The sequence below is a fragment of the Achromobacter sp. 18P8.1.1 genome (assembly GCF_057799415.1).
Genome location: NZ_JBYOKH010000050.1, coordinates 1 through 49,263, shown reverse-complemented (window position 1 = coordinate 49,263; position 49,263 = coordinate 1). Strand labels below are relative to the sequence as shown.

The window sequence follows — 49,263 nt, the reverse complement described above, 5'->3', positions numbered from 1 at the left end:
ACCAACGCGGCAAACGCCTTGACGCGCAGACCCGCCGGCGCGGCGGAATGGGAAGGGAAAAAGGGCAGAGACATTTCGTTGGGTTCCAGGCGAAGTGAGGTGTTGCTTCACCCGTATGCCAATCGAGAATGCAAAAGTGACAGCGTGGTTCAGGATTTTTTTGCCGCCGGGCCGCCCCTAGGCAAAAAACGTCCCCTCGGGGGGCAGCAAGCACGCAACGCGTGCGCAGCGTGGGGGCCCTTTTGCCGCCGGGCCGCCCCTAGGCAAAAAGCGCCCCCTCGGGGGGCAGCAAGCACGCAGCGCGTGCGCGGCGTGGGGGCCCTTTTTGCCGCCGGGCCGCCCCAAGGCAAAAAACGCCCCCTCGGGGGGCAGCAAGCACGCAGCGCGTGCGCAGCGTGGGGGCCCTCCTTCATTTTGGCCGGAGCACGACCCAATAGCGCGTGTATCGGTCGGCGCGCACCGGCAGCGCGCGCTCCACCGCGGCCAGGACGCGGTCGGTGTCGCCCAATGGGAACGATCCTGAAATGCGCAGGCCCGCCACCGACGGATCGCACACCAACCGGCCCTTGCGATAGCGGCTGAGTTCGTCCACGAACGCATCCAGCCGCATCGCGTCGGCAAACAGCGCACCCTGGACCCAGGCGTCGGCGTGCGGCGCGGGCCTTGCGGCCTGAACGGTGCTTGCATTGAAATAGGTGCCGGCGCCCGCCTCCACGACCCGCGCGGCGCCCTCGCCGCCCGCCACGGGTTCGATCCGGACCGCGCCTTCCGTCACGGCAACCCAGGCCTCGCCCTCCAGCAGACGCACTACGTAGCGGGTGCCGAGCGCGGTGATCCGCCCCAGCGGCGTGGCGACCGCGAGCGGGCGGCCCGGAACCGCCGGGTCCGCATGGGACGCGATATGCAATTCCCCCTTGCGCAGGACGATCAGCCGCTGCGCGGCGTCAAAGCGCACGTCGGCGGCGCTGTCGGTATTCAGGGTAAGCACACTGCCGTCGGACAACGTGGTGACGCGGCGTTCGCCCACAACCGTGCCAAAGTCCGATGTCCAGGTCCGCCACGGCAGGCCGGCCGCCGCCGCCCCGCCCACGCCCAACGCCAGCGACAAGGCCTTCAAGGCCTGGCGTCGGCCGCGCGACGGAACACGGTCCAGCACTGCCAGCCCGGCCTGTGGTTCGACCTGGCCGAACTGGCGCCCGAGCATCTCGACGCGGTCCCACGCCAGCCGATGCAGCGGGCTGGCGTCGATCCAGCGGCGACAGGCGGCGCCGTCCTCCGGGGTCGCCTCATCGGCGCCCAGGCGGACGAACCAGATACTGGCTTCGCGGATGACCGATTGCGGCAGTTCGGCCCGAGCCGTGGCGCGCCGGCTCACCAGGCCGCCAGGCAGTGCTGCATGGCGCGCGCCAGGTATTGGCGCACCGAACTGACCGACACCTGCATGCGCTCGGCGATCTCGCCGTGGCGCAGGCCTTCCAGCTGTGCCAGCAGGAACGCCTTGCGCACCTTGGCCGGCAGGCCGTCGAGCAGGCGGTCGATTTCGATCAGCGCTTCCAGTGCCAGGGCGCGGCGCTCGGGCGATGGCGCGAACGCGTCTTCGACCAGCGCCAGGCTGTCCAGATACGCGCGTTCGATGTCGCGGCGGCGGAACAGATTGACCATCAGGCCGTGCGCGATGGTCGTCAGATAGGCACGCGGCTCGCGCAGGGTGCGCGTGTCGTCATCCCGCACCAGCACTTTCAGGTAGGTGTCGTGGGTCAGGTCGGCCGCGTCGAACGGGCACCCCGTCTTGCGGCGCAGCCAGTCGCGCAACCATGACTGGTGCTGAATGTAGAGTCCCTCGACGGGGGCAGGGGAACCGCTTTGATTCATGGCATTCGACGGACCGGAAAGCAGATTTACCAATGATAACGATTATCAATAGTAATCGGAATCCGGTCCGTGCGAGTGCATTAATCCAGCTTGACGCCGGAATCCTTCACGACTTTTGCCCAGCGATCCACCTCGCTGTCGACGAATTTGCCGAAATCGGCGCCCGTCAGCGTGGGGAGCGACGACCCGTTGCCGGCCCAGGTTTCCTTGATCTTCGGCGTGTTCAAGGCCTTGGTGATTTCCACGGCCATCTTGTCGACGGCCTCTTTCGGCGTGCCGGCTGGCGCCCAGATGGCGTACCAGGTCGACACGACGTAGTTGGGCACGCCGGCCTCGGCGGCGGTCGGGACATCGGGCAAGGACGCCGAGCGCTCGGTGGCGGCCACCGCCAATGGCTTGATCACGCCCGCGCGGATATGGCCGGACGACGAACCCAGGCCGTCGAACGCCAGGTCCACCTGGCCGCCGATCAGCGCCGACAACATCGGACCCGCGCCCTGGTAGGGCACGTCGACCAGCTTGATCCCGGTCTGCATGGCGAAGAGTTCGCCGGCGAGGTGGTGCGTGCTGCCTTTGCCGGCCGTGCCGTAGTTGATCTCGCCAGGATGCTTCTTGGCGTAGTCGATGAATTCCTGCAAGGTCTTCACCGGCAGCTTGGTGGCGTTGATGACCACCACCTGCGGCGGCTGGGCCACCAGGGCGACGGGCACGAAATCCTTCTGGATGTTGTAGTTCAGGCTCTTGTACAGCGACGGGGCCAGCGCGTGATGCGCGCCGCCCATGAAGAAGGTGTAGCCGTCGGGCCGCGCCTTGGCGGCCACGCCTGCGCCCACCGTGCCGCCCGCCCCGCCCTTGTTGTCGATGACCACCGCCTGACCCAACTGCGTGGTCAGTTGCTGGGCCAGCGGACGGGCGAAGGTGTCGGTGCCCCCGCCTGCGGGGAACGGGACGATCAGCGTGATGGGACGCTCGGGCCATTGGGCGGCGGCGATGCCGCCGAAACCCAGGGCGGCCACGGCGAATACGGCCGCGGCGGTCTTGCGATATGTCATGTTGTCTCCTCTTTGCTGCATCATGGGGACGGCGCGGTTTTGTGCGTCTCGTCTCTTGAAATTCTTATGGAATGAAGCTGCCAGGACGGCGTTGCGTTGGGTGGGGATGGACCTCCTTGAATAAAAAAATGCCGGCCCATCGGGACCGGCATCCTGGCTGGCGTCAAAGCGCCTTATAGGTTTCGCGCAGCACGTTCTTTTGCACCTTGCCCATGGTGTTGCGCGGCAGCTGGTCAATGATGTGCACGCGCTTGGGCACCTTGAAGTTCGCGATGCGCGACTTCAGCTCAAGCTGCATGGCGCCTGCGTCCAGCGACACGCCGTCCTTGGGCACCACCACGGCCACCACGGCTTCGCCGAAGTCCGCGTGCGGTACGCCGATGACAGCCGATTCCGCCACGCCGGGCATGTCGTCGATCAGGGTCTCGATCTCTTTCGGGTAGACGTTGAAGCCGCCCGAGATGATCAGGTCCTTGCTGCGGCCAACGATGGACAGGTAGTCGGCCGGCACGTCGCGCCCGGCGGATTCCCCGCCCCAGCGGCCCACGTCGCCCGTCTTGAACCAGCCGTCTTCCGTGAATTCTTCACGGGTCTTTTCCGGCATGCGCCAGTAGCCCGAGAACACGTTGGGGCCGCGCACCTGCACGTTGCCGATTTCACCCGGCGCCAGCGCAATGCCCGCGTCATCCACCACCCGCACCTGCACGCCGGGTAGCGCGCGTCCAACCGTGCCGGCCAGGCGTTCGCCCAGTTTCGGATCGTAGGGGTTGGACGTCAGCATGACGGTTTCGCTCATGCCGTAGCGTTCCAGGATGGCGTGGCCGCTGCGGGACTTGAAGTCGGAAAACGTTTCGGCCAGCAGCGGGGCCGAGCCCGAGATGAACAGGCGCATCTTGGCGCACACGGCACGGTCGAAACGCGGATCCGCCAAAAGGCGCACGTAGTAGGTCGGCACCCCCATCATCACCGTGCTTTGCGGCAGGTAATGCAGCGCCTGGTCGGCATCCAGCTTGGGCAGCCAGATCATCTTGGCGCCGGCCAGCAAGGCGCCGTGCGAAGCCACGAACAGGCCATGCACGTGGAAGATGGGCAGCATGTGCAGCAGCACGTCGTCTTCGCGCCAGCCCCAGTATTCGTGCAGCACCTGCGCGTTGGCCGCCAGGTTGCCGTGCGACAGCATCGCGCCCTTGCTGCGGCCGGTGGTGCCGGACGTGTACAGAATGGCCGCCAGGTCATCCGGCTTGCGGGCCACGGTCTTGAAGGTTTGCGGCAAGCCGCCGGCGGCCGCCAGCAGCGTGCCAGTGCGGTCCTCGTCCAGCGTGTAGACGTGCGCGCAACCGGCGCGATCGGCCGCGCGCTGCACCCAGTCGCGATTCTTGCTGGCGCAGACCACCACGGCCGGCTCGGCATTGCCCAGGAAGTATTCGATCTCGGATTCGCGGTACGCGGTGTTCAACGGCAGATACACCAGGCCGGCGCGCAGCGTGGCCAGGTACAGCAGCAGCGCTTCGGGCGACTTTTCGACTTGCACCGCCACGCGCGAGCCGGCCGGCAGGTCCAGCGACGTCAGCAGGTTGGCCAGGCACGCGGTGGCGCGGTCGATGTCATCCCAGGTGTATTCAAGGTCGGGCGTTTCCAGCGCGACTTTGCTGCGGTCTTCGGGAAAGCCGCCTTGCAGGACAGCATAGAGGTTGGCGTTGCTCACCTTGGTCAGTCTCCGGAAAAGGAAGGGTCTACGCCGGCCAGGAAAGCGCGCACGCCTTCCTTGTGGTCCCGGCTTTCGGCATAGGAGAAATAATCCTGATACTCGTCCTCGGTCAAGGCGCCGCCTTGGGCCAGCCTTGCGGACAAGCGCTTGTTGATGCGGGCGGCCAGCGGCGCGCCCTGGGCGATGCGGTCGGCGCTGCGGCGCGTGGCCTCGGTAACCTGATCATCCGCCACGATGCGGGTCAGGAGGCCCAGTCCCTGCGCCTCTTCGGCGCCGAACACGCGGCCTTCCAGCAGGATGGCCAGCGTGGCCGCACGGCCGGCCAACGCCAGCAGCCCGAGCATTTCATCGGGCGCCATGGGAAAGCCCAGCCGGTTGATGGGTACGCCGAAGCGCGCCGACGCCCCTGCGATGCGCAGGTCGCATTGGCTGGCGATCTCCAGCCCGCCACCCACGCACACGCCTTCGATCTGCGCGATGACGGGATGCGGGCATTGGGCCACGGCTCGCAGCGCCGGCGCCAGGATGTCGCGGTGATAGCGTTGCACGCCCGCCATATCGGCGCGCTGGGCAGGAAACTCGCGGATGTCCGCGCCCGCGGCGAAGTTGCCGCCCTCGCCGCGCACGATCACGCAGCGCAGGGAGTCGTCGGCGGCAAGCTGCGTGAACACGTCCTGCAGTTCGCGCCACATGCCCACCGTTATCGCGTTCAGGCGGCCGGGGTGAGACAGCGTCACCCAGGCCAGCGTCCCCTCGCGCTCCAGCCGCACGCGGCCAGTCACGTCTTCCGTCATGTCCCCTGCCCTTTTCTTCTTGATGGATGGCGCCGTGTATCCGGCGGTCAGGCCACGCGGCCCACGCTCCGGCTGACTTGCGGCTTGCCTTCGCCCAGCTTGGCCAGATTCGTGTCCAGCTCGTCCAGGTCGTATAGATAGTTAACCATCAGGCCGCAAGACTGCTTGAGCCCCTTCTGCGACGTGTCAGCCGCCCAGTTCAGGCGTTCGATGCGCGCGCCATTGCCCAGGTGGAAACGCGCCACGGCGTCCAGCGGCAAATTGTTCTTCATGGATTGCAGATAGCTGGCGGCCAGGCGGAAACCCGCGCGCTTGACGACGTCCGACGTGCGGCCTTGCGCGGCCTGGGCCAGACGCGACACCCAGCGCTGCCCGTCCGGCACGCCTTCGCGCTTGCGTTCCTTGGCGCGCGCCTTGTCTTCACGCACGATGGCCTCGACGGATTCGGCGTCCAGCTTGCCCAGCCAGTCGGAAAACCCCGGAATCGGCGACAAGGTGGCGAACGACTTCAGCTTGGGCAGTTCGTCCAACAATTGCTCGACCACGCGCTTGAGCAGGAAGTTGCCGAAGCTGATGCCCTTCAAGCCCGGTTGGGTATTCGAGATGGAATAGAAGATCGCCCAGCGCGCCTTGTCCAGGTCCTGCGGCGGCAGCGTGCTGTCCAGCAGCACCTGCACGTTGTCGGCCATCTGGCTGGCAAAAGCCACTTCCACGAAGATGAGCGGCACGCCGGGCATCTGCGGATGGAAGTACGCATAGCAACGGCGGTCGGGCGACACGCGGCGGCGCAGGTCGTCCCACGACGTGATTTCATGCACGGCTTCGTACAGGATCAATTTTTCCAGCAGCGACGCCGGCGAATCCCAGGTGAGCGGACGCAGCTCCAGCAGGCCCACGTCGAACCAGGCCGACAAGAGACCTTCGAGCTCTTTGTCCAGGCTCTGGATACCCGCGACCTGCTTGCGCCAGCGCAGCATGTCGGCGCGCAGCTCCACCAGGAAGCGCAGGCCTTGCGCCTGGGCGTTGAAGCGCTTGAACAAGCGCGTGCCTTCGCCGCCCTCACCCGCATAGGTGGCGCGCACCTGCGCCAACGCGGCCAGCATCAGCCGGCGGTCCTTGCCGTCGGCTGCGCTGTACTGCTCGCACCAGCGGCGCGCCAGCTTGTTCGCGGCCACGTCCGTCAGGCGCGCCTCGAACAGGCGCCGCACTTCGGATTCGCTGGGCAGGCGCCCGCGCTCCCACAGGCGGCCCAGCCGCGTCATCAGGCTGGCGCTTTCGGCGGCCGATGCGGCGTCGATCGCTTCGGCCTCGGGCTCAGGCGTGCGTGCGCCCCGCGCGGGCGCGAGATTGGCGGGTACGGACATGGGCGGGCTCCTGGATGACGATGGGATCGGATAACGCCGGATCGGCGGCGTCTTCATTGGCTAATGCGCGCAGCGCTTCCAGCTGCCGCATCAAATGGGTGTGCGCGAGCGCCTGCGCGGCGTCGCTGTCATGCGCTTTCAAGGCGGCGAAGATGGCCAGGTGTTCGGCGCAAGACTGTTCGATGCGTCCCGGCCGCGCCAGGCTGCGGTGCCGCGACAGGCTAAGCACCTTGCGCAGGTTGCCCACCATGTCCGTCAGCCACTGGTTGCCCGACAAGGCCTGCACGGCTTCGTGGATCAGGTAGTTGGTCTGGTAGTAGGCGTCGATGCGGCCGGCCTTGGCATGGCCCGCCAGTTCGGCGTGCAGGGGCTCAAGCGCCGCCAGTTCCGCGTCGCTGGCCTTGCGTGCGGCCTCGAAGGCGCAGCGCCCTTCCAGCATGGCCATCAGCGGAAAAATGTCTTCCAGGTCTTGCGTGGACAGTTCGTTGACGAAGCAGCCGCGCCGCGGCTCCAGCCGCACGAGCCCTTCGGTGGCCAGGACCTTCAAGGCTTCGCGCAGGGGGGTGCGGGAAATACCCAGTTCGCCCGCCAGCCGCATTTCGTCAATCCATTCGCCGTTGCTCAGCGCGCGCGCGTGGATCATGGCGCGCAGCCGATCCGCGACTTCCAGGTACAGGGCTTGACGGACGATAGGTTGGCTCATGGGGGACGGCTTTGGTTGCGCCGTAATTCATAATTATGAATAAGCCCATGATAGATCCCGGCGGGCGGAAAGGTAAACCCCCTTCCGCCCCGTGACTACCCTAATAAGATTTTGGGCGCCCGCGCCTTAGAAATGCAGCACCCCGTCCACGGCGTGGCGGGTCAGCGCCCGCGCCCAGCGGCGCGCGGGCAGGCCGTACTTGGCTTCCACGACCTCGGCGCGTTCCAGCAGTTCCGCCGGGGTGATCGCCAGGCTGGGGCCGGAAAAGGCCAGCACGATCTGGTTGCCGGCGTCGATTTCCGGCAGCAGCACCACGCGGTCATCGAACGCCTTGGACAGGTTGTCGATGTTCTTGCCGAAGCTGTCGTGGCGGCCGAACAGGTTGACCGCCAGCACCCCCACATCGCCCAGCACGCGGCGGCAGTCGCGGTAGAACTTCACGCTGTCGCGCACCGGCCCTTGGGCCGCAGCGTCGTACAGGTCGACCATCAGCACCGGGCAGCGTCCGGCGTTCATCGGGTCGGCCACCCATACACCGGCATCCGTGTGCTCGACCGTCAGCCGGTTTTCGCCCGGCAGGCGGAAGAACATGTGGCAAGCCGCCGTCACGCGCGGGTTCCATTCCACCGCCAGCAACGGGCTGCGCGTGTGCTTCACGCAGAACCGCACGAGCGATCCCGCGCCCAGGCCCAGCATGCCGATGGCCTCTTCCTTGGGCGGTTCCAGGAACAGCAGCCAGGCCATCATCTGCCCGGTGTATTCCAGCACCAGTTCCGACGGATTCTTGATGCGCATCGCACCCTGGACCCATTCGGTGTTGAAGTGCAGATAGCGGACGCCGTCCACTTCGGACAGCGTCGGCTGGTCCAGTTCAGAGGGGAAGTTCGATTTATTCATGGCGGGATTGTAGGTCGGACGCCGCCTGGCGTCAGACGGCCCGCCCAGTCCGCCATCAGGCGCGATACCTCTGTCTCGCATCACATGGCGGAAATGACCGCCTCTTCCTCTGCCGCACCCTCCCAGATTCGCTCCAGCAGTTCCGCGCAAGACGCCTCGGCATGCAGGCTGGCCGACAGGCGCAACACCCGCTTCAGATACAAGTGGACGTCGCATTCCCAGGTCACGCCCATCGCGCCATGCACCTGGATGGCGTTCTGCGCCGCGCGGCGTCCCCCCTCCACCGCCAGCAAGGGCACGTACAGGCTGTCGCGATCGGCGGAAGAATCCCCGGCATCGTGCGCCGACGCCGCCGCCATGCCGGCAAGCCGCACGTCATCCAGCGCCATCCAGTCATCGGCCAGGCGATGCTTGATCGCCTGGTTGGCGCCGATGGCGCGGTCGAACTGGCGGCGCTCGCGGGCATGGGCCGCGGCCATGTCCAGCGCAGCCGATGCCGCGCCCAGCAATTCGGCCGAACGCAGCAGGCACAGCCGCGTCCGCAGCCGCCGCCAGGTGCCGGCCCTGACTTGCACATCGATGCGGTCCAGCAATTCGGGGCGCGCCACCTGCGCCACCGGCATCGTGGCGTCCAAGCCCGCAACGCCCGCCGCCGGCGCATAGCGCTCCAGCCGCAAGGCATGCGGGCCGATGTTGCGCACCGCAAGCGCCGGCACGCCGTCGCCCGCGCCCTCGAAAAAGACGGACCCATCCGGGCGCAACGCCGCGTCAGCGAAATACGCGCCGCCTTCCATCATCGTGCGCGCCCATTGCGCGGGCGCGCCCTCAAGGCCGGCCTCGCATAAGGTGGGCAGCACGACCATATTGGCCACCAGCGGCAGGCTGAGCAGATGCCGCCCGGCGGCCTCGGCCACGATCCAGGCTTCGCGCAGGCCCAATCCCAGGCCGTCGGACGCGGTGGGCGCCAGCAGCGCGGGCCAGCCTTGCGCCGCGATGTCGGCCCACAGGGCCAGCCGGGCATCAGCCGCGCGGCCACCCGCGCCGCGCGCCACGGCAGGCGGGTGGCGATCGGCCAGGAAGCGCTGCGCCGCGTCTTGCAGCATGCGCTGGTCTTCAGTCAGGGGCAAAGTCATGTCAGCCTTTGGGCAAGCCCAGCATTTGCTCGGCGATGATGTTTCGCTGGATCTCGGACGTGCCGGCAAGAATGGTTTCCGCGCGCGACCACAGGTAGGCATGCGTCAGCGCCGCCGCTTGCTCGTCAGCGCCCTCCGCCACGCAAGCTGTTTCGCCGAGCAGTTGCATCGACAGTTCCAGCAGGCGCTGGTGCGCCTCGCTCCAGTGGATCTTGGTGGATGAGCCTTCCGGGCCGGGCGGGTCGCCCCGCATGGCGGCGCTTAGCGCGCGCTGCGATTTCCGCGCCAGCACATGGCTGTCGGCCGCCAGCCGCGCCCACTTGTGGCGGACGGCTGCGGACGAGGCCGGCACGTGCCCGTACGCATCGGGGCGCAACGCCAGGCGGCGCACCACAGCCAGCTCCTGGGCAAAGCGCACCAGACGGGGAATGAAGTAGGTGCCGCGCTCGAAGCTGGCGGCGGCCATCGCCACTTTCCAGCCCTGGTTCGCCTCTCCCAGCAGCAGGTCCTGCGGCACGAAGACGTCCTCGAAGAACACCTCGCAGAATTCGGCTTCGCCGGTGATCTGCCTGATGGGTTCCACGCGAACGCCAGGGCTGCGCATGTCTACCAGCAGGAAACTCAGGCCACGGTGCTTGGGCGCCTGCGGATCGGTGCGCGCCAGGACGAAGCACCACTGCGCGCGGTCGGCGAACGACGTCCAGATCTTGTGGCCATTCAGCCGGTAGCCGCCCGCCACCGCTTCTGCGCGCGTGCGCACCGATGCCAAGTCGGACCCGGCGCCCGGCTCCGAATACCCCTGGCACCAGACCTCGCGGTTGGCCAGGATGCCGGGCAGGAAACGCCGCTTTTGCAGTTCGGTGCCAAAGTGCAGCAAGGTCGGCGCCAGAATGCCGTGGCCGATCAGGTTCACGCCCAGCGGCGCGCCGCAGCGTGCATGTTCTTCATGGAACACGGCTTGGCGCGACAGCGGCAAGTCCTGCCCGCCGTACGCCTTTGGCCACCCCAGGCCAGACCAGCCATTGGCGCACAGGGTGTCTTCCCACGCGCGCCGAAAATCCAGGTCGCGCGGCGCCGCGCCGCCCGGCCAATCCCGGGCAAAACGGGCATAGGCCGAAGCCAGCCAGCCGCGCAGTTCCTGGCGGAAAGCGGCGTCATCCTGCGCCGCACTCTCCCATCGACTCATGCGTGCTACTCCAGGCGGATGTTGGACTCGCGCGCCACCTTGGCCCAGGTGGTCACGTCTTGACGGATGAAAGCGGAAAACGTCTTGGGATCGCTGCCGATGATGTCCAGCCCCAGGCCTACGAACTGCGCCTTCACATCGGGTTGCGCGAGGATCTGCGCCAGGTTCTGGTAGAGCTTGTCGATCACCGGCTGCGGCGTGCGCGCGGGAGCCACCAGCCCCAGCCATGGCATGGCTGAATAGCCCGGCAAGCCCGAGGCCGCCACCGTCGGCAGGTCCGGCACCGACGCCGACTGCCGCGTCGTGGTCACGGCCAGCGCACGCAGCTTGCCGTCCTTGACGAAGGGGCCCGACGACGCCCAGGCGTCGAACATCACCTGGATGCGTCCGGCCACCAGATCGTTCAGCGCGGGCGCGCTGCCCTTGTACGGGATATGCGCCATCTGCGTGCCCGCCATGCTGTTGAAGAGTTCGGCTTCCAGGTGCGTCGAGCTGCCGGTGCCGACCGAGCCGTAGCTGACCTTGCCCGGATTGGCCTTCAGGTAGACGATCAGTTCCCCCACGTTCTTGGCCGGGATCGACGGATGCACTTCCAGCACGTGCACGACCGACGCCACCTGGCTGACCGGCGCGAAGTCCTTGATGGGGTCGTAGTTGACCTTGGCGTAGATGCTGGGCGCAATGCCCAGCGACGACGCCGCCATCAGCAAGGTGTAGCCGTCGGGCTCGGCGCGCGACACGTAGTCGGACGCGATCATCGTCCCACCGCCCGGCTTGTTCTCGACAATCACGGTCTGCCCCAGCTTCGCCGTCAGGCGCTCGGCCAGCAGCCGGCTCATGATGTCCGCCGCGCCGCCCGGCGAAAACGGCACCACGATGCGTACGGGACGGGTGGGATACGGATCCTGGGCAAGCGCCGGGTTCGCGACGCCGATGCAGGCCAGCGCGACGCCGGCCAATAGTCTCTTCATCATGCTTGTCTCCTCCTGGGGATACGCTGCGCGAGGTTGCGTGATTGCGTGTTCGCGCTACGGGGTTGCGGGCAGGATCAGCGCGTCCAGCACCGCGACGCCTTGTCCTGCCTCTTTGATCAGCAATGGATTCACTTCAATTTCTGCCACTTCCGCGGGCGCCGCAAGCAGGGCATTGCCCACGGCGACGATGCTTCGGCACGCAGCAGCCAGATCGGCGCGGGGTTTGCCCCGGTAACCGTCCAGCAGGGGATACGCCTTGAGTTCGCGCAGCATCTGCAAGGCGATGTCCTCATCCACGGGCAGCAAGCGGTGGCTGGTGTCCTGGTACAGCTCGGTCAGCACGCCGCCCAGGCCCACGGTCAGGACCGGGCCGAACACGGGATCGCGCGTGGCGCCCACGATGATTTCGGCCACGCCGCGTTCCATCTTCTGCACCATCACGCCATCGATGCGCGCATCGGGCTGCGCCTGGCTGGCGGAGTGGCGCACCTGGGCGCAGGCCGCCTGGACCGCCGCGTCGTCGGCCAGCCCCAGCGCCACGCCGCCGGCTTCGGTCTTGTGCGCGATGTCGGCGCTCAGGATCTTCAGCGCCACGGGATAGCCCGCTGCGCGCGCGTGGGCTACTGCCTCGCCAGCATCGCGCGCGGCAGACGCCATCGCCTGCGGCAGTCCGAAAGCGGCCACGTATGCACGCGCATCGACTTCATTGCAGGGCAGCGCGGGCACGGGCGCCGCGTCCAGGCGCGGCATCGGCGCGATGCGCTTGGCGCCGCGCGCTTCGCACCACAGCAGGTACGGCGCCAGAGCGGACACGGCTTGCCCCAGGTCTTCGAACACGGCGACTTCCGCCTCGCGCAAGGCGGCGCGGCTTTGCGCCAGGCCGGTATCGATCGCGACGAACAAGCGCGCGTGCTGGCGCGAAGCCTCGGCCAGCGCGTCCGCCATGCGGTCCAGCATGTAACCCGGTGCATAGACCACCACGGCGTCGATCGCGTCCGTCGTCGCCAGGGCCTGCAGCACGGTGCGCACGAAGTCCGGATCGTTGACTACGTTACCCGTCACGTCCACGGGGTTGCCGACCATGCCGTAATCGGGAATACCGCCGCGCAGCACGGCTTGCAGGGATTCGGGCAGATCGGGCAAGTCCAGCCCCGCGCCGATGAACTTGTCGGCCAGGATCGCGCCCAGCGCGCCCGACATCGTCAGCACGGCGACCCGTTTGCCCGCGCTGCGGTGGCGCAGCGTCGCCAGGCTGGCCAGATGCGCCATCTGCGCGAAGTCCGACGCCTCGATGACGTTCAACTGGCGGAAGGCCGCCGCGTACACGCGCCGGTCCCCCGCCAGGGCGGACGTGTGGGACCGCACGGCCTGTGCACCCTTGTCCGTGCTGCCCGCCTTCAGCGCGATCAGCAGCTTGCCCTGGCGCTCAAGCTCACGGCAGGCGCGCACGAAGCGGTCGCCGTCGCGCAACTGCTCGATGTAGCCCAGCACGATTTCCGTCTGCGGATCGGCCGCCAGATATTCCAGGTACTGCGAGAAATCCAGGCACGCTTCATTGCCGGTATTGATGAAGTGCGAAAACGGCAGGTCCAGCCTGCGCGCGATGGCGTACACCGCCGCGCACACGTTGCCGCTTTGCGTCAGCAGGCTGACGACGCCCGGGCCGGTTTGCGCCGGCGCCGTCTTGAAGACCGAGGCAAACGCCGTGTGCGCCTGCGTGTTCAGGTTGGCGAATCCCATGCAGTTCGGACCCGCCACGGCCATGCCGCTTTCGGCGACGAAGGCTTCCAGTTCGTCCTGCAAGCGCGCGCCCTCGCCGCCCGCCTCGGCAAAGCCGGCGGCATAGACAATGGCGGCGCGCACGCCTTTGGCGTGGCAGCGGCGCAGCATGGGCGTGACCTCGGCAGCGCCGATCGCCAGCACGGCCAGATCCACCGGTTCAGGCACGGCTTCGATGTCCGGCCAGCAACGCTTGCCGAACACTTCCTGATACTTGGGGTTCACGGGATAGATGCCACCGGCGTAACCGAAACGGGTCAGAAGTTCCAGGGGCATGCCGCCGATGCGGCCGGCATTGGCGCTGGCGCCGATCATGGCGATGGACCCCGGGTTCAGCAGGCAATCCAAGGGCGTTCTCATGCGGCCTCGCCCTTCTTGTTGCGCTGGATGGCTTGGGCCAGCCCGCGCTCGCGCACCGCCTGGAATTCCTCGCTCAGGTGCGAGAGCTGGTGCGTGTCGAAGTGCGCCGACAGCGCCGTGCGGAACCCTTGGGCGTCCGCGGTACGGTTCAGCGACCGCTTGATCAGGCGCAGGCCGAATGGCGGCGCCTGCGCGATGCGCCGCGCCAACGCCAGCGTGGCCTCATCCAGTTCGGCCTCGGGCACGACGCGGTTCACCATGCCGATGCGCAGCGCTTCCTGCGCGTCGACCTTCTCGCCGGTGTAGAGCATTTCCTTGGCCTTGCGCAGGCCCATCACCCACGGATGGATCAGCACTTCGGTGGCGGCGGCCGCCAAGGTGTGGCCCACCGGATCCGAAAAGTATGCCGTGTCGGAACACACCACCAGGTCGCACATGTTGGCGATCATGAATCCGCCGGCGACGCAGGCGCCCTGTACCTGGGCAACGGTCGGCTTCGGAAAGTCCCAGATGCGCAGGCAATAGCCGTAATAGCGGCGCGACTCGTAGTCCCAGCGCTCTTCCACGGTGAAGTCGGCGCGCTTGGCCTGAGCTTCCTTCAGGTCGTGGCCCGCCGAAAAATGCGCGCCGCGTCCGGCCAGTACCACGACTCGCACGGAATCGTCTTGCTCGGCACGCGTCAGGGTGTCGTCCAGTTCATCCAGCATCTGCTGGCTTTGGGCATTGCGCGCGGACTCGCGCGCCAGGCTGATGCGGCATACCGAGTCAAACCGCTCGACGGCCAGGGTGGCGTATTCCATAGTCTCCTCGTCTCTTGCTATGCCCGCGCTCGACACCGGCGCGGATCGACTGGATTGAATTAACGCACCTTAAATCCTAGAATACAAAATATTCGAACGATATTTCCCATAATATGAACAAGCTAACCGCCACCGACGGCACGCAGAGCATGCGCCGCGCGCTCGGGCTGCTACGCGTGCTGGCCCAGCACCAGGAAGAAGGCATCGACCTGCAAGGCGTGATGGGTGCCACCGGCCTGGAACGGTCGACCGCGCACCGGCTGCTGAGCTGCCTGCTGGAAGAACAGTTCGCCGAACGCGACAACAAGACCCGGCGGTACCGGCTGGGCGTGGATTCCATGCAGTTGGGGTTTGCCGCGCTGCGGCGTACGCCCTTGCTGGACGCGCTGCGCCCCTTCGCGCAAAAGCTGGCGCGCCTGTCCGGCGATACGGTGTTCCTGGTCATCCGCCAGGGCGACTACGCCCTGTGCCTGTTGCGGGAAGCCGGATCGTTTCCGGTGAAGGTGTTCACGATCGACCAGGGCGAACGACGCCTGCTGGGCGTGGGCGCCGGCGGCCTGGCACTGATGGCCAGCCTGCCGGACGAGGACATCGCGTCGCTATACGCCCGCCACGCGGCCAGCTACGCGCAGATCGGCGTGTCCAGCAGCGCCTTGATGAAGGCCGTGAAGCAGACGCGCACGGCCGGTTATTCCGAGATCGTGGATACGATCACGCCGGGCGTATCAGGGGTGGGGGTGGCGTTCCCGGTATCGGAACTGACCTGGGTGGCATTCAGCTTCGGGGCGATCAGCAGCCGGCTGGACGGGCCACGCCGTGTGCAGATGGGCGCGCTGCTGCGCGCCGAATGCCTGGCGTGGGCACAGGACTACCTGGGCCACGCTTGAGGCGGCGCGTTCCGCCGCTGGCGGCGGAACGCGGTTGAGTCAAAGCGCCTGGACGGCCAGGCGCTTAAATGCGCTCGAAGATGGCGGCAATGCCTTGCCCGCCGCCGATGCACATCGTCACCAGCGCGTAGCGCCCGCCCACGCGTTGCAGTTCGTGCAGCGCCTTGACGGTGATGATCGCGCCGGTCGCGCCGATGGGATGGCCCAGGCCGATGCCGCTGCCGTTCGGATTGACCTTGGCCGGATCCAGCTTCAGCTCGCGCGACACGGCGCAGGCCTGCGCCGCGAAGGCTTCGTTGGCTTCGATGACGTCCAGCTGGTCCACGGTCAGGCCGGCGCGCTTGAGCGCGGCTTGCGTGGCCGGTACGGGGCCGATGCCCATGATGTCGGGGTCGACGCCCGCATGGGCGTAGGCCACCAGGCGGGCCAGCGGCTTGATACCGCGCTTGGCTGCCAACGAGGCGTTCATCAGCACCACGGCGCCCGCGCCGTCGTTCAGGCCCGATGCGTTGCCCGCCGTGACCGTGCCGTTCTCTTTCTGGAAGACCGGCTTGAGCGTGGCCATGGTGGCCGCCGAGACATCGCGGCGCACGTGCTCATCGGTGTCGAACACGACTTCGCCCTTGCGCGTCTTCTGCACCACCGGCACGATCTGGTCGCGGAAGTAGCCGGCGTCGATGGCGGCTGCCGCACGGCGATGCGATTCCGCGGCCAGCGCGTCCTGGTCCTGGCGGCTGATGCCGAACTTGGCCGCCACGTTCTCGGCGGTGACGCCCATGTGCATGCGGCCGAACGGATCCGACAGCGCACCGGTCATCATGTCCAGCATGACGCTGTCGCCCATGCGGGCGCCCCAGCGCTGCGACGGCACGATGTAGGGAGCACGGCTCATGCTTTCTGCGCCTGCGCCGATCGCGATCTCGGCGTCGCCCAGCAGGATGGTCTGCGCTGCCGACACGATGGCCTGCAGGCCCGAACCGCACAGGCGGTTGACGTTGAAGGCAGGGGTTTCCTTGGCGATGCCGGCGTTCATGGCGGCCACGCGCGACAGGTACATGTCGCGCGGCTCGGTATTGATGACGTGGCCGACCGCGACATGGCCGACTTCGTCGCCCTTGACGCCGGCGCGTTCCAGCGCGGCACGGATGACGGTGGCGCCCAGGTCGCACGGCGGCACGTCTTTCAGCGCGCCCCCGAAGTCGCCGATGGCGGTGCGGACGGCCGAAGCGACGATGACTTCATTCATGGTGTTTCCTCCTTGTAATGCGTTCCATCATACCGCCGGCCGGCCGCCTCAGATCGTTCCCCGCGTCAGCCGCGGGGCTTGCGCGCGGCGCGCTGCGCGATGAAGGCGCCCACCGCCTGCGCGTGCGCGTCGGTCTTGTGCGCCAGCGCCTGGTACGCCGCCGACAGCTCCAGCAAAGTATCCAGCCGCACATGCTGGCTTTCGCGCAGCAGGCGCTTGGTCAGCCGTACCGCATCGGGGGAATTCGCCGCCATGCGCGCGGCCAGCGCATGGGCGGCGGGCAGCAGCTCGACCCCCGGCACCACCCGCGACACCAGCCCCCAATCCAGCGCCGTGCCCGCGTCGATGGCGTCGCCGGTAAACGACATTTCAGCCGCCCGCGCCGACCCGATCAGCCGCGGCAGGAACCAGGCGCCGCCGTCCCCGGGCACGATCCCCAGTTTGACGAAACTTTCTGCGAAGCTCGCCCCTTCCGCGGCAATGCGCACGTCGCACATGCAGGCCAGATCGCAGCCCGCGCCGACGGCCGGTCCATTGACGGCGGCAATCGTCGGCACTTCCAAGGCATGCAGGGCCAGCGGCAGGCGCTGGATGCCGTGGCGGTATTCCTGGCGCAAGGCGGCGCTGCCGACCTCGGGGCCGATCTGCCGCTGCATATCGTTGATGTTGCCGCCGGAAGAAAACACGTTGCCGGCCGCCGTCAGGATCAGCACGCGCACGGCCGGGTCGCGCTCGATGCGCGCGAACGCCGCCAGCAGCTGGTCCACGATGCCGCTGCCGGTCAGCGCATTGCGCGTGGCCGGATCGTCCAGCGTCAGCGTCACGACGCCCTCCGCGCTTTGCTCGTAGTGCACAAGTTCCGTCATGCCTGTCTCCCCATGTTGAAGATGCCGGGTCAGCCGCCGTGCGCGAAGACCGATTCCGCAGCGTAGGCGTGGCGGCCGACGTCGTCCAATATTAGTTTTGGCGTGGGTGATACGAAATCGGTATCGGAAATCCCAAAAATAATATTGGACGGCCAACGCCGCGCTCCGGGATAGTGGCCGTAGCCCTCGTCAGTGCGCCCCTGACGGGCCGGCGCGGCACCGGAGGCCCCATGATCGATACGCTGGAACTCACCGCCATCCCGCCCGAGGATGAAGCCCTGCGCGCCGAGGTGCGCGCCTTTCTTGCCGACACGCTTGACGGCCTGGAGCCCGACGAGCGCGCGCGGTCCTGGATGGGATACGACGCGGCCTTCAGCCGCCAGTTGGCAGCGCGCGGCTGGCTGGGCCTGACCCTGCCGCGGGAACATGGCGGCGCGGCGCGCGGCCACTTCGCGCGCTTCGTGCTGTCGGAAGAATTGCTGGGCGCGGGCGCGCCGGTGTCGGCCCACTGGATCGCGGACCGCCAAAGCGCGCCGCTGATCCACAAGTATGGCACGGCGGCCCAACAGGCGTTCTACCTGCCCCGCATCTGCCGAGCCGAGGCATTCTTCTGCATCGGCATGAGCGAACCGGGATCCGGTTCCGACCTGGCCAGCATCCGCAGCCGCGCCGAGCCCGTGGCTGACGGCTGGCGCCTGAACGGCAGCAAGATCTGGACGACCAACGCGCACCGCTCGCACTACATGATTGCGCTCGTGCGCACCTCCGGCACCGTGGACGACCGCCACCAAGGGCTGTCGCAACTCATCGTGGACCTGGCGCTGCCCGGCGTTTCCATCCGGCCCATCGAAGACCTGGCGGGCGATGCCCACTTTTCGGAAGTGTTCTTCGACAACGTCGAACTGCCCCACGACGCGCTGATCGGCGAAGCGGGTGCGGGCTGGGCCCAGGTGAACGCCGAACTCGCGTTCGAGCGCAGTGGCCCCGAGCGCCTGTATTCCAGCATCGCGCTGCTCGAGTGCTGGTTGACGCATTGCCGCGGCCTGTCGGACAACGCCGGCGACCGCGCCACGCTGGGCAGCATCCTGTCGCAGATGGCGGTGCTGCGCGCCATGTCGCTGTCGGTGGCGGGCAAGCTGGCGGCGGGCGGCAGCCCCGCAACGGAAGCCGCGCTGGTCAAAGACCTGGGCACAGAATTGGAACAGCTTATTCCGCGCTTGATCGGCGATGCGCTGGGCCGCCGCCCCGATGTGCCGCCACCGTTGCCGCTGCTACGCACGCTGGCGTACCTGGAACAGGTCAGCCCCACCTTTTCCTTGCGCGGCGGCACGCGCGAAATACTTCGCGGCATCATCGCCCGCGGCCTTGGCCTTCGATAAGGACGAACATCATGGACACTCTGCTTGGCGACGCCGCCGAACGCCTGTTCGCCCAGACTTACACGCCCGCGCTGATTCGTGGCATTGAACAAGGCCAACCAGCCGCCGCCGCGTGGCAAGCCTGCGAAAACGCCGGCTTCGCCGACGCGCTGGTCCCGGAGGCGCAGGGCGGCGCTGGGCTGGACCTGCCCGATGCGCTGCCCGTGATGCTGGCCGCCGGCCGCCACCTCTGCCCCTACCCGATCGCGCACACGATGCTGGCGCGCGCGTGGCTTGCCGGCGCGGGCCGCGCACGGCCAACGGGATCGATCGCCATCGCTCCACACGGCCTGTCGATCCAGGGCAGACGCGTGATGGGCGTCAACGTGCCGTGGGTCCGCGTGGCGGACCACGTCCTGGCGCACATCAACGGACAAGCCTGGCTGCTGGCCACGCAAGCCGGCCAGGTCGAACCGAACGGCCTGCATGGCAGCCTGGACGGCGAGGCCTCGTGGGCACTGGCCGATGCGCAATGCCTGGGCAGCGGCAGTCCGCTGGACGAACTGGCGGCCGCCGCCTATGCCGGCCTGATGGCCGGCGCCATGGACCGGGTGCTCTCGCTGACGCTGGACTACGCCAACACGCGGGCGCAGTTCGGCAAGCCCATCGGCCGCTTCCAGGCCGTGCAGCAGCAGATCAGTGTGATGGCCGAACAGGTCTGGGCCGTCCGCATGGCCGCGCAGTTGGCGTTCCAAGGTGCAGGCGGGCGGCCACAGCCGATGCTGGCCGCGATAGGCAAGGCGCGCGCCAGCTTGGCTGCGCCTGTCGTCGCCGACATCGCGCACGCGGTGCATGGCGCCATCGGCGTCACCGCGGAATACGACTTGCAGCTGTACACCCGACGACTCCGCGAGTGGCGGCTGGCCGGCGGGTCGGAATCCTATTGGCACGAACGCATCGGCGCCCATGCGCTGGCCAGCGGCGCGGATGCGCTGACCTACCTGCGCGCCGTATCATCCACGGGAACCATCCTCCCGGGCCGCGCTCATGGACTTCCGCCATCTACAACAGTTCCTGGTTCTTGCCGAGACGCTGAACTTCCATCGCGCGGCGGAAAAGCTGCACATGTCGCAGCCTCCGCTGTCGGTCTCGATCCGCAAGCTTGAAGAGATGGTGGGCGTGCCGCTGTTCGTGCGCGGCCGCCAAGGCGTGCAATTGACCGAAGCGGGCCTTGCCGCCCTGGACGAAGCGCGCCGTGCCCTGTTCCATGCCGAGCAGTTCCGGCTGGCCGCGCGCGCGGGCGCAGCGGGCGAAGGCGGCACCGTGCGGATCGGTTTCGTGGGGTCCGCCACGCACGGCATCCTGCCGCGCATCCTGCCTCTCTTTCGCCAACGTTATCCCGGCGTGACGGTCGTGCTGCGCGAAGCCACCTCGATCCGCATCATGCAGGACCTGGCGGAAGACACTTTGGAGGTCGGCATCGTGCGCGTGCCGGTGGCCATGGGGTCGAACGTGCGCCTGGCCCCGCTGACCACCGAGAATTTCGCGCTGGCGGTACCCAAGGGGCATCCGTTGGCGCGGCGCGGCCGCATCCGGCTGACCGACCTGGCGGACGAGGCCTTCATCATGTACACCGCAACGGAAGCCGCGGGCTTGCGCATGGCGGCGATCAACGCCTGCCAGCTGCGCGGCTTCACGCCCCGCATTACGCAGGAAGCGGTGCAGGTGCAAACGCTGCTGAGCCTGGTCGAAAGCGGGCTGGGCGTGGCGCTGGTGCCCGCCGGCAGCCGCCGCCATCCCGGGCCCAATGTGGTCTACAAGACGCTGGCCGACTTCCCCGCCGATGCCTCCATCGGCATTTCACTGGCATGGAATCCCGATACGGAACGCAGCGCCGCGCGCAACCTGCGCGAGATGGCCAGCCAGGCGTTCCGAGACAAGCCCGCCAAATATCCGGTGCCGCGCTTGCGGCAAGGTGGCCGGCAGGCTTAGGATGGAGCATGGTCGCGCCACAGCACCCCGCGGGGCTGGACGTGCGGCGCGCGGTCCAAAGTTGAACCTTGCCAGCGATTCGGGAGCACATCGTGAAGACAGTTGCTGAGATTCTCAGGGAAAAGCCGAACCAGTCCGTCGTAACGGTTTCACCGGACTCATCGGTGTACGACGCCATCAAGACCATGGCCGAGCGCAGCATCGGCGCGGTGGTGGTCGTAGAGGGCGATACCGTGCTGGGCATGATGTCCGAGCGCGACTATGCCCGCAAAGTCGTCCTGCAAGACCGCTCGTCGCGCAGCACCAAGGTGCGCGACATCATGACGGACTCGGTCTATTACGTGGGTCCCGCCGATACGCGCGAGCACTGTATGGCCATGATGACCGAGCGGCACTTTCGCCATCTTCCGGTCATCGACAATGAAAAATTGATCGGGCTGCTGTCCATTGGCGACTTGGTCAAGGACGTTATGAGCGAACAGAAGTTCATCATCCACGAATTGGAACGCTACATCAGCGGCGGCCACGCCTGACGCATTGCCGCGGCGCCGATGGCCAAGCGGCGGGTCAGCCCGCCGCCAGGATCCGCGCCGCCGGCACGATCAGCCCCAGCCCGGCGGCCAAGAGCAGCACAAAGACCATGCGCTTGATGGTCTTCATCGAACCTGCCGAACCATAACGGCGCGCCACCCAGGTCACGGCGATCACGACCGGAAACGCCTGCACGCTGAGCCAGAACGACGACGCCATGAACGCCCCTTGTCCGGTCACCAGCCCCAAGCGCACCACGGCGTTCAGCGAAAACAGCACCAGCAGGCTGTTGCGGATGGACGCCAGCGGCAAGGGCTGGCGATACAGGTGATAGACCATCGGCGGGCCGGCGCTTGAGAACAAGCCGCCCAGCACGCCGGATATCCCCCCGAAGAATACGAATGACGCCTTGGACGACAGCCGCTCCAGCGGTTTGGCGCGCGCCACCAGCAGGACGGCGCAAGCCAGGATCGTGACGCCCAGCAGCAGTTGCAGCAGCACCGTCGTCGACCCGCTGATCCACGTCAGCACGGCCACGCCCACGCCGACTCCCACCAGACTGGCCGTCATGGCCGGCCCCATCAGCGACCAGTTCACCTGCGGCTTGGCGCGCGCCAGCGTCACGGCGGCATTCACCAGCGACAGCACGCTGACCACGTTCGCCACTTCGGACACCGACGCCAACTGGAACACGCCTGACAACCCCAGCAGAACGAGCCCGAATGCAAAGCCGGTCATGGTCTGGGCATAGGTGGCAAGCGCCACGCAGGCCAGGAACAGCAGATGTTGGGAGATGCTCATGCGTCGGGGATGTCGGAGGGCGGGCACGGATGGCGTGCGCGGCGCGGGGCTTTCCAAGGCGGCGATGATATCACCGGGGTATCGGCGCCCCCAGCCGGCACCGCGCGTGCCGCAATCACATATCTTGTCACAAATGGAAGCGTCCCTGCACCCCGTCCCCGACGGACTGCCGCTATTCTTGCCGCCCTGTCAGTCCTTGCCGGTTAGACCTCGCCTGAATGACGCCCAAACACACCACGATCAATACCGTGACCCTGACCTGCTCGACTTGCGGCAGCGCTCAGTTCACCAAATTGGCCCCCAACGAATACCGCTGCAACCACTGCCACGCCTTGACGCTGGTAGAGGACGACGTCGCCCAGCGGCTGGAAAAGATCCTGCGCGGCATGCAGCAGCCCAGCCCGACGCCGCAGGTCAAGCCTGCCGTGCTCGCGGCCATCGGCGTGGCCGTGGCGGCGATGATCGCCATTCCCCTGGTGGCCTCGCTGCTGAGTTCAGGCCGTGCACCGGTGCCGCAACGCCTGGTGCAACCGCCGCCGATCGATGCGTCGCTGGTGAAGCTGACCGACGTGCGCGAGGTGCAGCAACGCGGCCGCAAGCAGCTCGTCATGATGATGCGCAACGAGACCGGCAAGAAGATCGACGCGCCGCGCGTGACGGCGACCTTCTTCCAGGGCGAATTGACGCTGTCGTCGTCCTGGGGGTCGCCCTCGGCGCGTAGCTTGCAACCCGGCGAATACGCCCCTGTGCTGATTTCCGTGCCGGACAAGGCCTACAGCCGCTACACGCTGGAAGTCGCCACCCCCTCGCCCGCGCGCGGCAAGAACAACGATGTGGCGCCCAGCAAGGTGCAACTGGTGCGCAACGACGGCTCGTACCGGCTGGTCGGCCTGCTGAAGAACCAGGGCGCGACCGAGGCCAACAGCACCCAGATCACGGTCATCCTCTACGGCGACGACGGCGCGATGATCGGTACCGGCAACGGCTACGCCACCGCCAGCCCCCTGGCGCCCGGCGCGCTGACGTCGTTCGACGTGCACTGCGAGATGCTCGGCGACGGCAACGTCGCGTCCTACGATTACATGGTGCAAAGTGAACGCTGACCGCTCCGAAGCGAAACCCCTGTCCCGGCCGGCCAAGGCCGGGCTGGTGCTGATCATCCTGGCCGCCATCGGCTTCGCGCTGTACAAGCACACCCCCGTGGGGCCCTGGGCCATGCAGAAGTTCGCGCCCGCCCCCGCGCCGCAAGCCACGGCCTCGTCCAAGGACACCCCGCCCAAAGAGGCGGGTCCCGCCAGCCGCATCGTGCGGGTCAGCCCGGCCAATACCCGGGTCATCGACCAGGTGCGCTTGACCACCGAAGAACTGCTGGACCCGGACTTTGCCCTGTTCGACCCGAAGGCGTTCAGCCTGTCCGCGCCGCGCCGGCTGCTGGACGAAATTGAACGCCCCGTCCTGTATACGGAACTCGTCAACACCAGCGACACCTATGTGGCCCTGTCGCCGCGCGTGAAAATCGCCGTCTTCGACGGGTCGCGCGCGGTGGACTTGCGCCAGGAATGGGAACTGCCGACCCATCTGTATCCGGGCGAGCGGGTGCCGGTGGCGCTGCCGGGCGGCCGCTATGATCGGGTGACCGAGATGAAGGCGGATTGGCAGCCCGTCAAGCGCGCCGCGATGCCCGGCCCCCGCCCCAAGCTGGCCGTCACGGTGGAGAACACCGAGGCCAACATCGGCACGGGCACCCTCAATTTCAGCTACCGCTACCGTTACAAGTACGTCACCGTCCACGGCCGGGTACGCAATGAGGACCAGGCGGAGGTCGACAACGTGCGGGTCTGGATCAGCTTGTACGACGCCCAGGACCAGTTGTCGGGCGCCACGTTCAAGGAACTGCGGCTGCCCAAGCTCAAGCCGGGCGAGAGCGCGCCATTCGAAGCCCAGGTCAAGCAATACGGCGGCAATTTCGCCCGGGTAGGCCTGGTCTACGACGCCGTGGCTCGCTAAGCCGCGAACGGGCGCCGCCTCTGCGCGCCTGACGAAAAAGGCGGCTCACGGGGCCGCCTTTTCCTTGCCCGCCCCGCACAGCCGCCCGCGCGCCGTCGCCCGCAAGCAACAGCTATCGGCCCAGGTCTTATATAAGATATAAGACATTTGCTTGCGCCCCCCTCTTCCCTCTACAATTCCGCCAACAACCCTTCTTCCAACCCGACTTTGAGCAGGCCTCACATGCTGGATAACTACCGCCAACACGTTGCCGAACGCGCGGCTCTGGGGATTCCCCCGCTGCCCCTTACGGCTAAACAAACCGCTGAACTGATCGAACTGCTGAAGAACCCGCCCGCTGGCGAGGAGCAGAATCTGGTCGAACTGCTGACCTACCGTGTGCCGGCCGGCGTGGACGATGCCGCCAAGGTCAAGGCGTCCTACCTGGCCGCCGTGGCGCTGGGCAAGGAAGCTTGTGCGCTGATCAGCCGTGCCAAGGCGACGGAACTGCTGGGCACGATGCTCGGCGGCTACAACATTGGCCCGCTGGTCGACCTGCTGGATGATGCGGAAATCGGCACCATCGCCGCCGATGCGCTGAAAAAGACCCTGTTGATGTTCGACGCCTTCCATGACGTGAAGGAAAAGGCCGACCGCGGCAACGCCAACGCCAAGTCCGTGCTGCAAAGCTGGGCGGATGCCGAATGGTTCACCAGCCGTCCGGAACTGCCGGAAAGCCTGACCATCACCGTCTTCAAGGTGCCGGGCGAAACCAACACCGACGACCTGTCGCCGGCGCCTGACGCCACGACCCGCCCCGACATCCCGATGCACGCCCTGGCGATGCTGAAGAACAAGCGCGACGGCGCCGCGTTCGAACCGGAAGAAGACGGCAAGCGCGGCCCGGTCAAGTTCATCGAATCGCTGAAGGAAAAGGGCCACCTGGTCGCCTACGTGGGCGACGTGGTCGGCACGGGTTCGTCGCGCAAGTCGGCCACCAACTCGGTCCTGTGGTTCACGGGCGAAGACATCCCCTTCGTGCCGAACAAGCGCTTTGGCGGCGTGTGCCTGGGCAACAAGATCGCCCCCATCTTCTACAACACGATGGAAGACGCCGGCGCCCTGCCGATCGAGCTCGACGTTTCCAAGATGGAAATGGGTGACGTGGTCGAACTGCGCCCCTACGAAGGCAAGGCACTGAAGAACGGCGAAGTCATCGCTGAATTCGAAGTGAAGTCCGACGTGCTGTTCGACGAAGTGCGCGCCGGCGGCCGCATTCCGCTGATCATCGGCCGCGGCCTGACCAGCAAGGCGCGCGAAGCGCTGGGCCTGGCCCCGTCGACGCTGTTCCGCCTGCCCAAGGATCCGGTCGACACCGGCCGCGGCTACACGCTGGCCCAGAAGATGGTCGGCCGCGCCTGCGGCCTGCCGGAAGGCCGCGGTATCCGCCCGGGCACCTACTGCGAACCGAAGATGACCTCGGTCGGCAGCCAGGACACCACCGGCCCGATGACCCGCGACGAACTGAAAGACCTGGCTTGCCTGGGCTTCTCGGCCGATCTGGTGATGCAGTCGTTCTGCCACACCGCCGCCTACCCGAAGCCCGTGGACGTCAAGACGCATCACACGCTGCCGGAATTCATCAGCACCCGCGGCGGCATTTCGCTGCGCCCGGGCGACGGCGTGATCCACTCGTGGCTGAACCGCATGCTGTTGCCCGACACCGTCGGCACCGGCGGCGACTCGCACACCCGTTTCCCGATCGGCATCTCGTTCCCGGCCGGTTCGGGCCTGGTGGCCTTTGCCGCCGCCACGGGCGTGATGCCCCTGGACATGCCGGAATCGGTGCTGGTCCGCTTCAAGGGCAAGCTGCAGCCTGGCGTCACCCTGCGCGACCTGGTCAACGCCATCCCGCTGTACGCCATCAAGCAAGGCCTGCTGACGGTTGCCAAGCAAGGCAAGAAGAACATCTTCTCCGGCCGCATCCTGGAAATCGAAGGCCTGCCCGACCTGAAGGTCGAACAAGCCTTTGAACTGTCGGACGCCTCCGCAGAACGTTCGGCCGCCGGCTGCTCGGTGCACCTGAACAAGGAACCGATCATCGAGTACATCAACAGCAACATCGTGATGTTGAAGTGGATGATCGCCAACGGCTACGAAGACGAGCGCACGCTGGGCCGCCGCATCAAGGCCATGGAAGCCTGGCTGGCTGATCCCCAGCTGCTGGCTCCGGATGCCGACGCCGAATACGCCGCCGTCATCGAAATCGACCTGGCCGACGTGCACGAGCCCATCGTGGCCTGCCCGAACGACCCGGACGACGTCAAGACGCTGTCGGAAGTCGCCGGCGCCAAGATCGACGAAGTGTTCATCGGCAGCTGCATGACCAACATCGGCCACTTCCGCGCAGCCTCCAAGCTGCTGGAAGGCAAGCGCGACATCCCGGTCAAGCTGTGGATTGCCCCGCCGACCAAGATGGACGCCACGCAGCTCACCGAAGAAGGCCACTACGGCGTGTTCGGCACGGCAGGTGCGCGCACCGAAATGCCGGGCTGCTCGCTGTGCATGGGCAACCAGGCCCAAGTGCGCGAAGGCGCGACCGTCATGTCGACCAGCACCCGCAACTTCCCGAACCGCCTGGGCAAGAACACGAACGTGTACCTGGGCTCGGCTGAACTGGCCGCCATCTGCTCGAAGCTGGGCCGGATTCCGACCAAGGAAGAGTACATGGGCGATATGGGCGTCATCAACAAGAGCGGCGACCAGATCTACCAATACCTGAACTTCGACAAGATCGCGGACTACAAAGACGTGGCGGACGTGATCGAGGTCTAAGCCTCGCACGATAGCCAGGTTTCCAGCCTGCACGACGGCCCCGGAGCGATCCGCGGCCGTTTTTCTTTGTCCGCCGCAAACGGATGCCAGGCCGAGCGGGCCAAAAAATTTCAGGGACGGAACTTTTCCGGCGATACGTTTTCATACAATCGCGCTACCTTGTGACACTTGGCCCTTAAACCGGCGCGGCTTGCCGCCTGCGCCCCCCTTATCCAGGAGGACGCCTGCCAATGACCCGGCTTTTGCTGCCGCCGCTGCTACTGCTGGCGCTTGCCGGTTGCGCCACCGCGCCGCCATCCAATCCCGAGAACATCTGCGCGATCTTCCGCGAAAAGCCGGACTGGCACGACGCCGCCCTGAAAGTGCAGAAGAAGTGGGGCGCCCCCGTCCCGGTGCCGATGGCCATGATGTACCAGGAGTCCTCGTTCAAGCAGGACGCCGTGCCGCCCCGCTACTACTTCCTGGGCATCATCCCCTGGGGCCGCGTCAGTTCCGCCTACGGCTATGCGCAAGCCAAGGACGAAACCTGGGCCGACTACAAGAAAGAGGCCGGCGGCTGGGGCTCCAGCCGCGACAACTTCGCCGACGCGCTGGATTTCATGGGCTGGTACATGAGCAAGTCGCAGCGCATCAACGGGGTATCGAAGTGGGATGCCTACGGCCAATATCTGAATTACCACGAGGGCTGGACCGGCTACCGCAACCGTAGCTACGACCGCAAGGCATGGCTGAAGACGGTGTCGCAAAAGGTGCAGGCGCGCGCGGAGAAGTTCACGTCGCAGTACAAGAGCTGCGAGGCGGATCTGACGCGGGGGGGATGGTTCTGGTGACGTCCGGACACGAGCCAAGGCCTACGTCTGGCTAAATATACAAAAATTTGTATAATCAGGCCATGAAAGTCCTCAAACCCGTGGAATTCGTTGGCACGGCACTCGACGATCTACGGACCTTTCCCTTGTCCGCCCGACGTAACGCGGGTCACCAGATAGACCAAGTGCAACGGGGTCTTGAACCGGACGATTGGAAGCCTATGGCGACCATCGGACAGGGAGTCCGCGAGATTCGGATTTATGACGACTCAGGCGCCTTCCGAGTCATCTATGTCGCGAAACTGGCCGACGCCGTCTACGTCTTGCACTGCTTTCAAAAGAAGACGGCGAAAACTGGTAGACCTGACCTGGATCTGGCGATCAAGCGATACCGGAGCTTGTTGAAGGAGTTGGACCAATGACCAAGCAAAGATATGCCAGCGTGTGGGACGCGATAGAAGATACGCCCGCCGAAGCCGAAAACATGAAATTGCGCTCCGAGCTGATGCTGGCGTTGAAGAATCACATTGCCCACGCAGAAATGAGCCAACAAGAAGCGGCGCAACTATTCGGCGTCACCCAACCGCGCATCTCTGACCTGATGCGTGGAAAAATAAACCTGTTCGGATTGGACGCCCTGGTCAACATGGCCGCCGCGGCCGGTCTGCATGTGGAACTGCGCATCCATCGGGAAGCTGCCTGACAAAACGGTAAGTCCCATGCAAAACCCCGGCTTGGCGCCGGGGTTTTGCATGCATGCCGGCTCATGCCGGGCGCGATCAGAAGTCCATGCTGGCCGACAGCAGGAACGTGCGCGGACCGCCCAGGACCAGGTAGCCGTTGCCCGGGTAGCCGCCCACCGACGACCAGTAGTTGCGGTTGGCGATGTTCTCAACGCGCGCGCGCAGGGTCACGACGTGGCCGTCGACGTCCATCATGTAGCGCAGGCCAGCGTCGAATCGGGTCCAACCCGGCACCTTGAGGGTGTTGGCATCGTTCGCATAGGACGAACCGGTGTAGACCACGCGGCCGTCCACGGCCAGGCCCTGGACGCCCGGAATATCCCATTCCACGCCCATGTTGGCCTGGAAGCGCGGCACGCCGATCACGCGGTTGCCGTCCAGCGAAGCCGTGCCGGTCGAGCGCTGCTCGGCGTCCAGCCACGTCAGGCCGCCCAGTACGCGCACGCTCTTGACGGGTTCGCCGTAGACGGTCAGTTCCGCGCCCTGATGGCGGTCCTTGCCCGAGGTGGTCAGCTCGTTGCTGGCGTTGTACATCGCGCGCGGCTTGTCCGTGGAGAAGAGCGCCAGGCCGGCGCCCAGGCCGTCGCCTTCGTACTTCACGCCGATTTCCTTTTGCTTGGACACGTATGGCTGCAGGCTCTGGCCCACGTTGGGCACCGGCCGGCCGTTGGCGTTCGCGGGCGCCGTCGGTCCTGCAACCAGCGCCTCAATGTAGTTCGCGTACAGCGAAACGCTGGGCGCCACCTTGAACACGATGCCGGCGGCAGGCGAATTGCGGCTGGCGTCATAGGCGCCATTTTCCTTGCCGGTGTTGTAGGCGTAGTCGCGTTGCGACAGGCGCTGGTGGCGGATGCCCAGGGTCAGCAGCACCTTGTCGTCCAGGAAGGACAAGGTATCGCCCAGGGCATAGCTGCTCATGCGCGTGCGCCCTTGCAGCGCAGGGTTGTCGATATCATTGCCGCGCAGCGCGCCGGCGCTGAAGGCAGGCTTGTCGTAAGACACCGGGTCATAGATGTTGGTGGCAAACGTGTTCGCGTAATCCATGATGTAGGCATTCTTCTTCTTCAGATCGAAGAAGGACGCCGACACGACGAACTCATGGCCCACGGGACCCGTGCGCACCTTGGCGCGCAGACCCAGTTCGCCGGTGTTGACGCTGTCTTCGCGGGTATTGTCGAAGCGATAGAAATTGCCCGCGCCCGTGCTGCCGTTGGTCAAGGTCACGTTGCCCAGCGAGTTCGCTTCATCGCTGCGGCGAAAACCGTAGGCGGCCCAACCGGTCAGCTTGTCGCTGAAGTCATGTTCCGCGCGGACGGTGCCAAACACATCGCGCTCGTTGGAATACGACCACGGTTGCGCATAGTTGGAGCTGGCGTCGGGCGCGTCAGGCACGCTGGTCACGCCTGCGCCCATCGTCACGTTCGGACGCGCGCGCTTGAGCTTGTTTTCCTGCCATCCGATATCGCCCGACAAGCGCGTATCTGCCGAGCGCCAATCCAGGCCCAACGACACCAGGCTGGTGCGGGAATGTTCGTCATCGATTGCCGTGTCGCCGCTGCGCTGCGCCGCGTTCAAGCGGATGCCCGTGCTGTCGTCCGGACCGAAGCGCCGGGCGATATCGGTGGACACCTGGAACTGGCCGCCGCTGGAAATGCCGGTGGTGACACGGGTCAGCGGCTCGTTCGGCGCACGCTTGGGCACCAGGTTGATGACGCCGCCGATGCCGCCGCCGCCAGGCGTCGCGCCCGTCAGGAAGGCCGACGCGCCGCGCAGCACTTCCACGCGTTCGAACAGCTCGGTGGCGATGTACTGGCGGGGCAGCAGGCTGTACAACCCGTTGTAGGCCACGTCGTCCGAACTCAGGATGAAGCCGCGGATGAAGTAGGACTCCTGGAAGTTGCCGAAGCCGCGCGCCACGCGCACGCCCGAGTCGTTCTGCAGCACGTCGCCCACGCTGCGCGCCTGCTTGTCCTGGATCAGCTCGTTGGTATAGCTGGTGATGCTGAACGGGGTGCTCAGGTTGTCTTGCGTGCCCAGCACGCCGACGCGGCCACCCGTGGCCACCTGCCCGCCCGCAAAGGGCGCAGCCAGGCCGCCGGCCGACGCATCGGCGCTGGCCTCGACTTTAATGGCTTCCATCGACACGACGGAGCCGTTGGGCGCGGCGGGTTGGGCTTGGGGTGGGGTTTGACCGTAGACGACGCCCAGGCACGGCAGCGTAGCGGCCACGCAGGCAAGAGTTCTGATTTTCATATCGGGATCGAGAGGGGCAAGAGAAGCGCGTCGCTGCGCAAAGAAACGCAAAATCCCGATGGGTCACGCACGGAAAACGGCTGATCAGACGTACCACCGGAAGGCCGGAACGGCCTTGCCGAGCCCGTTCACCAAGGGGTCTTGAGGTCTTACGCTGGAAATGTTATCAAACAGAGAATCATTATCATTACGTCCCCAATATAGAAAGACGGTTCGTTGCCCCGACGCAACAGACGTCCCTCACGGCGGCAGGGTCAAGCCGCCTGATCCTGCCGCAACTGTCCGAAGTCGCCCGCCTCATAGGCGGCCAGTGCCCGAGTCAAGTCCCGCTGGCTCGCCATCACGATCGGGCCGTGCCGAAAAACGGGTTCGTCCACGGCGGGGCCGGCGATCAGCACGAAATGGGCGGGCACCTTGCCCGCCATCAGCAGCAGCACGCCTTCATCGTCGGCGGATGTCGCCGATGCCGCCAACGCGGCCCCCTCTCTGAGCACGGCAAAATCCGGGTCCCCACCCTGCCGCTTCGGCAAGGGCGGCGCTCCATGTCGACGATGCCGGGCGCGCACCCCCAGCTCGCCCTGCACGGCGTAGACCCAGGCGTTCCAGCCAGGCGCAAGCGGAAGCAGCTGGGTCGCGCCCGGGCGCAGCCAGCCGTCCAGGATCATCAGCGCCTCGGGGGTGGCCAGCGGCGACTGCCAGCCGCCGTGGCTGCCCGCCACGACGCGGACGCGGCCGGCGTCGGTCTGAATGACCGGCATCTCCCAGGCGCGCAACAGCGACACGGCCGGCGGCAGGGTCTTCAACCGGTCCGGCAGGTTCAAGGCGATGCGCAGCCCGTTCAAGCGGGCCGGGCCCGTCGGCTGCTGCGACCGCAGGATGCCCTTGCCGGCGACCGTCCAGTGCAGGTCGCCCGCCCTCGCCTCATGGTCGTTGCCCGCGCTGTCCCGGCATTGCATGACGCCTTTGGCGTCTTCCAATAGCAGCGTGGCGGCGCACAGGCCGGCGTACGGCAGGGGCGCGGCCGTGGGGCCGGTCATGATGAAGTGATCCACCATGACGACGGGCGACGGGCTATGGGAAAAATCGGTATGCAGGAACTGGCGGAGGGTGCAGGCCTCGCCCGCTGACTGGGGCTGGCCGGCAACGACGCTACTGAGATGGATAGTCAAAAAAGTGCTGCCTGATGAGGGAGTGACGCTAGGGCCTGTACACGCGAAAGGAAATTCCCTTTTGCGTGGACAGGCCCTAGCTGACGCGAAGCTTATGGGTTCCGCGTAACCCGCGCAATCCCCCATTTCCCCGCAGTCGCCGCGACACTGGCCAGTCTGCTCAGTCCAGCTTGATCTGGTTCGCCCGGATCACCGCGCCCCAACGTTCGCGGTCTTCGGCGACGTACCGGTCGGTCTCGGCCTGGTCGCGCGGCGCCTGGATCACCAGCCCCAGCGTCTGGAAGCGTTCCCGGAAATCCGGCTGCGCCATGACGCGGGCCACGGCATCCTGCAGGGCCTTGGCCTCGGCGGCCGGCGTGGCCAGCGGCACGGCAACGCCGAACCACGTCGCCGCGCGGAAGCCCGGAAAACCGCTTTCAGCCACGGTGGGCACGTCCGGCAGCACGGGCAGCCGCTCGGCCGTGGTCACCGCCAGCGCCTTGATCTTGTTTTCCTTCACCAGCGGCAAGGACGTGCTGATGACGTCGACCATCAGTTGCGTGTCGTTGGCCATCAATGAACTGAGCGCGGGCGCGCTGCCGTTGTACGGGATGTGGGCAATATCGATGCCGGTGCGTGTCTTGAGCAATTCGGTCGCCAGCTGCAGAGGGTTGCCGATCCCGACCGACGCATAGTTCAACTTGCCGGGGCGCGCCTTGGCGTAGCTGACGAACTGCGCCCAGGTCGTGGCAGGCACCTCGTTGTTCGCCACGACTACCAGCGGCAACTCGGCTACCACCGACAGCACGCGGAAATCGCGCGCCGCGTCGTAGGAAATCTTCTGATAAAGCATGGGGTTAAGCACCATGCTGGCATTGCTGGCCAGGAACAGCGTATAGCCGTCGGGCTGGGCGCGCGCCACCTGGGTGGCGGCAATCATGGTGTTGGCGCCCGGCTTGTTTTCAACCACGACGGACTGGGAAAGCTCGCGCGACAGCCGCTCGGCCAACACGCGCGACAACTGATCCGCCGCGCCGCCAGGCGTGTAGGGCACCACCAGTTTCACGGGCCTGTCGGGGAATGCCGCCAGGGCCTGCGGGGCGCCTGCGGCGCACACCAGCAGGGCGGCCGCGGCGCGGCCGAACCAACGATTCATCTGCAACATGCTTGTCTCCCGAGTCTTTACCGACTCTTGTATTGGGTACTGCCTGAAGGGACTGGACGACGGCGCCGGCGGCCTTTCGTAAGGCCGCACCGGGCCGCTACACCTTGCGCGCGTGGCCCTCCCAGAATTCCGCCCGCAGGCGGCGCTTGGCGATCTTGCCGTTGTCGTCGCGCGGGAGCGCCTGCCGCATTTCTAGCCCGCGCGGCACCTTGTAGCGGGCGATCCGGGAGGTCAGCCAAGCCATGGCCTCTTCCAGGTCCAGCGCGGCCCCGGGCGCAGGTTGGACCAAGCCCAGCAGGCGTTCGCCGAACTCCGGATCCGGTACGCCAAAGACCGCGCAATCAGCCACGCCGGGGTATTGCATCAGGTGGTGCTCGATTTCCGCCGGATAAATGTTCACGCCGCCCGAAATCACCAGATCCGATTCGCGGTCGCATACGAAGAGATAGCCGTCCTCGTCGACGTACCCCAGGTCGCCCAGCCCGATCAGGCCATCGCGCTCGACCGCCTGCCGCGCCTCGGGATGGTTGCGGTAGGTGAAGTCGGCATATGCCGGCTGGCGTACGTAGATGCGGCCGACCTGGCCGGGCGCGCACACCGAGCCATCCTCCGCGTAAATGCGCACCTGCGCCGGCCCGATGGGCCGCCCCGCGCTGCCCGGTTTGGCCAGCGCTTCGTGCGAATCGATCGCGGTGACCATGCCCGCTTCGCTGGACGCGTAGGTTTCATGCACGACCGGCCCCAACCAGTCGATCATCGCGCGCTTGAGTTCCGGGGCGCAGGGCGCGCCCGTCGAAGCCACGAAGCGCAGCGAAGACAGATCGAATGACGCCCGCGTTTGCGCATCCAGCTTCAGCAGGCGCACATACATGATGGGCACGAGGTAGATCGTATCGATGCGGTGCTGCTCGATCAGGCGCAAGACCTCGACCGCGTCGAAACGCCGCGTCAGCACCAGCGTGTCGCACACGCGCAGCGCCACCTGAGCGAAGACGCTGGGCGCGCTGTGGTAGATCGGCGCCGGCAACAACGCGCGGCTCCCCTGGCGCAAGCCGTAGGCCTGCTCGACGACAGCCTCCACGGCCGCCAGATGTTCGGCAAGCCGGTCCACCGGAAAAGGCTGGCGCACCACGCCCTTGGGGCGCCCCGTCGTGCCCGACGTATAGGCCATGTGGCCGCGCGGCGCGACCAGCGGGCCGTCATACCGGGGCTGCGCGTTGCGCCAGGCCTCGTAGTCGTTGGCCTCGAAGGCCGCGTTCGCCTCGGCCATGACCCGCAGCACGGGCAAGCCGGCAGGCAGCGCCGCCCATACCTGGCGCCACAGGTCGTCTTCGGCGATCAACAACTTCGCGCCGCTGTCGTTCACCAGAAAAGCCACCTCGTCGGCCGTGTAGTGCCAATTGATCGGGCAGTAGTAGCAACCCAGTCGCTTGCAGGCCTGGATGATTTCCAGATAGGGCATGCCGTTGCGCAGCAGCACCGCGATCACGTCGCCTTCGCGTATGCCCATGGCCGCCAGCCCCGCCGCCACCTGCTCGCCTCGCGCGGCCAGCGCGTCGCGGTCAAGCTGGAGGTCGCCCGCGATGATCAGTCCGCTCATGCCGGCTTCCCGGCGCGCAAGGCCTTGTCCTGCGCGGTGCGCGCCTCGATCGCGGCGCGGGCGGCAGCCCAGTCTTCCTCGGTCCATTCGAAGTACTGTTTGAAATACGCGCCGTTGGCCAGATAGTCGCCGCCGTCCAACGCAATCGTCTGGCCGTTGATCCAGTCGTTGCCGGGCCCCAGCAGAAAGGCCGCCAGTTCCCCGATATCGTGCCCCGTGCCCAGTCGCCGCATGGGATTCTGCTGAATCAGGGCGTCCTGGCCGTCGCCGTTGGGGCGCAGCCGCGCGGTCGCGCCTTCCGTGGGGATCACACCCGGCGCGATGGCGTTCATGCGGATCCCGTGCCGACCCCATTCAACCGCCAAGGACTTGGTCATCGCGTCGATGCCGGCCTTGGACATGGCCGAGGGCACCACGAACGGCGATCCGGTCCAGACCCACGTCACGACGATGGACACGACGGCGCCTCGCGCCCCGGTGGCGATCCAGCGCTTGCCCACGGCCTGGGTCGTATAGAACGTGCCGCGGAATACCGTATCGGCAATGGCGTTGAAGCCGCGCGCCGACAGCTTTTCAGTCGGGCTGATGAAGTTGCCGGCGGCGTTGTTGATCAGGCCGTCCAGGCCGCCGTGCGTGGTCCAGATCCCCTCCACCATCGCATCGACCTCGTCCGCGTCACGGATGTCCACCGCGTGGGCATGCGCCTCGCCCCCGTGCCTGGCGCGCAGGGCGGCGGCGGCTTCTTCCACCACGGACAAGCGGCGTCCGCACAGATGGACGGTGGCGCCCAGGGAGGCCAATTGATCGGCCATCGCGTAGCCCAGCCCGGTTCCCCCGCCCGTAACGAGGATGCGCTGGCCGCGGAACAAATCCGCCCGGAACATGCTTTGCGGCATGGTTTGTCTCCTGTTGTCGTTGGAATTGCCGGCACCGGACGCGTGGTGCCGATGCGGTTCAGGGCCAGAATATCAACGCGTAGATATCGCGACAATCCTTCACCCTGAGTAAACTCTGTTTCCTCACAGGCAACAATCGACGACGCCCATGTCCGCCTTGCCCACGCTAGACCTGAACCTGATCCAGCTGTTCGTGACCATCGTCGAAGCGGGCACGCTCAGCGAAGCGGCGTCGCGCCAGGGCGTCACCCGGTCCCACGTCAGCCGCAATCTGCAGAAACTGGAGCGGGCGTTCGGGGCGCAGTTGATCCGGCGCACGACCCGCCGCCTGGAACTCACGCATCAGGGCAGCGTGCTGTACGAGCACGGCGCCCGCATGGCCCGCGAGGTGGAATCGGCGCGCCACGCCTTGCAGAAGCTGGGCGCCGAACCCACCGGCCACGTTCGCCTGTCGCTGCCCACCGGGCTGGGCGAACTGGATGCGCTGCGCCCGCTGTTGGTGCGCTTCGCGCTGGCGCATCCCAGCCTGAGCCTGCGCGTGCTGTTTTCCAACCGAGTCAGCGATTTGATCTCGTCCGAGATCGACGTGGCCCTGCGCGTGGTCTCGACGCCCCCGCAGGACTACGTGGCGCGCGAACTGGGGGACGTGAAATGGCACCTATGCGCCGCCCCCGCCTATTTGCAGCGCGCCGGCACGCCCGCGCATCCGCGCGACCTGGGACGGCTGGATTTTCTTTGCCCGCCCGGCCCAAAGCCCCAGGCGACGCTGCGTCTGCACCGCAAAGGGCAAAGCTACGAAGTCAAGCTGGCGCCCCGGCTGCAATCTGAATACTTTCCGTTCCTGGCCGAGGCGGCCCGCGACGGCGCGGGCGTTGCGCTGCTGCCGGCCTACATCGTGCAGCCCGACCTGCAAGCCCGGCGGCTGCGCGAGGTGCTGCCCGCCTACAAGGCCGAAGGGCCGGGCGACAAGCTCTTCATCCTGACCTCGCCCACCCCCTACCCGTCCACCGCCCAGCGCGCGCTGGTGGATTACCTGAAGGCCGAACTCGAGCCCCTGCTGCGCGAGTTCCTGACCTGAAACGGCCCCGCCCCGCCAGCCGCCGGCCCCCCGCGCGCCCCGCCATGCAGCGGTAGGACTTCTTTGGTAAAACCGCGGGGTCTTGCAGGCTTGGCCCTTGTCCGCCAAAGTAGGGGTTTTGCAGCAGTTCCGGCTGCCGCTTTCCGGAACAGGGGCGGAACTTTGACGCGCCACCCAAGTCTTATATAAGATATAAGACATAAGGACGCGCACGGGCTTGTCTCCCCTACAATGACAAACGCGCCAAAACGCCAAAAAATGCCGCCTGCGCTTGGGCACAGTAAGCCAGGCAAAACCACGGAGTCCATCATGCCGCACAACACCCTCGATACTCTCAAGAATTTCAAGATCGGCAATAAATCCTGTCAGTACTACTCGCTGCCGGCGCTGGGCAAGTCCCTCGGCATCGATGTGCAGCGGCTCCCGGTTTCGATCCGCATCGTGCTGGAATCCGTGCTGCGCAACTGTGATGGCAAGAAGGTCACGGAAGAACACGTCAAGCAGCTCGCCAACTGGCAGGCCAATGCCCGCCGCGAAGACGAGATCCCGTTCGTCGTGGCCCGCGTGGTGCTGCAGGACTTCACCGGCGTGCCGCTGCTGGCTGACATCGCCGCCATGCGCTCGGTGGCCGACAAGATGGGCAAGAGCCCCAAGAGCATCGAACCGCTGGTACCGGTGGACCTGGTCGTTGACCACTCGGTCATGATCGATTACTTCGGCACCAAGAATGCGCTGGACCTGAACATGAAGCTGGAATTCAAGCGCAACCAGGAGCGCTACCAGTTCATGAAGTGGGGCATGCAGGCGTTCGACACCTTCGGCGTCGTGCCTCCGGGCTTCGGCATCGTCCACCAGGTCAACCTGGAGTACCTGGCGCGCGGCGTGCATCAGGACAAGAAGAACAACGTCTACTATCCCGACTCGCTGGTGGGCACCGACAGCCACACCACGATGATCAACGGCATCGGCGTGGTGGGCTGGGGCGTGGGCGGCATCGAAGCCGAAGCCGGCATGCTGGGCCAGCCCGTGTACTTCCTGACGCCCGACGTGGTGGGCGTGGAACTCAAGGGCCAGTTGCGCGGCGGCGTCACCGCCACCGACCTGGTGCTGACCATCACCGAAATGCTGCGCCGTGAAAAAGTGGTGGGCAAGTTCGTCGAGTTCTGCGGCGAAGGCACCGCCAGCCTGACCGTGGCCGAACGCGCCACCATCGGCAACATGGCGCCGGAATACGGCGCCACCATGGGTTTCTTCCCTGTCGACGAACGCACCATCGACTACTTCCGCGGCACCGGTCGCACCGAAGACGAGATCGCCGCCTTCGAAGCCTATTTCAAGGCCCAGAAGATGTTTGGCATCCCGGCCGCCCAGGACATCAACTTCACCAAGCTGCTGACGCTGGACCTGTCCACCGTGGCCCCGTCGCTGGCCGGCCCGAAGCGCCCGCAAGACCGCATCGAAATCGGCAACGTCAAGAACACGTTCATCGACCTGTTCTCCAAGCCCATCGCTGAGAACGGCTTCAACCAGCCCGCCGAAAAGCTGGGTGAAACCTTCACCACCAGCACGGGCACCAAGATCAAGAATGGCGACATCCTGATCGCCGCCATCACGTCGTGCACCAACACGTCGAACCCCAACGTGCTGCTGGCCGCCGGCCTGCTGGCCAAGAAGGCCGTGGAAGCCGGTTTGAAGGTGCCCAAGCACATCAAGACCTCGCTTGCTCCCGGATCGCGCGTCGTCACCGACTACCTCACCAAGACGGGCCTCCTGCCCTATCTGGAAAAGCTGGGCTTCGACGTGGCCGCCTACGGCTGCACCACCTGCATCGGCAACGCGGGCGACCTGACGCCGGACCTGAACGAAGCCATCACCGGCAACGATCTCGTCTGCTCGGCCGTGCTGTCGGGCAACCGCAACTTCGAAGCGCGCATCCACCCGAACATCAAGGCCAACTTCCTGGCCTCGCCTCCGCTGGTCGTGGCCTACGCGCTGGCCGGCACCGTCACGCGCGACCTGATGACTGAACCGGTAGGCAGGGGCAAGAACGGCGACGTCTGGCTGGGCGACATCTGGCCCACGTCCGAAGAAGTCGAAGCGCTGATGAAGCATGCGCTGGACCCGAAGGTCTTCGAAGCCAACTACGGCCAGGTCAAGAGCAACCCGGGCAAGCTCTGGGAGAACATCAAGGGCGTCAACGGCGACACCTACAACTGGCCGGAATCGACCTACATCGCTGAGCCGCCCTTCTTCGAAGGCTTCGGCATGACGCCGGCCGCCATGCCGGCCGTCAAGGGCGCCCGCGCGCTGGGCGTGTTCGGCGACTCGGTCACCACCGACCACATCTCGCCCGCCGGCTCCATCAAGGAAACCTCGCCCGCCGGGAAGTGGCTCAAGGCCAATGGCGTCATGAAGGCCGATTTCAACAGCTACGGCTCGCGCCGCGGCAACCATGAAATCATGATGCGCGGCACGTTCGCCAACGTGCGCATCAAGAACCTGATGATCCCGTCGCTGCCGGACGGCAGCCGCTTCGAAGGCGGCGAAACGCTGTTCCAGCCCACCGGCGAACAGATGTCCATCTATGATGCGGCCATGAAGTACGTGGCCGACGGCACGCCCACCGTGGTGTTCGGCGGCGAAGAGTACGGCACCGGATCGTCGCGCGACTGGGCGGCCAAGGGCACCCAGCTGCTGGGCGTGAAGGCCGTCATCACCCGCAGCTTCGAACGCATCCACCGCAGCAACCTGGTGGGCATGGGCGTGCTGCCGCTGCAGTTCAAGGGCGCCGACAGCGTGCAATCGCTGGGCATCACCGGCGAAGAGACCTACGACATCTCGGGCCTGGAAAACGGCATCAAGCCGATGCAGGACGTGACGCTGACTATCACCCGCAAGGACGGTTCGAAGCAGGACGTGACGGTGCTGCTGCGCATCGACACCCCGATCGAGGTCGACTACTACCAGCACGGCGGCATCCTGCCCTTCGTGCTGCGCCAGCTGCTGGCCGCCTGAGTCCGCTCGCGGCCTTCGCAATAGGAAAAGCTCCGGGACCTTGCGGTTCCGGAGCTTTTTTTACGCAGGCAATTGGCGGGATTCAGTCGTCGAACTGATAGGCGTCCATCGCCAGCGCCCCGTACGAGATCTCGTCGTTCAGCCGCTTGGCTGATGCCCCACCCGCCCCCAGCGCCACGTACAGCGGCATCAGGTGGTCGTCATGCGGATGGGCCTGCATGGCGCCAGGCGCCTGGGCCTGCCAGTCCAGCAGGGCCGGCACGTTGTGCTCGGCCAGATTACGTGCATACCAGTCCTGGAATGCCGGCACGTAAGGCACGGCCGGCGCGTTCTGCGGCATCCGCACGTGGCGCAGATTGTGCGTCAACGACCCGGACCCGATGATCAGGATGTCCTCGTCGCGCAAGGGCGCCAGCGCGCGCCCCAGCTCCAGTTGCCCCGCGGCGTCTCGCCCCATGTCGAGCGACAACTGCACCACTGGCACGTCGACCTCGGGATAAAGGTAGCGCAGCGGTACCCAGGCGCCGTGATCCAGCGGCCGGCGCGGATCGCGGTCAGCGGCGATCCCGGATTCGGCAAGCAGCGCCTGCACTCGCGCCGCCAGTTCGGGTGACCCCGGCGCGGCGTACTGCAAGGTGTAGAGCTCGGGCGGAAAGCCCCCGAAATCATGCCAGGCCACCTGCTGGTCACGCGTGGACAGCGCCAACCCCTCCCCCATCCAATGGGGAGACACCACGAGGATGCCGCGGGGCTTGCGGCCTTGCGCAAGGCTCCAGTCCGCCAGCACGGGGCCGGTCAAGCCGGGTTCGACTGCCAGCATGGGCGAGCCGTGGGAAACGAAAAGCGTAGGCCAACGCATGGCGATGCCTCCATAGATCAAGTCGATGAAAGCATTTTCGAACGTTTCGATTCAGCAATAAACCCCCTGCCCAGGGATGATCTGTTGCCAGATGCGCATCAATCAGGGCGCCTGCGCCAATGGCCTGCCCGCCGCCCCAGGCTATCGCGCGTGTCGGGCGCCCGGGTCCGCCCCCAATGCCGAGGCGCGCGGCGGGCGTTAAACTACACCGTTACACCACTTACTGGACGTCCTCCGAAGTTATGGCCCGATCCCGCAGCCAATCCGCTCCCCGTATGACCCGTGACGCGACCCGCCTGGTTGCGCTTGCCCAGGCGCTTAACCGCTCGGGCAGCCGCGTCGAAGACGTGTTCTGGGAGAACCAGCTTGGCGAAGCGATTCCCAAGCTGCTCAAGGCTGGGCAGGACGCCCCGCTGGAAGCAGCCCTGGACCACCTCGCGCAAAGCGACATAGGCGCCTACGAAGTCTTGATCGAACAGGCGGAAACCCTGTCCGAATCAATGAAGATCGAAAAGAACGGCGTTCTGTACGACGTCTTGCTGATCGTCGCGCCCATCGTCGCCTGGACCCGTTACGCAATTCCCACCGGCCCCGTTGCGGCGCCCGCCCAGCAGGCACTGCTTGCCCAGCTGCATGGCCATGTGCTGTCCAGCCAGGCGCGCACGGCGTTGATGCCCATGCTGGTCAGCGTGGACCAGATGCCCCGCACCTTCGGCGAAACCTGGCAATGGCTGCAACGCCTGGGCTCGCAGGCGCTGGGTGCCGAAACCACCAAGCCTGCCCTGAACACCGAAGCCGAAACCGCGAACATGCTGGCCGACACGCGCTACATCATCGGCGCCGTGGCGGTGCCCGAGAACGCGCCGATCTTCCGCTGGCAGGAACAGATGGGCGAAGCCGACGCCAGCCGCGACGCCTGCCAGGAACAGTGGGCCGCGCAGGCGCAGCCCACCCTGGCCGCCCTGATGCCGGGCTGCGGCTTCGAAGCGCTGCTGCCTGACGCCTATTACGTCAGCAACCGCGAAGCCGACCGCCGGGTGCGTCCCTTGTCGTTGCGCGCGGCCATCAGCTGGCTGGAAGGCGCGGTCAGCCTGGAAGCGTCGCAGTTGCGCGCGGTCGTGGCCGGCTGCGGCGAAAGCCGCATCGACGAATACCGAATCGGCTTCACGGCGCGCAACAACAATGACGTCTACTACGGCTGCGTGTGGCCCTTGTACGGGCGCGAGGAAGAACTGCCGTCCGACGAAGGCCAGCCCGACGTGGTCGACGAGATCACGGCGTTGCTCAAGGAATACGGCGTGACCGAAGTGCGACGCATCCCCGGCGTGCTGCCGGCGGAATACTGCGAAGACTGCGGCGCGCCCTACTTCCCGAACCCACTGGGCGAACTGGTGCACGCCGAACTGCCCGAAGACGCCGAAGCCGCGCCCGCCAAGTTCCACTAAAGCCGCCATGCAAGCAGACATCTTTTGCCGGGTCGTCGACAACTACGGCGACATCGGCGTCTGCTGGCGGCTGGCGCGCCGGCTCTCGCAAGGCCGCGGTTGGGATATCCGCCTGTGGGTGGACGACCTGGCCAGCTTTGCACGCATCCAGCCCGGCATCGAACCCCAAGCGGCACGGCAACAGCTGGGCGGTGTGGACATCGTGCATTGGTCTGATGCGCCGGACCCGGCCCTGACCGCGCGCGACGTCGTCATCGAAGCCTTCGCCTGCGATCCCCCGCCGGCGTTCGTGGACAGCATGCGACGCGTGCATCCGGTCTGGATCAATCTGGAATACCTGAGTGCCGAGGCCTGGGTGGAAAGCTGCCACGGCCTGCCGTCGCAGCGGCCGGACGGGATGGTGAAGCATTTTTTCTTCCCCGGCTTCACGCCTGCCACGGGTGGCCTGTTACGGGAACCCGGGCTGGATGCCGAGCGCAACGCCTTGCAGGCGTCCATGGACCTGCAGAACGCGTTTCTGCGATCGCTGGGCGTGGACGAAGCCCTGTTGTTGCGTCGCCGCTACGGCGCCCGCACAGTGTCCCTGTTTTGCTATCCCACGGCGCCGGTCGACGCGCTGGTCCAGGCGTTGGCGGCCAACGCGCAACCCAGCGTGCTGCTGGTTCCCGAGGGCGTGGCCCCTGGCCTCGAAGCCGCGTGCGCCGCGCCCGGCTCCCCCCTTCTAGCGCGCCTGCCCTTCGTGGCCCAGCCGGATTTTGACCGCCTGCTCTGGTGCGCGGACCTGAACTTCGTGCGCGGCGAAGACTCCTTCATCCGCGCGGCCTGGGCGGCGCGCCCGCTCGTGTGGCAGATCTACCCGCAAGACGAGAACGTCCATCTGGAAAAGCTGGAGTCCTGGCTGGCCCGCTATCCGGCCCCCGATTCTGCGCATGCGCTGATCCGGGCGTGGAACCAGCCCGAAACCGCGCAGACGGCTGCAGCCACTGCCCAAGCCCTGGCGCCTGACGCCTGGCAAGCGTGGTGTGCCGCCGCCCGGCAATGGAATGCCACCCAAGCCAGCCAGCCGGATCTGGCTGAAAATCTGGCGGACTTTTGCGCAGACTTGGCCAAGAAACGTTAGAATAGAGAGTTTTCTGAGTCGCCCTGGATTTGTCGGGCCTCAACAATGAACGCCTCCCGGGGTGTGCATGAAACCGCAAGCAGGGTCTTTTGCTGGGTCTTACGGCCTGTCTTCCGACCCCTTTCTTTTGTCCGTGTCTATCGCGGCAGCGGCTTTTTGCAAGCACGGCGAGTGCACCCATCACCCCCGGAGTTTTATCGATGAAAACCGCTCAGGAATTGCGAGTCGGCAACGTGGTCATGGTCGGCAAGGATCCCCTCGTGGTCCAGAAAGCCGAATACAACAAGTCTGGCCGTAACGCTGCTGTTGTGAAGCTGAAGTTCAAGAACCTCTTGACCGCCTCGGCCAGCGAATCGGTCTACAAGGCCGACGAAAAGTTCGAAGTCGTCCAGCTGGATCGCAAGGAGTGCACCTACTCCTACTTCGGCGACCCGATGTACGTCTTCATGGACGAAGAGTACAACCAGTACGAAATCGAAGCCGAAAGCATGGGCGATGCCCTGAACTACCTGGAAGAAGCGATGCCCGTGGAAGTGGTCTTCTACGACGGCCGCGCCATCTCGGTTGAACTGCCCACCACGCTCGTTCGCGAAATCACCTACACCGAACCCGCCGTCCGTGGCGATACGTCGGGCAAGGTCACCAAGCCGGCCAAGATCAACACCGGCTACGAACTGAACGTGCCGCTGTTCTGCGCCATCGGCGACAAGATCGAAATCGACACCCGCACGAACGAATACCGCAGCCGCGTCAACAACTGATCCGGCCAGCAGGTACAAAAAAGCCAGACCTTCCGGTCTGGCTTTTTTTTGCCCATATTGCCGACAGCTTCTACTGCAAACGCTCATCGTCCAGGAAGTCGGGCACCGCCATGACTTCGATGCCATCGTCGGCCAGCGCTTCGCGCTCTTCGGGCGTGGCCGTGCCGCGGATGGGACGCTCGTCGGCGTCGCCCTCATGGATGCGGCGCGCCTCTTCGGCGAAACGCGGCCCCACGTTTTCGGTATTGCGCAGCAGCGCGCGCACCTGCTTCATCACGACGGCCTGCAACGTGGCCATTTTCTCGGCGTCCGACGCGCCAGCCGGCACGGCGGGCGGTTGGGCCGGCGCATGCAAGTGGGAGACGTTCAGACGCGGCGCAGACAGGCGTTTGGTGATGCTGGCCGACCCGCAGACGGGGCACGTGACCAAGCCACGCGCCTGCTGCGCGTCATAGTCATCGTGCGATCCGAACCAGCCTTCAAAAATGTGGCTGTGCTCGCACTGGAGGTCGAAAACTTTGAGAGCCATGGTTGCTATATGGGGTCCAGCAGCCAGAATACAAGAATCCGCCCGTGGCGGGCGCCATCCCCCCGCCTCAGGCGGGGATAGGGCAGCCTCCAAGTAAAAACGGGCCCGAAGGCCCGTCCTGGCGATTGGCGCCGCTTACTTGCCGCGCTTGGCGGCCGGGCTGGCGTCGATTTGCGCCTGCTGAGCCTGCAACGAATCGATCTGGCGCTGCAGATCGCGCAGTTGCTGGCGCACGTCCTTTTGCTGATCAGCCAATGCCGTGGTTTCCTGGCGCGACTGCTCCTGACGGGCGGCGACCTGCTCTTCCTGCTGCATGCGCAGCGTGCGGTCGGCCTGCAAGGTGCTGAGCTGCGCGCTGCGGCTGGCCAACAGCTTTTCGGCGTTCGCGTATTCGGCTTGCAGCTTGATGCGCTTGATGTCCACTTCGGCCAGGTCCGCGGATTGCGTGGTGAACGCGCGGTACGTGGCTTCCGCCTGCTTTTCCGACACAGTCTTCAGCACACGCCAGAAGTCTTTCTGTTGGAACAAGGCAACGTAATAGGTCAGGTCGTCCGGCTTGAACAGCAGGCTGGCGCCGTACGTGCCGTTATAGGCGGTACGCAGTTCGGAAACCTGGCGGTTCTGGATCAGGCCTTGCAATTCGGCCACGGTGGACGACGGCCGGGCGGCAGCCGTGGGCGCGGCGGCGGGCGGCGGCGTCACCGGGGTGGATGCGGCCGGCTTGTCCTCGACCTGCTTAACCGTGGGCCGTGGCGCTTCGGATTGCGCGCTGGCGCAAGCCGCCAGGCCGGACAGTGCCGTGCCTAACAGCGCCATGCGAGTGGCGGCACGGATAAATTGGACGTTCATGCCTTCCCCAAAAAAATCGTTGCGGAACTATAGCAATTTATTTCGCTCACGGCAGACCCACTTACATTCGCCGCAAGCAAATTTGTGGCCCCGTACGGGCCTTTCCCTATTGCATGATCAGGATGCCTCGACCGTCCCTTCCGCCGTTTCGCCCTGGCCGCCCCCCAGATGCAGTTTGCGCATCTTTTCCCAGAGCACCTTGCGGCTGATGCCCAAGGTATTGGCGGTGTCCTGGCGGCGCCAGCCGTTGACGTCCAGCGCGGCCAGGATGCGGGCGCGCTCGGCGCGCTCGGCATCGGTGAAGACAGGCGGTTCGCACAGCGTGCTGGCCGTGCCCAGCGTGCCTGCGGCGCGCAGTGGCTCGGCGATCTGATCAAAAATGCGCTCGATGCGCGCCTGGTCCCAGCTCTTGAACTGCCGGCGCATGATGGCCACGCGCTCGGCCACGTTGGACAGTTCGCGCACGTTGCCGGCGTAGCGGGTGCGCGCCACGCGCTCCAGCAGCCAGTCCGGCGGGTCGCCCTCGCCACCCAGGCGCTCCAGCAAGGCGCGGAAAATCGCGATCTTCTCTTCCGCCCCCCGCTGTTCCAGGTTCGGAATACGCAGTTCGATCACGGCCAGGCGGTAATACAAGTCCGCCCGGAACTCGTCCTGGCCCACCAGCACCCGCAGATCCTTGTTGGTGGCAGCGACCAAACGGAAATCCACCGGGATCTCCACCGTGGAACCCAGGCGCGTAACCGCGCTCTGCTCCAGTACCCGCAGCAGCTTGACCTGCTGGTACAAGGGCAAATCACCGATTTCATCCAGGAACAGCGTGCCGCCGTTGGCCTGCTCGAAATACCCTTTGTGGGCGCCGACCGCGCCGGTAAAGGCGCCCTTGGCGTGGCCGAAGAAATGGGCTTCGAACAGGCCTTCCGGAATGGCGCCGCAATTGACCGCCACGAACGGGCCGTCCGACCATTCCGCCCGATCATGCAGGAGCCGGGCGATGCGCTCTTTGCCGACGCCCGTTTCGCCGTGGATCAGCGCGTTGCTGCGGCAGTCGGCGAACATCTCGGCTTCGGCCAGCAGCGCGCGCATCGGCTCAGACACCGCGATCAAGGGCTGTTCGCGCTTGGGCGCGGTACGGTTGAACTGGTCCAGCGTTCCCAGCAATTCGAACAGCAGCTTGCGTAAGTCCGCCGTCGTGAACGCCAACGGCAGCGTGTAGGAATATTCAGGCGGGTAATAGCGCGAATCGCGCCCCCGGGATTCGGCCGCGACCCAGATCACCGGCAGCGCCTGCACCGCCAGCCAGTCGTAGCCGCTGAACCGGTTGTCGCCCATCACCGACACGGACACCAGCGCCACGGCCGGACGCGTCGGATCGCGCGGCGGCGGAAACGCGGTGCCGGCGTCCGCCCGCACCAGCGACACATCCATGCCGGCCAGGCAGCGTTCCGCCCGGGAGGCAATATCGGAAGTGCCTTCCCACACGTACACGTCGAACTCGTCGCGGGCGAATTTCTGGGTCATGGCTTGGACAGCAAGAAACGGGCAAAAATCACAGGCATCCTCAGAACACCAAACGGGGTTGGCCGCAATCAACGGACAGCAGCGACACATCGGTCTGGCCCACGCTCAGGCCAAGCACGTCAAGCAGCTGTTGCAGCAGCCCCGACAACGGCGCCAGCACGGGCTGCAGCAGGTTCACGACGATGGACAACACCCCACCAACCTGCGAGCTGCCGCTAAGCGCCATCGTGGCCACCGAGTTGATGCGGCACGTGCGGATGGCGCTCGGGGTAATGCCCAACGCGCAGACCACATCATTGACAGGCGCCAGCAACAGCGAACTCAGGATATTGCCGACCAACTGCAAGGTGCCGCCCAGCACGCCCGTCAAGCCGCCGGTGGTCAAGCGCGCGCTCAGCTGGTTCAGGGCGGTGGTGGACCATTGCAGGTTATTGACCACCTGCGTGATGGAGTTGCCGGCGTTGCTGCCCCCACCGCCCACCAGATCCGTCGCCAGCGCGGTGCGTTCGGCCGGCGTGAGGGGCGTGCCGGTATTGAAAAGATCGCCCAGGATGCCGCCGATCAAGGCATCCGACAGGTTGGACGCCAACGCGCCCAGATTGATGGACGTCGCGGTGACGGTCTGCGTCGACGGGGTCCCGGGCGGTTCGGTCAGCGTCACGGACACCGGCGCGGCCGAATTGAAAACAGGCAATGTGACCTTGGCGGTCAGCGGCAGGATACCCAGCACATTCAAAACCTGATGGCGCTGGATGGCAGCAAAGGAGCTGGGTTGGCAACTGTTGGTCAGCGACACGAAATGCGCGGCGTTCTGGTCGATGTTGGACGTCATGCCGGGAAAGGTTCCCAAGCAGACGTTCGCCACGGATGAGGTCACGGCGATCGTGGCCTGCGACGGCGTCAACGGCGCCTGGCACAGATTGGTCAGGGTGCCGGTGGACTGCGCCACATCGATGATGATGGGCAGGTCGACCTTCGTGCCCAGCGTATTGGCCAGCAGCGGCCCCACCAGCGGGATGTTGCTGGTGTTCACGCGCAGGTAGACGCGGATGCCCGCGCTCGTCGCCTGGGTGCCGATGCCTCCGACCGCGAGCGTGGGCGGCTCCACGACCCGCACGCGCGCGTCCACACCCAACAGCGGCACGCTCAGCCCCAGGTTGATCAGGTTCTGCCCATTGGCGACGACCAACGCGGTTTCAAGCAGATTCAAGGCGTTGACGTTCGCTGCCAAGGCACCCGTGGCGTCTCCCCCCACGACGGACAGGTTCAGCACGCCGCCGTTGCCAAACAGCTTGACCGGCAGGTTCAGCGGCATCACCGCCAACACCGTATTGATGGCGTTGTTGATCAGCCCGATGCCGGCGCTGGCGGTACCGCTCTGGTTCACCACGGTCAACGTGGCGTTCAGCAATTGCCCCAACGTCAGGTTATTGACCGCAGCCAGCTCCGCAGGCGTGCCGACCCCGGTTGCCACCGACAAGGGCAAACCCAGGGCTTTCAGCAGCCCCGAAGGCGTGATGTTGACGCTGGCCAGCCCTGCGGCATCCAGCACATCCAATTGGGCGGGCGTTGCGCCGACGGTCGCCAGCAACTGCGACAGCAGGCCGCCGCGCTGCAAGCGCAGCAGACGTGAGCCCACCATGAATGCCGCGACGGGACGCGTGTTCGTGGCCACCGCCGTGGTCGTGACTTGCGTGCCGCCGCTTGCGCCGCTCGAAAAATTGGGAATGATGCTCGTAAGGCGCTTGCTCACGGTGACGCGCACCGCATTGAAGGACTGCCCGCTGGTGGGATCGAAGATATGCATGCCGGACGGGTCGGTCCGGGTGGAATCCCAGACCTTGCACTCAACCGTCACATCGGCTGCCGTGAAGGTATCGAAAAAGCTGGGCACATTGGCCAACGCCGACGTCCGCCCGGCGGCCACAGCCCGCGTGCAGTCCGCGGCCGCCCCCATGCTCAGTACCTGGACTGCCGATAAAGCCGCCAGGTCCGCCCCCTTCTGCATCTCGCGCTTCATATAGAAGCTGTAGGCAAGGTGCGCCACGCCAAGCAGCACCAGCCCCACCAGCACCGCGAACACGACGGCCACGGTGATGCTGCCGCGCTGACGTGGCAATGAGGCATAACGCATTGGGGCGGCTGGCATGATCTGGCGCCTCCGGCTCCTGTCCGAGCCTTAATTGGTGTTCTTGGTTTCCACGCGTTTCTGGAACCATTCCGGAATCGGATGCGTGAAGCTGTCTACGTAACGGTTCCAGGCCGCGGTAGACACGGGCCCCAGGATGGGCAGCGCGCCCCCGGCGCGGCGGCCGTCGGCCTGCGCCGCCAGCAACCCGCGCGTGACATCG

At 66.1% G+C, this 49,263-nt stretch carries 43 protein-coding genes; 16 read left to right on the top strand and 27 right to left on the bottom strand.

All coding sequences use genetic code 11. The annotated features are described in order from the left end of the window. Positions 1–409: 409 nt before the first annotated feature. The 13 genes from AC27VE_RS24860 to AC27VE_RS24800 form a co-directional block, all read right to left on the bottom strand. On the bottom strand, positions 410–1,375 hold the full coding sequence (locus tag AC27VE_RS24860) for a FecR domain-containing protein (protein WP_488705282.1): 966 nt from the start codon (positions 1,373–1,375) through the stop codon (positions 410–412). Then, on the bottom strand, positions 1,372–1,872 hold the full coding sequence (locus AC27VE_RS24855) for a sigma-70 family RNA polymerase sigma factor (RefSeq protein ID WP_088589003.1): 501 nt from the start codon (positions 1,870–1,872) through the stop codon (positions 1,372–1,374). The genes AC27VE_RS24860 and AC27VE_RS24855 overlap by 4 nt, the downstream gene beginning before the upstream one ends. A gap of 80 nt (positions 1,873–1,952) precedes the next feature. Beyond that, positions 1,953–2,924 (bottom strand): Bug family tripartite tricarboxylate transporter substrate binding protein, encoded by a 972-nt coding sequence (locus AC27VE_RS24850; protein WP_488705281.1) that lies wholly within the window; start codon positions 2,922–2,924, stop codon positions 1,953–1,955. Between the two features lie 163 nt (positions 2,925–3,087). Beyond that, positions 3,088–4,629 carry a malonate--CoA ligase gene (locus tag AC27VE_RS24845; protein ID WP_488705280.1) on the bottom strand — a complete coding sequence of 514 codons (1,542 nt, stop codon included), beginning with the start codon at positions 4,627–4,629 and terminating at the stop codon, positions 3,088–3,090. Between the two features lie 5 nt (positions 4,630–4,634). Continuing rightward, on the bottom strand, positions 4,635–5,426 hold the full coding sequence (locus AC27VE_RS24840) for an enoyl-CoA hydratase/isomerase family protein (protein WP_488705279.1): 792 nt from the start codon (positions 5,424–5,426) through the stop codon (positions 4,635–4,637). Between the two features lie 47 nt (positions 5,427–5,473). Continuing rightward, positions 5,474–6,790: a malonyl-CoA decarboxylase domain-containing protein gene (locus AC27VE_RS24835; RefSeq protein WP_280026758.1), complete on the bottom strand. Its 1,317-nt coding sequence runs from the start codon at positions 6,788–6,790 to the stop codon at positions 5,474–5,476. After that, the gene (locus AC27VE_RS24830; protein ID WP_006225640.1) at positions 6,741–7,493 is read right to left on the bottom strand and encodes a GntR family transcriptional regulator; all 753 of its coding nucleotides are present in this window, start codon (positions 7,491–7,493) and stop codon (positions 6,741–6,743) included. Before AC27VE_RS24830 ends, AC27VE_RS24835 begins: the two co-directional genes overlap by 50 nt. A gap of 126 nt (positions 7,494–7,619) precedes the next feature. Beyond that, positions 7,620–8,390: a class I SAM-dependent methyltransferase gene (locus tag AC27VE_RS24825; RefSeq protein ID WP_315135380.1), complete on the bottom strand. Its 771-nt coding sequence runs from the start codon at positions 8,388–8,390 to the stop codon at positions 7,620–7,622. 80 nt (positions 8,391–8,470) lie between these two features. Beyond that, positions 8,471–9,523 (bottom strand): acyl-CoA dehydrogenase family protein, encoded by a 1,053-nt coding sequence (locus AC27VE_RS24820; protein WP_488705278.1) that lies wholly within the window; start codon positions 9,521–9,523, stop codon positions 8,471–8,473. 1 nt (position 9,524) lies between these two features. Next, a complete protein-coding gene (locus tag AC27VE_RS24815; RefSeq protein ID WP_488705277.1) occupies positions 9,525–10,709 on the bottom strand; it encodes an acyl-CoA dehydrogenase family protein in 1,185 nt (394 codons plus the stop codon). A 5-nt stretch (positions 10,710–10,714) separates the two neighbouring features. Next, positions 10,715–11,683, bottom strand: coding sequence for a Bug family tripartite tricarboxylate transporter substrate binding protein (locus tag AC27VE_RS24810; RefSeq protein ID WP_035213480.1), 969 nt, complete (start codon positions 11,681–11,683; stop codon positions 10,715–10,717). Positions 11,684–11,737: 54 nt separating this feature from the next. Beyond that, positions 11,738–13,822 carry an acetate--CoA ligase family protein gene (locus tag AC27VE_RS24805; protein ID WP_488705276.1) on the bottom strand — a complete coding sequence of 695 codons (2,085 nt, stop codon included), beginning with the start codon at positions 13,820–13,822 and terminating at the stop codon, positions 11,738–11,740. Beyond that, entirely contained in the window at positions 13,819–14,622 is an 804-nt protein-coding gene (locus tag AC27VE_RS24800) for an enoyl-CoA hydratase (RefSeq protein WP_488705274.1), read from the bottom strand. The genes AC27VE_RS24805 and AC27VE_RS24800 overlap by 4 nt, the downstream gene beginning before the upstream one ends. 113 nt (positions 14,623–14,735) lie before the next feature. Between AC27VE_RS24800 and AC27VE_RS24795 the strand changes: the two genes are divergently transcribed. Beyond that, on the top strand, positions 14,736–15,509 hold the full coding sequence (locus AC27VE_RS24795; protein ID WP_488705273.1) for an IclR family transcriptional regulator: 774 nt from the start codon (positions 14,736–14,738) through the stop codon (positions 15,507–15,509). A 64-nt stretch (positions 15,510–15,573) separates the two neighbouring features. Here AC27VE_RS24795 and bktB read toward each other — a convergent pair whose 3' ends face one another. Then, positions 15,574–16,755, bottom strand: a complete 1,182-nt coding sequence (gene bktB / locus AC27VE_RS24790; protein ID WP_006225632.1) for a beta-ketothiolase BktB — start codon at positions 16,753–16,755, stop codon at positions 15,574–15,576. Positions 16,756–16,820: 65 nt separating this feature from the next. After that, positions 16,821–17,621 (bottom strand): crotonase/enoyl-CoA hydratase family protein, encoded by an 801-nt coding sequence (locus AC27VE_RS24785; protein WP_488705272.1) that lies wholly within the window; start codon positions 17,619–17,621, stop codon positions 16,821–16,823. 230 nt (positions 17,622–17,851) lie between these two features. On the opposite strand from AC27VE_RS24785, the gene AC27VE_RS24780 reads away from it, so the two are divergent. From AC27VE_RS24780 to AC27VE_RS24765, 4 genes are all read left to right on the top strand, one after another. Next, positions 17,852–19,000, top strand: coding sequence for an acyl-CoA dehydrogenase family protein (locus tag AC27VE_RS24780; protein WP_488705271.1), 1,149 nt, complete (start codon positions 17,852–17,854; stop codon positions 18,998–19,000). Between the two features lie 11 nt (positions 19,001–19,011). Continuing rightward, the gene (locus AC27VE_RS24775) at positions 19,012–20,145 is read left to right on the top strand and encodes an acyl-CoA dehydrogenase family protein (protein ID WP_488705270.1); all 1,134 of its coding nucleotides are present in this window, start codon (positions 19,012–19,014) and stop codon (positions 20,143–20,145) included. Continuing rightward, complete coding sequence (locus AC27VE_RS24770; RefSeq protein WP_052017895.1) at positions 20,027–20,971, top strand: LysR family transcriptional regulator; 945 nt, start codon at positions 20,027–20,029, stop codon at positions 20,969–20,971. Before AC27VE_RS24775 ends, AC27VE_RS24770 begins: the two co-directional genes overlap by 119 nt. Before the next feature lie 92 nt (positions 20,972–21,063). After that, the gene (locus tag AC27VE_RS24765) at positions 21,064–21,504 is read left to right on the top strand and encodes a CBS domain-containing protein (RefSeq protein WP_488705269.1); all 441 of its coding nucleotides are present in this window, start codon (positions 21,064–21,066) and stop codon (positions 21,502–21,504) included. A gap of 34 nt (positions 21,505–21,538) precedes the next feature. Here the strand turns inward: AC27VE_RS24765 and AC27VE_RS24760 are convergent, their stop codons facing one another. After that, on the bottom strand, positions 21,539–22,303 hold the full coding sequence (locus tag AC27VE_RS24760; protein WP_006225626.1) for a TSUP family transporter: 765 nt from the start codon (positions 22,301–22,303) through the stop codon (positions 21,539–21,541). 218 nt (positions 22,304–22,521) lie between these two features. Between AC27VE_RS24760 and AC27VE_RS24755 the strand changes: the two genes are divergently transcribed. The 6 genes from AC27VE_RS24755 (at position 22,522) to AC27VE_RS24730 (ending at position 28,636) form a co-directional block, all read left to right on the top strand. Then, positions 22,522–23,406 (top strand): FxLYD domain-containing protein, encoded by an 885-nt coding sequence (locus AC27VE_RS24755; RefSeq protein WP_488705268.1) that lies wholly within the window; start codon positions 22,522–22,524, stop codon positions 23,404–23,406. Beyond that, entirely contained in the window at positions 23,396–24,310 is a 915-nt protein-coding gene (locus tag AC27VE_RS24750; RefSeq protein WP_488705267.1) for an FxLYD domain-containing protein, read from the top strand. The genes AC27VE_RS24755 and AC27VE_RS24750 overlap by 11 nt, the downstream gene beginning before the upstream one ends. A 222-nt stretch (positions 24,311–24,532) precedes the next feature. After that, positions 24,533–27,124 carry a bifunctional aconitate hydratase 2/2-methylisocitrate dehydratase gene (gene acnB, locus AC27VE_RS24745; RefSeq protein WP_088589017.1) on the top strand — a complete coding sequence of 864 codons (2,592 nt, stop codon included), beginning with the start codon at positions 24,533–24,535 and terminating at the stop codon, positions 27,122–27,124. 230 nt (positions 27,125–27,354) lie between these two features. After that, complete coding sequence (locus tag AC27VE_RS24740) at positions 27,355–27,954, top strand: transglycosylase SLT domain-containing protein (RefSeq protein ID WP_280026772.1); 600 nt, start codon at positions 27,355–27,357, stop codon at positions 27,952–27,954. Between the two features lie 62 nt (positions 27,955–28,016). Continuing rightward, positions 28,017–28,355: a type II toxin-antitoxin system RelE/ParE family toxin gene (locus AC27VE_RS24735; protein WP_488705266.1), complete on the top strand. Its 339-nt coding sequence runs from the start codon at positions 28,017–28,019 to the stop codon at positions 28,353–28,355. Continuing rightward, the gene (locus AC27VE_RS24730) at positions 28,352–28,636 is read left to right on the top strand and encodes a helix-turn-helix domain-containing protein (protein WP_427956169.1); all 285 of its coding nucleotides are present in this window, start codon (positions 28,352–28,354) and stop codon (positions 28,634–28,636) included. The genes AC27VE_RS24735 and AC27VE_RS24730 overlap by 4 nt, the downstream gene beginning before the upstream one ends. Before the next feature lie 76 nt (positions 28,637–28,712). On the opposite strand, the gene AC27VE_RS24725 is transcribed toward AC27VE_RS24730, so the two are convergent. The 5 genes from AC27VE_RS24725 to AC27VE_RS24705 form a co-directional block, all read right to left on the bottom strand. Continuing rightward, complete coding sequence (locus AC27VE_RS24725; protein ID WP_488705265.1) at positions 28,713–30,929, bottom strand: TonB-dependent receptor; 2,217 nt, start codon at positions 30,927–30,929, stop codon at positions 28,713–28,715. A 254-nt stretch (positions 30,930–31,183) separates the two neighbouring features. Continuing rightward, positions 31,184–32,098 (bottom strand): pirin family protein, encoded by a 915-nt coding sequence (locus AC27VE_RS24720; RefSeq protein ID WP_488705264.1) that lies wholly within the window; start codon positions 32,096–32,098, stop codon positions 31,184–31,186. Positions 32,099–32,258: 160 nt separating this feature from the next. Further along, a complete protein-coding gene (locus AC27VE_RS24715; protein ID WP_424624870.1) occupies positions 32,259–33,242 on the bottom strand; it encodes a Bug family tripartite tricarboxylate transporter substrate binding protein in 984 nt (327 codons plus the stop codon). A 97-nt stretch (positions 33,243–33,339) separates the two neighbouring features. Further along, entirely contained in the window at positions 33,340–34,842 is a 1,503-nt protein-coding gene (locus AC27VE_RS24710; protein WP_488705263.1) for an AMP-binding protein, read from the bottom strand. Continuing rightward, on the bottom strand, positions 34,839–35,726 hold the full coding sequence (locus tag AC27VE_RS24705) for an SDR family oxidoreductase (RefSeq protein WP_488705284.1): 888 nt from the start codon (positions 35,724–35,726) through the stop codon (positions 34,839–34,841). Before AC27VE_RS24705 ends, AC27VE_RS24710 begins: the two co-directional genes overlap by 4 nt. Positions 35,727–35,886: 160 nt before the next feature. Here AC27VE_RS24705 and AC27VE_RS24700 point away from each other — a divergent pair, with 160 nt between their 5' ends. Both AC27VE_RS24700 and acnA read left to right on the top strand, forming a co-directional pair. Next, entirely contained in the window at positions 35,887–36,816 is a 930-nt protein-coding gene (locus AC27VE_RS24700) for a LysR family transcriptional regulator (RefSeq protein WP_488705262.1), read from the top strand. A 309-nt stretch (positions 36,817–37,125) separates the two neighbouring features. After that, on the top strand, positions 37,126–39,831 hold the full coding sequence (acnA, locus tag AC27VE_RS24695; protein WP_088589025.1) for an aconitate hydratase AcnA: 2,706 nt from the start codon (positions 37,126–37,128) through the stop codon (positions 39,829–39,831). An 82-nt stretch (positions 39,832–39,913) separates the two neighbouring features. On the opposite strand, the gene AC27VE_RS24690 is transcribed toward acnA, so the two are convergent. Beyond that, complete coding sequence (locus tag AC27VE_RS24690; RefSeq protein ID WP_488705261.1) at positions 39,914–40,690, bottom strand: DODA-type extradiol aromatic ring-opening family dioxygenase; 777 nt, start codon at positions 40,688–40,690, stop codon at positions 39,914–39,916. Between the two features lie 242 nt (positions 40,691–40,932). Between AC27VE_RS24690 and AC27VE_RS24685 the strand changes: the two genes are divergently transcribed. From AC27VE_RS24685 to efp, 3 genes are all read left to right on the top strand, one after another. Next, positions 40,933–42,135 carry a DUF2863 family protein gene (locus tag AC27VE_RS24685; protein ID WP_088589027.1) on the top strand — a complete coding sequence of 401 codons (1,203 nt, stop codon included), beginning with the start codon at positions 40,933–40,935 and terminating at the stop codon, positions 42,133–42,135. Positions 42,136–42,142: 7 nt separating this feature from the next. After that, positions 42,143–43,255: an elongation factor P maturation arginine rhamnosyltransferase EarP gene (earP, locus tag AC27VE_RS24680; protein WP_488705260.1), complete on the top strand. Its 1,113-nt coding sequence runs from the start codon at positions 42,143–42,145 to the stop codon at positions 43,253–43,255. Positions 43,256–43,455: 200 nt separating this feature from the next. Continuing rightward, positions 43,456–44,016, top strand: coding sequence for an elongation factor P (efp, locus tag AC27VE_RS24675; RefSeq protein ID WP_006225610.1), 561 nt, complete (start codon positions 43,456–43,458; stop codon positions 44,014–44,016). A 70-nt stretch (positions 44,017–44,086) separates the two neighbouring features. On the opposite strand, the gene AC27VE_RS24670 is transcribed toward efp, so the two are convergent. The 5 genes from AC27VE_RS24670 to AC27VE_RS24650 all read right to left on the bottom strand — a co-directional run. Next, positions 44,087–44,545 carry a DUF1178 family protein gene (locus AC27VE_RS24670; protein ID WP_488705259.1) on the bottom strand — a complete coding sequence of 153 codons (459 nt, stop codon included), beginning with the start codon at positions 44,543–44,545 and terminating at the stop codon, positions 44,087–44,089. A 135-nt stretch (positions 44,546–44,680) separates the two neighbouring features. Further along, positions 44,681–45,394 (bottom strand): DUF2968 domain-containing protein, encoded by a 714-nt coding sequence (locus AC27VE_RS24665; protein ID WP_488705258.1) that lies wholly within the window; start codon positions 45,392–45,394, stop codon positions 44,681–44,683. A gap of 117 nt (positions 45,395–45,511) precedes the next feature. Next, positions 45,512–46,912: a sigma 54-interacting transcriptional regulator gene (locus AC27VE_RS24660; RefSeq protein WP_488705257.1), complete on the bottom strand. Its 1,401-nt coding sequence runs from the start codon at positions 46,910–46,912 to the stop codon at positions 45,512–45,514. Between the two features lie 40 nt (positions 46,913–46,952). After that, a complete protein-coding gene (locus tag AC27VE_RS24655; RefSeq protein WP_488705256.1) occupies positions 46,953–49,061 on the bottom strand; it encodes a Tad domain-containing protein in 2,109 nt (702 codons plus the stop codon). A gap of 30 nt (positions 49,062–49,091) precedes the next feature. Continuing rightward, positions 49,092–49,263, bottom strand: a 172-nt coding sequence (locus AC27VE_RS24650; protein WP_488705283.1) for a DUF3613 domain-containing protein, incomplete at its 5' end; no start/stop codon positions are given.

Coding starts and splice junctions, on each gene's coding strand:
- bktB (WP_006225632.1), bottom strand. CDS start 16,755: ATGAATGAAGTCATCGTCGCTTCGGCCGTCCGCACCGCCATCGGCGAC.
- AC27VE_RS24725 (WP_488705265.1), bottom strand. CDS start 30,929: ATGAAAATCAGAACTCTTGCCTGCGTGGCCGCTACGCTGCCGTGCCTG.
- AC27VE_RS24840 (WP_488705279.1), bottom strand. CDS start 5,426: ATGACGGAAGACGTGACTGGCCGCGTGCGGCTGGAGCGCGAGGGGACG.
- AC27VE_RS24780 (WP_488705271.1), top strand. CDS start 17,852: ATGATCGATACGCTGGAACTCACCGCCATCCCGCCCGAGGATGAAGCC.
- AC27VE_RS24700 (WP_488705262.1), top strand. CDS start 35,887: ATGTCCGCCTTGCCCACGCTAGACCTGAACCTGATCCAGCTGTTCGTG.
- acnB (WP_088589017.1), top strand. CDS start 24,533: ATGCTGGATAACTACCGCCAACACGTTGCCGAACGCGCGGCTCTGGGG.
- AC27VE_RS24715 (WP_424624870.1), bottom strand. CDS start 33,242: ATGTTGCAGATGAATCGTTGGTTCGGCCGCGCCGCGGCCGCCCTGCTG.
- AC27VE_RS24710 (WP_488705263.1), bottom strand. CDS start 34,842: ATGAGCGGACTGATCATCGCGGGCGACCTCCAGCTTGACCGCGACGCG.
- AC27VE_RS24795 (WP_488705273.1), top strand. CDS start 14,736: ATGAACAAGCTAACCGCCACCGACGGCACGCAGAGCATGCGCCGCGCG.
- AC27VE_RS24665 (WP_488705258.1), bottom strand. CDS start 45,394: ATGAACGTCCAATTTATCCGTGCCGCCACTCGCATGGCGCTGTTAGGC.
- AC27VE_RS24735 (WP_488705266.1), top strand. CDS start 28,017: ATGAAAGTCCTCAAACCCGTGGAATTCGTTGGCACGGCACTCGACGAT.
- efp (WP_006225610.1), top strand. CDS start 43,456: ATGAAAACCGCTCAGGAATTGCGAGTCGGCAACGTGGTCATGGTCGGC.
- AC27VE_RS24800 (WP_488705274.1), bottom strand. CDS start 14,622: ATGGAATACGCCACCCTGGCCGTCGAGCGGTTTGACTCGGTATGCCGC.
- AC27VE_RS24685 (WP_088589027.1), top strand. CDS start 40,933: ATGGCCCGATCCCGCAGCCAATCCGCTCCCCGTATGACCCGTGACGCG.
- AC27VE_RS24805 (WP_488705276.1), bottom strand. CDS start 13,822: ATGAGAACGCCCTTGGATTGCCTGCTGAACCCGGGGTCCATCGCCATG.
- AC27VE_RS24855 (WP_088589003.1), bottom strand. CDS start 1,872: ATGAATCAAAGCGGTTCCCCTGCCCCCGTCGAGGGACTCTACATTCAG.
- AC27VE_RS24705 (WP_488705284.1), bottom strand. CDS start 35,726: ATGTTCCGGGCGGATTTGTTCCGCGGCCAGCGCATCCTCGTTACGGGC.
- AC27VE_RS24690 (WP_488705261.1), bottom strand. CDS start 40,690: ATGCGTTGGCCTACGCTTTTCGTTTCCCACGGCTCGCCCATGCTGGCA.
- AC27VE_RS24760 (WP_006225626.1), bottom strand. CDS start 22,303: ATGAGCATCTCCCAACATCTGCTGTTCCTGGCCTGCGTGGCGCTTGCC.
- AC27VE_RS24755 (WP_488705268.1), top strand. CDS start 22,522: ATGACGCCCAAACACACCACGATCAATACCGTGACCCTGACCTGCTCG.
- AC27VE_RS24670 (WP_488705259.1), bottom strand. CDS start 44,545: ATGGCTCTCAAAGTTTTCGACCTCCAGTGCGAGCACAGCCACATTTTT.
- AC27VE_RS24655 (WP_488705256.1), bottom strand. CDS start 49,061: ATGCCAGCCGCCCCAATGCGTTATGCCTCATTGCCACGTCAGCGCGGC.
- AC27VE_RS24810 (WP_035213480.1), bottom strand. CDS start 11,683: ATGATGAAGAGACTATTGGCCGGCGTCGCGCTGGCCTGCATCGGCGTC.
- AC27VE_RS24785 (WP_488705272.1), bottom strand. CDS start 17,621: ATGACGGAACTTGTGCACTACGAGCAAAGCGCGGAGGGCGTCGTGACG.
- acnA (WP_088589025.1), top strand. CDS start 37,126: ATGCCGCACAACACCCTCGATACTCTCAAGAATTTCAAGATCGGCAAT.
- AC27VE_RS24835 (WP_280026758.1), bottom strand. CDS start 6,790: ATGTCCGTACCCGCCAATCTCGCGCCCGCGCGGGGCGCACGCACGCCT.
- AC27VE_RS24815 (WP_488705277.1), bottom strand. CDS start 10,709: ATGAGTCGATGGGAGAGTGCGGCGCAGGATGACGCCGCTTTCCGCCAG.
- AC27VE_RS24830 (WP_006225640.1), bottom strand. CDS start 7,493: ATGAGCCAACCTATCGTCCGTCAAGCCCTGTACCTGGAAGTCGCGGAT.
- AC27VE_RS24820 (WP_488705278.1), bottom strand. CDS start 9,523: ATGACTTTGCCCCTGACTGAAGACCAGCGCATGCTGCAAGACGCGGCG.
- earP (WP_488705260.1), top strand. CDS start 42,143: ATGCAAGCAGACATCTTTTGCCGGGTCGTCGACAACTACGGCGACATC.
- AC27VE_RS24740 (WP_280026772.1), top strand. CDS start 27,355: ATGACCCGGCTTTTGCTGCCGCCGCTGCTACTGCTGGCGCTTGCCGGT.
- AC27VE_RS24775 (WP_488705270.1), top strand. CDS start 19,012: ATGGACACTCTGCTTGGCGACGCCGCCGAACGCCTGTTCGCCCAGACT.
- AC27VE_RS24825 (WP_315135380.1), bottom strand. CDS start 8,390: ATGAATAAATCGAACTTCCCCTCTGAACTGGACCAGCCGACGCTGTCC.
- AC27VE_RS24660 (WP_488705257.1), bottom strand. CDS start 46,912: ATGACCCAGAAATTCGCCCGCGACGAGTTCGACGTGTACGTGTGGGAA.
- AC27VE_RS24850 (WP_488705281.1), bottom strand. CDS start 2,924: ATGACATATCGCAAGACCGCCGCGGCCGTATTCGCCGTGGCCGCCCTG.
- AC27VE_RS24770 (WP_052017895.1), top strand. CDS start 20,027: ATGGACTTCCGCCATCTACAACAGTTCCTGGTTCTTGCCGAGACGCTG.
- AC27VE_RS24730 (WP_427956169.1), top strand. CDS start 28,352: ATGACCAAGCAAAGATATGCCAGCGTGTGGGACGCGATAGAAGATACG.